Genomic DNA, 52,955 nt, shown 5'->3' on the forward strand with positions numbered 1-52,955 from the left:
TGGCGCGCCATGCGCCGCAAACGCCATGGCAGGGAACGGTGTTGGCGGCGCCGCCCGTCGTTTCTGTCGCTCCTGCCGATGCGCTGGCGGCTGGCCAGCAGGCGTTTGCCATAGCCTTGCTCGACACTGCGGCAACATTGCCATTGTTCGCGGGAGAAGCGGTGTCCCAGCGTTTCGCGCTGTACCGCGGCAACCTGAGCGCCACCTGGCGCCGTACCCTGGGCCACGCGTATCCCGTCGTGCTGGCGCTGGTGGGCGAGGATTTCTTTGGCGGCCTGGCGCGCGCGTATGGCCGGCAGATGCCAGCCGATAGCGCCGATTTGAACCAGTTTGGCGCCCGTTTCGCCGATTTTCTGGCTGCTTTCCCGCCCGTGGCCGAGTTGCCCTACCTGCCGGACATGGCGCGCCTGGAATGGGCCCTGCACCTGGCCCATTACGCGGCCGATGCGCAGGCACTGGCGCCCGAGGCGCTGGCCGCCTTGCATCCCGATCAGCTGGAAGCGCGGCGTTTTACCTTGCATCCCACTTGCGTTTTGCTGGCCTCCGACTGGCAAGTGGCGGCCCTGTGGCAAGCGCATCAGGATGATGATGGGGAGAGAAGGTTTCCGCAAGAGATGCAATCGGCCGGCTGGGCGCTGGTATGCAGGACGCGCTGGAAAGCGCAGTTGCTGGTACTGGATGTGGCCGCGCATGCAGCCTTGCTGGCCTTGCAGCAGGGGCAGACGTTTGGCGCCGCGCTCGATGCGGCGTTCGAGCTGGACCCGGCATTCGACCTGGCCGCGCACTTGCGCCAGTGGCTGGCGCATGCGGTATTGACGACCTGACGGTTTAGTACGCCTATCAAAACCTGCTACGCGTCGTAATTTGCGGTCTGCGATGCTCACTGTACCTTCGTACAGTTGCGCTTCTCAACCACCACTTCCGTCCGCTCGCTACGGTTTTGTTAGGCGTTGTTATTCGAAGGCCCGCAGCAGGCGCGCTTCGCCCGTCTGATCGCGGTACAGGGCATTCGCGGCCAGGGTGGCGTCCATCATGCGCGTCACTTGCTCTTCTTCAAAGCGGGCCAGTTCGGCCGTCGCCGCGACGAGGGCCAGTTCCAGCCTGGCGCGCGCGCTCTGGTACAGGCTGCTGGTATATTTGTCCGTGTTACGCAGCAATTCTTCCGCGTTTTCTATGACCTGGCGCAAGTCGCCGATCAGGCGTTCCTGGCTGCGCGTACCTTGTTCGGGATGGTCCATGGCGCTTCCCTTCCGCAATCGATATTTATCTGACAATAACGACATGTTTGCAGCTTGATGCAGGCAGCCGGCCGGCGGGGGGCTGGCTGTACGCATGGGGCCGCTTTTGCGCCCCATGCCGGCATCAAACGGGAGCGACGACCGTGATACGGATATCGCCCACGCTGACGACCTGGCCGGCGCGGATCTTGGCGGTCTTGCGCAATTCCTTCTTGCCATCGACCTTCACTACGCCGCTATCGACCATGACCTTGCCTGCGCCACCGCTGTCGCACAGGCCGACCAGCTTCAGCAGCTGGTTCAGCTCGACGAACTCGGATGTTAAATCAAAGCTTACTTTTTGCATTGTATCCCTTATTGCAATGATGTGTTTTCAACACTTGATGACGACCTCAACTAATCCATAGTTTACCTGAAGCCGCCAGCAATGCAGGGTGTAACTCAGCTTTTGTTGGGCCGCGTCATCTCCAGCGGCACGATCCATGCGCTGAATTGCTCTTCCGTCACAAAGCCCAGGGCCAGCGCCGCTTCCTTCAAGGTCGTGCCTTCGTGCTGGGCTTGCTTGGCGATTTGCGCCGCCTTGTCGTAGCCGATGTGCGGCGCCAGCGCCGTGACCAGCATCAGGGAGCGTTCCATCAGTTCGGCGATGCGGTCACGGTTCGGCGCGATGCCGTGTGCGCAATGCTCGTCGAAGCTGCGCATGCCGTCGCCGAGCAGGCGCGCGCTTTGCAGGAAGTTGTGCGCAATCAAGGGCTTGAAGACGTTCAGCTCGAAATTGCCCGAGGCGCCGCCCACCGTGATGGCCACGTCGTTGCCGAAGACCTGGCAGCACAGCATGGTCAGCGCTTCGCACTGGGTAGGGTTGACCTTGCCCGGCATGATGGAGCTGCCCGGCTCGTTTTCGGGGATGGTGATCTCACCGAGGCCGGAGCGGGGGCCGGACGCCATCCAGCGCACGTCGTTGGCGATTTTCATCAGGGCCGTGGCCAGGGTTTTGAGAGCGCCATGGGCGGCGACCAGCGCATCGTGGGCGGCCAGGGCGGCAAACTTGTTGCTGGCCGTCTCGAATGGCTGGCCCGTCAGGCGCGCCAGTTCGGCGGCGATGCGGCCGGCAAATTCCACGTGGGCATTCAATCCCGTGCCCACGGCCGTGCCGCCGGCGGCCAGCTGCAGCAGCGGCGGCAACGCTGCCGTGATGATGTGTTCGGCAAAGTCCAGTTGCGCCACGTAGCCGGAAAATTCCTGGCCCAGGGTCAGCGGCGTCGCGTCCTGCAAATGCGTGCGCCCGATCTTGACGATGTCGGCAAATTCGGTGGCTTTCGCGTCCAGGGTGGCGCGCAGCTGGCGCAGCGGCGGCAAGACCGTGTTGGCGACGGCCAGGGCGGCGGCCACATGGATGGCGGTGGGAAAGATGTCGTTCGAGGACTGGCCCAGGTTGACGTCGTCGTTCGGGTGCAGCAGGCGCTCGGCGCCGCGCAAGCCGCCGATCAGCTCGGAACCGCGGTTGGCCAGCACCTCGTTCATGTTCATATTGCTTTGCGTGCCAGAGCCCGTCTGCCAGACGGCCAGCGGGAATTCGATGTCGTGCTTGCCGGCCAGCACTTCATCGGCCGCCTGCGTGATGGCGATGGCTTTCTTGCCATCCAATAATCCCAGGTCCAGGTTGACGTGGGCGGCCGCGCGCTTGACGGTGGCCAGGGCGGCGATCAGTTCGGGCGGCATCTTTTCCGTGGAGATATGGAAATGCTCGAGCGAGCGCTGCGTTTGCGCTCCCCAAAGCCGGTCGGCAGGTACGTCGATCGGGCCGAAACTGTCGCGTTCGATTCTGCTACTCATGGCATCCCTTTCATCGATGGAGGTGGATCGAGTGTACTCCAGGCGTCAAAAAGGCACAGGATGATGCTGTATTGCATCATTTTTGCCGCAAGCCATCTATATTTTTGCGATTTCCTGCCGTTAAAGACAGGCGAGTTCCCCTTATTTATCCTGTTATCAAAGCGATCAGTCCATGCACAGCAGCATCCTTCCCCGTTGGTCTTTGATCGCGTGCGCCGCCGCCAGCCTGGGCTTGCCGCCCGTCATGGCGGCCGAGCTGGGCGAGATGGCGGTGCTCTCGCACGTGGGCCAGCCCTTGCTGGCCGAGCTCGAGCTGACGGCCCTGGCGCCAGATGAGGTCAATGGCGTGGCCGTGCGCCTGGCTTCGCCCGATGTGTACCGAGGTGGCGGCATCGGCATGGATCCTGCCTTGCAAACCTTGACGATCAGCCCGTTTGAGCGCGGTGGACGCCATTATGTGCGCGTGGCCACGCGGCAAGCGATCCAGGCGGGGCATGTGCACCTGTATTTATTGCTGGGCAATGGCAGTGGCGCCGTCGTGCGCCTGGGCACCTTGTGGTTGACGCCGCCGCCGCCCGCCGCCGCTCCCGTCAGTGCGCCGGCCCGGCCAGCTATTCCGGTGCCCGCGTCTGTCTCCACGCCGGTGCCGTCGCCACGCGCCGTACCCGTCGCGCCGTCGCCCGACGCCGCCGCGCTGGCGGCCCGCGCGCGGGCCGAGGGCCTCGTGCGTCCGGCGCGCGTGTTTGTGCCGCCGCCCGCCGCGCCCGCGCCGGCTGCCTCTGTTCTGCGTCCGCCGCCCGTGCGGCGCGCCACGGCGCCCGTGGCCGCTTGTGCGCCGCAGGCCAGCCTGGAGCAGGCACAAGCGTGCGAGGCGCTGGACGAGAAAAATACGGCCCTTAATGACAAGCTCGGTGAACTGGAAGGCAAGATCGGCGCCTTGCAACAGGCGCTGGCGCTGCCTGCCGCCGCCGCTGCCGTTGCGCCAGTTGCCGCGCCGGCCGAGGCGCAACCGCCCCATGCCAAGCCCAAGCCCCTGCATGCGGCGCCGGCGCCCGACAAGGACAAGAAGGCGGGCGGCAACGGGATGTTGTGGCTCGGTATCGGCACCCTGGTCTTCCTGCTGCTGACGGCGCTCATCGCGTACATCGTGCGCAAGCGCAGGCAAGCGGCGGGTCCGGGCGCGCCGTCGAAATACTGGGTGCTGCTGCGCAAGCCATTCGGCCGCAGGAAGAAGGATGTGCCCGTGCTGACGGAAGCGGTGGAAGAAGGGGCGGCGGCCGAGCCGGAAGCGGAGCCGTTCTCGCGCTAATGCTGCCGCAAGGCCGCACCACAATTTGATATAAAAAAAGATATTGAAAAAATACATGGAAACGCTTGCCAATCACGTTGCCTGATTCTTAAAGATGGTGATATGATTAATTCAGTGGACTTGCTCTACGACAAAACAGCCCCAGCCTGGCGCAGTCACCAACGATAGTGTGGCGCGGCAAACCAGGTGTAGCGTTGCATAAATGCCTGGGTCTGGAAGCGGTTCGCGATGCCGACGATGTGCTCGCGAACGCCGGATGCAACCGGCAGCGAGGCGACGCCAGGAGATACCTGGGGCTCGCCTTCCAAATTCCCCTCCTTGTTCTTGAGCGCCGCAGATGGCGCGCTCCCCGGCAAGGCGGCAGACGTAAAAAAAGCACCCTCGGGTGCTTTTGTCGTTTCTGGCTGGCGCTGCGATCTTACATGCGCGCGCGCGAACCCTGCATGGCGTTCGGCAGTTGCGTCATCCATGGTTCCGTGATGGTGCGGATTTCGCGGTCATTGGCCAGGATTTGCTTGAGCAAGTCGATCTTGCGCAGGCGCGAGGCGCCGGCCAGGGCAGGCACCTTGTCCGTCATGGTCGCGCTGGCGGCGCTGGCGCACTGGTTTTCCAGGGTATCCAAGCCATCCCAGTCGCTCGAACGTGCGGCCACGACCATTTTATTGGTCATTCCTGCAATATTTTCATACATCGAAAGAACGTCGTTGGAGGTCATGAGCACACCCGTAACTAGTGAATGGATTACCGCTTGTCTAGATTAACGGCAGCTCCAGGGGGAACTTGAGGGTGTTTTTGAAAAAAAAGTGAAAATAATTTGGCGTTTTTTTGGCGGGCAGGCGGCATCGCCCGCAAACCCGCATGCCTGCTCGGTTGGCGATGCGGGCAACGGCCAGCTTACTTGACGAGTTCTTCCAGGCCGGCGCTCAGTTCGGCAAGCGGCGGCATCCTGTCGACCAGCACGGAGGGCGGCAAACCAAGCGCTTCGGCCACCTCGCTGGGATAGCAGGCGATGATTTCTTCATTGCTCAGCTGGTTTTCATCGATGCGCGCGCGCCAGGCGGCCAGGTGGATGATGGCGGCCAGGCGGTTCAACGGTGGCTTGGCCAGCGGAGCGGGGAAGGCGGCGATGGCCTCGGCAAAGGCGGGCGGAAACTTCCAGCGGCGCGCCAGCTCGGCGCCCACCTGCGCATAATCGTAGCCCAGCGACACCCGTTCCGCATCGAGCCGGCGCGCGTCGAGCGGCGGGGCGATCTTGTCGAGCTGCATGGCTTGCTCGGGCATGGCGGCATGGATCACCAGTTGTCCGATCGCATGCATCATGCCGATGGTGAAAGCCAGGTCCTGGTTGTCGCCCGTCTGCCTGGCGATCCAGCGGGCAGATACGGCGCTGTGCAGGCTGTAGCGCCAGAACTGCGCCAAATTCAGGCCCGGCACGGCTTTGAAACCGCTGACGAGGCCGGAGCTGATGACGAGGGTGCGCACGGTAACAAAACCGAGCATCAGCACGGCGTCTTCCACCGTGCCGATGCTGCGCGAGACGTGGTAATAGGCCGAGTTGGCCAGCCGCAGCAGCTTGGCGCTCAAGGCCGGGTCCGCTCCCAGCTGGCGCGCGATGTCTTCGGTGGCGATGGCGGGGTTGTCGAAACTGCGCACCAATTCATCGACGATCTTCGGGGCGGCAGGCAGGGCGTGGGGATGCTGGAACAGCGCTTCCAGTTGCATGGCAATCTCCTTGGCGTTCGTGCGGTACGGCATGCGGTCGTGCCACTATATGCCGATTTTTTGTCCGCATGCAAAAAAGTTAGGGGACGGTTTTTCGCCCCAAAAAAGCAGGATTTTCAGGTTATGATTTTGGCTATTACATCGAAAGGATCGCCATGCACGGTTTGTATTTGTCCTGGTCCCGGACGCCAGTCCAGGCCGCCATCATCCTCGCCCTGGCCGGCGTCTCGCTGACCGGTTTGCCTGCCCGGGCGCATGGACAGCAAGGGGCCGTCAGCGCCGCCGCCCCCGTCCCCGCTGCCGCGAAGGCCTTGCCCGGTGACGATTTCTACGATTACGTGAATGGCGACTGGCTGCGCGCCACGGACATTCCCGCCGACCGCAGCAGCTGGGGCTCGTTCGCCATCCTCGCCAACGCCACCAACGAGCGCATCATCGCCCTCGTCGAAGGTCTGGCGGCGGCGCCGCAGGCGGATGCCTCCGCGCGCCAGGTCAGCGATTTTTACCGTTCCTGGATGGATGAAGCGGCTATCGAAGCGAAAGGCTGGGCGCCGATCAAGCCGCTGCTCAAGAAGATCGATGGCATACGCGACCAGGCGGGGCTGGCCCGCGCGCTGGGCGAGAGCCTGCGCGCCGATGTCGACCCGCTCAACGCCACCAATTTTTACACGGAAAACCTGTTCGGCCTGTGGGTCGCGCAAGACTTGAACGACACCACGCGCAATGTGGCCTACCTGCTGCAGGGCGGGCTGGGTTTGCCCGACCGCGCCTTTTACCAGAGCGACAGTGCCCGCATGCAGGGCTTGCGCGCCGGCTACCAGGCGCATATCGCCGCCATGCTCAAGCAGGCCGGCTACCGCGATGCGCCGGCCCGCGCCGCGCGCGTGTTTGCGCTCGAACAGCAAATTGCTGCAAGTCACGCCAGCCGCGAGGATTCGGCCGATGTCGCCAAGGGCAACAATGCATGGCGCGCCGCCGACTTCGCCAGCAAGGCGCCGGGCCTGGACTGGCAAGCCTTCTTCCAGGCGGCAGGCCTGGGCAAGCAGACGGATTTCATCGTCTGGCATCCGACGGCCATGACGGGCAGCGCCGCACTGGTGGCAAGCGTGCCGCTGGCCACGTGGAAAGATTTCCTGGCCTTCCACGCGATTAACCATTTCAGCACGATCTTGCCGAAGGCGGCCGCCGACCAGCGCTTCGCCTTCTATGGCAGCGCCCTGAGCGGCACGCCGCAGCAGTCGCTGCGCAGCAAGCGGGCGCTGGCCGCGACGAATGCGGCCCTCAGCGACGCCGTCGGCAAGCTGTACGTGGAACGCTATTTCCCGCCGGAATCGAAAGCCCGCGTGCAGGACATGGTGACGAATATCGTCGCCGCCTTCTCGCGCCGCATCGACAAGCTGGACTGGATGGCGCCGGCCACCAAGGCGCAGGCGCAGGAAAAACTCAAGACCCTGTACGTGGGCGTGGGCTACCCCGAACAGTGGGAAAGCTATGTGGGCTTGCGCGTGGTGCGCGGCGATGCGCTGGGCAATGTGCAGCGGGCGGAGCAGTTCCATTACCGGCAGGAACTGGCCAAGCTGGGCCAGTCTCCTGACCGCAAAGCCTGGGCCATGCCGGCGCAGCTGGTCAACGCCGTCAACCTGCCGCTGCAAAATGCATTGAATTTCCCAGCCGCCATTTTGCAGCCGCCCTTCTTCGACCCGCAGGCATCCGATGCGGCCAACTATGGCGGCATCGGCGCCACCATCGGCCACGAGATCAGCCACAGCTTCGACGACCAGGGCGCGCAGTTCGACGCCCAGGGCAAGCTGCGCGACTGGTGGACGCCGGCCGACCTGGCGCATTTCCAATCGGCATCCAAGCAATTGGTGGCGCAGTTCGCGGCTTATAAGCCGTTTCCCGACCTGGCCGTGAATGGCCAGCTGACCCTGAGCGAAAACCTGGCCGACCTGGCCGGCGTGGCAGCCGCCTATGACGCGTTCACCCTGTCGCAGCAGGGCAAGCCGGCGCAGCCCGCGGCGGACCGCGAGTTCTTCATCGGCTATGGCGTCAGCTGGCGCAGCAAGGCGCGCGAAGCGGCGGCGCGCCAGCAAATCCTCACGGATGGCCATGCGCCGGCGCAATACCGCGCCGCCACCGTGCGCAACCTCGACGCCTGGTATCCGGCCTTCGACGTCCAGCCGGGCCAGCAGCTGTACCTGGCGCCGGAACAGCGCGTGCGCGTCTGGTAGTCATAAGCGGTGCCGGACGCCCAGCGCGCCGGCACCGTAAAATGGCGTGATTACTGATTGGAGCGCCATGAAGCCAACCCCGCAAGATCCCATCCACGCCATCACGGGCCGCACCCTGGCCCATTACGACGCCAGCGCCGAGCAGTTTTTCGAAGGCACGCGCGATCACGACGTCAGCCAGAACATCGCCGCGCTGCTGAACGCCATCGGCAAGCCCGCGCCGCTGGCCATCCTCGACCTGGGCTGCGGCCCCGGCCGCGATCTGAAGGCGTTCACGGCCCTGGGCCACCACGCCACGGGCGTTGACGGCTGCCCCCGTTTCGTCGAGATGGCGCGCGCCTACAGCGGCTGCAGCGTATGGCAGCAGGATTTCGTCGACCTCGACTTGCCCGCCGCGCACTTCGACGGCGTGTTCGCCAATGCCGTGCTGTTCCACGTGCCCAGCGCCGCCTTGCCCGGCGTGCTGCGCGCTTTGTACGCGTGCCTGAAACCGGGCGGTATGCTGTTCAGCTCGAATCCGCGCGGGCAAAACCAGGAAGGCTGGAACGGCGCGCGCTACGGCAGTTACCACGACGAAGCGACATGGGCCGGCTACATGCAGGCGGCCGGTTTTACCCTGGTCGAGCAATACTATCGGCCGCCCGGCTTGCCGCGCGAGCAGCAGCCGTGGCTCGCTACCGTATGGCGGAAACAAGCCTGATCGGCGCACTTTGCATGAATTTTGACATGTGTTAGGAACCGTACATAGTTTTTGCGGCCTCGGGCGTACTATGGATACATCGACACGCAGCAAGCAGTTTGCAACGGCGTGTGAGCCGCAGTACCGGCCTTTTTGGCTGGACAACAGATGTACCAACTACAGTGAGGATTTATCATGAACAAAGATCAAGTCGAAGGTAAACTGAAGGAAGTCGGCGGTAAAATCCAGGAAGCCGCTGGCAAAGTCGTCGGCAGCGAAGAACAGCAAGCCAAGGGCCTGGCAAACCAGGTCGAAGGCAAAGTGCAGAAGAAGGTCGGCGACGTCAAGGATGCGGTCGAGACCGTTACGCGCAAACCTTAAGCTGACGTACGCTCAATAAAAAAACCGCCGCCTGTCGCGAGACAGGCGGCGGTTTTTATTTGTGGGCGCGCTTTACTTCGCTACGCCCAGGTTTTGCTTGAAGAACATTTCAATTTTCTTGTACACGTGGCGCTGGCCCGCGCGCGACGAGATGCCGTGCTTGGCGCCCGGGTAGGTCATCAGGTCGAACTGCACGCCGCGGTTCACCAGCGCGTCGATCAGGCGCGTGCTGTTGCTGAACAGGACGTTGTCGTCGGCCATGCCATGCACCAGCAGCAGCGGCGACTTCAGGCCGTCGAGGTGGGCGAATACGGTGCTGGCCTTGTAGCCGTCCACGTTTTCCTTCGGCATGCCGAGGAATTGCTCCGTGTAATGGGTGTCGTACAACGACCAGTCGGTCACGGGCGCCACCGACACGCCCATGGCGATCTTGTCGGATGCTGCCGACAGCAAACGCAGGGTCATGAAACCGCCGTAGCTCCAGCCGAACACGCCGATGCGTTTAGGATCGACGAAGCTTTGCTTGCCCAGCCAGTCGATGCCGACCAGCTGGTCGGCCACTTCGGCCGCGCCCAGGTTGTGATAGATGGCGTCCGTGAAGGCGCGCTCGCGGCGCGACGAGCCCCGGTTGTCGAGGCGGAAGACGACAAAGCCCTGCTGCGCCATGTACTGGTCGAAGTTGTTGCCCCAGCGGCGAGCCACATGCTGCGAGTGCGGGCCGCCGTACGTCGACAGGTAGACGGGATAGCGTTTGCCCGCATCGAAGTTCGACGGCTTGACGATCGAATAGTGCAGGGTCTGGCCATCGTTGGCCTTCAGGGTGCCGTACTCCGTCGGCAGGTGGTCGGCCTTGTACTTGAAATACGGATGGCTGGCGTTGAGCGCATTTTCTTCCAGCCAGCCCACCATGGCGCCGTCCGGGCGGCGGATGCTCACTTGCGGCGGCGTGGCCGGGTCGGAATACGTGTCGACGAAGACTTCGCCATTGCGCGAGAACGTCGTGTCGTGCCAGCCGTCGGCTTTCGTCACGCGCTGCGGCTTGTCGGCCGTGCTGCCGTCGAGGGCCAGGGCGTAGGTCTGCTTGTCGATCACGGCGTCGCGGTTCGACGACACGAACACTTTACCGGTTTTCTGGTTCACGGCCAGCACGCTGTCGATGCCCCACTCGCCGGAGGTGACGGGGTGCAGCAGCTTGCCGCTCATGTCGTACAGGTACAGATGGTTGCGGCCCGTGCGCTCGGACGACCAGAGGAAGGTGCCGTTCGACAGGAAGCGCAGGTCGTCATGGATGCTGACCCAGGTCTTGGACGTTTCCGTCAGCAAGGTGCGCTGCGCCAGGGTGGCCGCGTCGACGGCGACCAGGTCGAGCGTCTTCTGGTCGCGCGACTGGCGCTGGTAGACCAGCGACTTGCTGTCCGCGCTCCAGTCGGCGCGCACCAGGTAGATGTCCGGGTTCGTGCCCAGGTCCACTTGGCGCTGCGCGCCCGTTTCCGGCGAGACGATCAGCAGCTGCACCAGCACGTTCGGGTCGCCCGCGGCCGGGTAGCGCTGTTCCACGACATCCGTGCGGTCGGCAAAGATTTCAAAGCGGCGCACGACGGGCACGGGAGCCTCGTCATAGCGTTTATAGGCGATGGCGGAATCGTCGGGCGCCCAGTAGTAGCCGGTGCGCTGGCCCATTTCTTCCTGCGCCACGAATTCGGCTTCGCCGTTGCGGATGGTGCCCTTGCCGTCGGTGGTCAGCTGGCGTTCCTGGCCCGATTTCAGGTCGATCACGTAGATGTTCTGGTCGCGCACGAACGACACGTAGCGGCCTTTCGGCGAGATTTTCGGATCGAGCACATTGCCCTTGGCGACCAGGCGTGCCTTGTCCGGGTGGGCTGCATCGACCAGGTACAGATTGCCGGCCAGCGGCACCAGCAGCTGCTTGCCGTCCGGCGACCAGCTGTAGCTGAGAATGCCGTTCAGGCTGGCCGTGCGCTCGCGTTCGCGGCGCGCCTGCTCTTCGGGCGAAATCGTTTCATTCGGCACCAGCGCCTTCGAGTCGACCAGGCGGTGCGTGCTCTTGTCCTTCAGCTTGAATTCCCACAGGTCGAGCTGGAACTGGTTGTCGGCGCGGCCGCGCAGGAACGTGACGCGCTCGCCGTCGGGCGAGACCTTCAGGTTGCGCACGCCGGGGCCGGCCAGCGCCGGATCGGCGTGGATGCGTTCCAGGGTCAGCTTTTCAGCCGATGCGGGAACGCTGGCCATCGCGGCCAGAAAACAAAGAATAAAACGCATGGATGTCTCGGTAGTTGGAAGAAGAAGGGTACTGCATGTCAAGGCGAGCTTGGCGTTGCCTAAGCGTAAGACGATACCAGAGCATGCCTGTTTATGCGATAGCTCCAGCCACGGAATAAACCGTTTCTGGCCGTATTTCCTTCGTCAAAAATATCCGACAACCGCCCATTCCATGGCGCTTTGCCCAGTTCAGGCCAATATCGTGCCTTCGATCACGGTCAGGCATGCGCCGCCTATCCAGGCATGGCCATCGCGGAAGCGGACGGACACGCGGCCGTCGCGCTGCAAACAGGTGCCCTGGCGAACCGTGTAGTCGCCGCCCGCCAGCAGGTGCGCAATGCAGGCGTTGGCGCTGCCCGTGACGGGGTCTTCCACCAGCGCGCCATGCTCGCTGAGCAGCGCGCGCACTTCGTAATCGGCCGGTCCGCCTGCGGGGTGCGGGCCGTACAGCGCCAGGCCATCGGCGCCGACGGCGGCCAGCAATGGCGTCAGCGCGGCGATGTCGGCGCGCACGGCCAGGCAGGCGGTGGCGCTGGCCAGCGGCACGCACAGCCAGCGGATGCCCATGTCGACGACGGTGGCGCCAACGGCGGCCGCTCCGCCCAGCGCCGTCTGCAGCAGCGGCAGCAGCGTGGGGGCGAGCGCGCGCGTGCTGCAGGGCGGCGCCTGGAATGCCAGCACGCCACCGGCGCCGCGTTCTATCGGTACCAGGCCGACGCCGCATTCCTGCACGATGCGCGCGCCCTTGGGCTGCATGCCAGAATCGAGCAGGGCGTGCGCCGTGCCCAGAGTCGGGTGGCCGGCGAACGGGAATTCCGCGTCGGGCGAAAAAATCCGCACGCGGTAATCGGCCGCCGGGTCGCGCGGCGCCAGCACGAACGTGGTTTCCGACAGGCCCGTCCAGCGCGCGATCGCCTGCATCTGCGCCGCATCGAGGCCATCTGCGCCCAGCACCACGGCCAGCGGATTGCCGAGGAACGGCACGCTGCTGAAGACATCGACTTGCTTGAAGGGGCGTGGTTGCGGCATGCGCGGTTCCTCGTCGGCTTAGTGAGTTAAGTAGGCAGCGCGCAGGCGCTGCAGCGACAGGCGGTTCAGATACCAGGTCAGCAGCACGGCGGCCACCGTCAAGCCCGTGACGAGGCCGATCCAGAAACCGGCGGCGGCCATCGGCTCGGCCGGCGACCAGATGAAGCCTTGCGGCGCCAGGCCCAGCACATAGCCGATCGGCAGCGAGAAGCCCCAGAAGGCCAGCAGCTGGATCAGCATCGGCTGGCGCGTCACCTTGTAGCCGCGGATGGCGCAGGACGTCGCCACTTGCGTCGCGTCGGACAGCTGGAACAGGGCGGCGAACAGCAGCAGCTGCGCGCACAGGGCCTGCACCTGCGGGTCGGACGTATAGGCTTGCGCGATCTGGTGGCGGAAGACGGTGATCAGGGTGGCCGAAACGATGGCCGCCGTCAGCGACATGGCCACGCCCACCCACGAGATGAAGCGCGCGCGGCGCAGATTGGCCTCGCCCACGGCGTGGCCCACGCGCGTGACCAGCGCGATGCCGAAGGTGAGCGGCACCATGAAGACGACGGACGAGAAGTTGAGGGCGATCTGGTGCGCCGACACCTGGATCACGCCGAAGCGCGCCACCAGCAGGCTGATGACGCCAAACGCGCTCACCTCGGCGAAGTAGGTCACGCCGATGGGCAGGCCCAGGCGCAGCATGGGACCGATGGACGACAGCTGCGGCCATTCCCAGTGCGTGAACGGATACGTGGCATGGTAGGCGGGCGCGATCTTGATCCAGGCCAGCATGGCCAGCAGCATCATCCACACGCAGCAGGTGGTGGCCACGGCGCAGCCCACGCCGCCCAGTTTCGGCATGCCCCAGTGGCCGTAGATCAGCAGGTAGTTGACGAAAATGTTCAGCGCCAGCGCGGCCAGCGCGATCACCATCACGGGCTTGGTCTGGTTGATGCTGGTGCTGTAGCCGTACAGCGCGCGGTAGGCGGCGAACGGCGGCAGCGCGCAGCTGATGATGTGGACGAACAGCTTGGCCTTGGCCGCCACGGCGGGTTCGAGCATCAGGTGATCGAACACCAGTGCCGCCATGTTCGTCAGCAGGCAAGCGACCAGGCCGACCAGCAGCGCCTTCCACAGCGACTGGCGCACGATGTGCGGCACCTTGTCGTGGCGCGCGGCGCCGATTTCATGCGCCACCAGGGTATTGATGGCCATCATGATGCCGCTCACGGTGACGAGCACGATGGACCAGATGGCCGCGCCCAGCGACACGGCCGCCAGCTCTTCGGGATTCGTATGCCCCGTCATCGCCACGTCGGCCGCGCCCATGCCGACGGTGGCCAGCTGGCCGATCAGGATGGGCCAGGCCAGCTTCCATAGCGAAGCGACTTCATTGCGGACGGCGGGCAGGGTGAACGAGGTAGTGTGTGGCATGGGCGGCAAGCTTGACTAAACACAAGATTCTACCGGCATTCGCCGTGCTTGTCCGCCGCCGCGCCCCGGCGGGCCGGGCGCGGTAATCATTTGTTACAGCTAAGTGGGCCAGTCGCGGATAGACTGCGCGCTCTATTTGGCAAAATGACCAAATAGTCAACCGCAGTACCCTGACTATGGAGAAAGACCATGCTGAAACACACCCTGAACTGCGCCCTGTTGCTGGGCGCCGCCATGACGGCCGAACTGGCCGGCGCCGGCGAACTGACCCTGTATTCGCGCGACGATTATCACGGCCGCTCGCAGACCGTGCGCGACGCCGTCGCCGACCTGGACGATGTCCGTTTCAACGACACGACGCAAAGCATCCGCGTGCGCTCGGGCCGCTGGGAAGCCTGCGAGGATGCCGATTTCCGCGGCGCCTGCTTCCTGCTCGAACCGGGCGAGTACCCGTCGCTCGATGGCCGCGCCAACAAGATCACGTCGCTGCGCGAAGTGCGCGGCGGCTGGGATGGTCATCCGGGCCGCGACCGTGACCGTGACCGTGGGCGCGACTGGGACGGCCGCCGCGACCGCGACCGGGAACGCGGCCATTTGCCAGGGCGCTCGCTGGGCGGTGAGCTGACCTTCTATACGCGCGACGATTTCGCCGGCCGCAGCTTGAGCGTGCGCAACGCTTCGGCCGATCTGCGCGAGCGCGACTTCAACGACACGGTGCAAAGCGTGCGCGTGCGCTCCGGCTATTGGGAAGTGTGCGAGGACGTGGATTTCCGTGGCCGCTGCCGCATGCTCGAACCGGGCGAGTACGCGAGCCTGGAGCGCATGAGCAACCGCATCTCGTCGGTGCGCGAAGTGCGCTGACGCGGGGCCGGCAAGAGTGGCCGGTCCCAGCCGGGGCCGGCTATTGCTTTTGGTAACAATTTATTGTGCTTTTCCCATACTTTGTTACACCGTTTTCCCCCGGGATGGCTACACTGACATCAGTTGTCATGTCGATCACTTGCCTTTGCCTCGACATAGCTTGGATAGCGGGGGCGGGCACTTGTTACAATGGCATCTTGGCGTTTTGGCCAGGCAAATCATCACCAAAGAATGAAGAATGGAGTTAATCATGACGGGCCCTTTCAAACACGCGCTGGCATGCGCGGCGACCTTGCTGCTTTCGCTGGGGGCCCATGCGGCCGCCCACGCGGGCGATATCACCTTGTTCGAAGACGTTGATCTGCGCGGCCGCGCGGTGAACCTGCGCGAGACGACGGACGATCTGTCGCGCTTTGGATTCAACGACAAGGTGTCGAGCATCCTGGTGCGTTCGGGCACCTGGGATGTGTGTACCGATGCCGGTTTTCGCGGCAATTGCCGCACCCTGGGGCCGGGCGAATACCGCTCGATGCCGGGCATGAACGACGCCATCAGTTCGGTGCGCGAGTCGGGGCGCGGCGATGGCTACAATCCGGGACGCCCGGGACGCGATCCCGACCGCGGCCATGGCGGCTATGGCCGTGGCGGCGCGCTGGAAGTGTATTCGGGCGCCGGCCAGAATGGCGGCTCGGCGCGCCTGAACCGCGACACGGACGATTTCGTCAGTATCGGTTTCAATGACCGCACCACCAGCATCGTCGTCTATAACGGCTATTGGCAGCTGTGCAGCGATTCGAACTACAACGGCGTATGCCGCATCTTCGGCCCCGGCCGCCACGACGACCTGGGACGCGGCCTCGACGGGCGCGTCTCGTCGGCGCGCATGGTCGACGAGCGCGAGGCGCGCCGCCAGCAGCAGTACGATAATCAGTACCAGCGGCCGCAGTACGACCAGCCGCAGTATCCGCAATACCAGCAGCCGCAGTACCCGCAGCGCGGCGCCGTCCTGCTGTTCCCCGAAGCGGGCATGCGCGGCGAGCCGCTGGCGCTGGACCGCAATGCGGAAGACCTGGTGCGCTACAACTTCAACGACCGCGCCTCGTCCATCGTCGTCAACGAGGGCCAGTGGGAAGTGTGCAGCGATTCGAACTTCCGTGGTCGCTGCGAAGTGATCGGGCCGGGCGAATATGGCCGCCTGAACAGCATGGAAAACCAGATTTCCTCGCTGCGCCGCGTGCGCTGATCCTGTCCTGACGTCGTGCTGACAGACCGCCTGCCGGGTTGATCCCGCCAGGCGGTTTTTACATTCGCTGCCGTGCGCTGACATTTGCTTGCCCTTTGTTACACTCGCCGCCTGCCGCCTAGACTACACTGGCGAAAATGTCATCAGTATTGGAGTTGTCATGGTTCGATCTTTCCGGCCCGCGCTGTTGTGCGCCGCCACCTTCCTCGCCCCCCTTGCCGCCTCCGCGGGCGAAATCACCCTGTTCGAAGACGCCGGCTTCCGTGGCCGCCCCGTGACCCTGCGTTCCGACACGGGCGACCTGTCGCGCATGGGCTTTAACGACAAGACCTCGAGCATCATCGTGCGCTCGGGTACCTGGGAAGTGTGCAAGGACGCCAATTACCGTGGCAACTGCCGTACCTTCGGCCCTGGCCGCTACGACAGCATGCCGGGCATGAACGACGCCGTTTCCTCCGTGCGCGAAGTGGGCCGTCCAGGCCATGGCGGGGGCGATCATCGTCCCTATCCGCCACGCCCGCCGCGTCCGGAGCCGGAGCGTCCTTATCCCGGCTATCCCGGCCACGGCGGCGGACACCGTCCCGACATGCATGGCGCCGTGCTGCTGTTCCCCGATGCCGGCATGCGTGGGCGGCCCGTGCGCCTGGACCGCGAAGCGCGCGACTTGAGCCGCTATGGTTTCAATGACCGCGCCGAATCGATCGTCGTCAACTACGGCCGCTGGGAATTCTGCGTCGACGCCAACTTCCGCGGCCGCTGCGTGGTGATGGGGCCAGGCAGCTACGGCCGCCTGCACGGTGGCCTCGACCGCCGCATTTCCTCGGTGCGCCGCGTGCGCTGATGCGCCGCCGGGCAGCGTTGTATCGTGCAGACGCTGTCCAGCGCCCAATTCGTGTACTCTTCCCATAGGCAGTTCAACCATGGGGAGCCAGCACGGTGGAATACAAGGATTATTACAAGGAGCTTGGCGTCGACAAGACGGCGTCCGAGGCCGAGATCAAGAAAGCGTACCGCAAGCTGGTGCGCAAATACCATCCCGACGTAAGCAAGGAGCCGGACGCCGACAAGCGCACCAAGGCCCTCAACGAGGCCTACGGTGTGCTGGGCGACGCGGAAAAGCGCGCCGCCTACGATGAACTGGGCCGTAACCAGGGCGCGCAGGGCCAGCCGTTCCGGCCGCCGCCGGACTGGGGTTCGGGCTACGAATCGTCGGGCGCCGACGACAGCGACTTCTTTGCCGACCTGTTCGCCCACGTGGGCGGGCGCCGCCGCGCCGGCGGCAGTTTCCAGATGCAGGGCGAGGACAGCCACGCCGCCATCACCATCGATTTGCAGGACAGCTACCAGGGCGCCAAGCGCCACATCGTCATGCGCGTGCCCGAAGCAGATGCGCAGGGTCACGTCGTCACTCGCGAGCGCACGCTGGAAGTGACGATACCGAAAGGCGTCACGGAAGGACAGCAGCTGCGCATGAAGGGGCAGGGCAGTCCCGGCAGCGGCGGCGCGCCCGCCGGCGATTTGTACCTGGAAATCCGCTTCCGGCCCGATGCGCGCTACAAGGTGGAAGGGCGCGACGTGTTCGAGACGGTGCCCGTCACGCCGTGGGAGGCGGCGCTGGGCGGCGAGATCGACGTGCCCACGCCATCGGGCACCGTGACCGTCACCGTGCCGCCCAATTCGCAGACGGGGCGCAAGCTGCGCCTGAAGGGGCGCGGCATCCCCGCCGCCCAGCCGGGCGACCTGTATCTGCTGCTGGAAGTGGTGCTGCCGCCGGCGAACGACGACAAGGCGCGCGAACTGTATGCAACCATGGCGCGCGAGATGGCTTTCAATCCGCGCCAGAAGCTGGGAGGGTAAATCATGACAAACAAGGTAATTGGCGAATTGCTCGAAGATCGTGCTCTGAGCCTGGAAGAACTGGCGCGCGCCTGCGCGGTGGAGCCGGAGTGGGTGGTGCAGCATGTGCAGACGGGCGTGCTGCTGCAGGACGGCCCGCCGCCGGGCCAGCTGACGGCCTGGCGCTTCACCAGCCTGGACCTGGTGCGCGCGCGCCGCCTGCACGAAATCGAATCCGTGTTCGACGCGAACGCGGACCTGGCCGCGCTGGTGGTCGATTTATCGGAAGAAGTGGCGCGCCTGCGCCGCCGCCTGCACGTACTGGGCGTCGAGTAGCTTTTACTCAGGATCGCCGTGCCGCTGCACGGTGATCCTGCCGATATAAAACTGCCCATCGACGACGACCCGGTGCGGGATGCCGGCCACGTCGAAGCCGGGGCCGCCGTCTTCCATCCATTCCTGCGCCAGCGAGTCGAACTGCTGCGGCGTCATGCGCAGCATCTGCGCCGTGATGACGAAGCGCGCGCCTGGTTTTTGCTTGTTGACGAAGTCGTCGATGCCGGCCATGGTGTTTCCTTTTGATACTGATCAATGTATGCGCGCATGATACCCGTCCGCGCGCGCATCTAGAAGACTTGTTCCAGCAGCGGCAGCTGCTCCGCAAAGCGCTCCGTCAGCCACTTGCCCGCCTGCCCGGGCGGCGTGTCGGCGCGCTGGATCAGGTAAATCGGGTAATTCTCGCCGTTGTCGACGGCCAGCGGCAGATGCACCAGCCGTCCCTCCGTCAAATCCTCGCGCACCATCGCCTCGGGCATGTTGCCCCAGCCCAGGCCCGCGCGCAGCAGCGCGTGCTTGGAGCCGAGGTCGCCCAGGCGCCAGTTGCGCAATCCCAGCACGCCGAAATCCTGGCCTTCCGTCAGCACGCTGCGGTCGCTGAGCACCAGTTGCACGTGTTCGCGCGCCACGCCGGCCGCAATCGGCCCGGCCAGCTGCGCCAGCGCGTGGCTGGGCGCGGCCACGGGAATCAGGCGCACGTGGCCGACGGCCAGGCGCTCGAAGACGCTGGCCGTGGCCGTCATCCAGCCACCGAGGCCGATATGGCAGCTGCCATCCATCACCAGCTGCGCCACGGCGCCCATGGCTTCGATGCGCAGGCGCAGGGCGACAGTGGGGAACTGCGCCTGGAACGCCTCGAGCACGCGCACCAGCACGCAAGTGGGGAACATCACGTCGACCACCACCGACACTTCCGCCTCCAGCCCGCCTGCCAGCGCCTTGGCGCGCGCACGCATGCCGTCGACCTTCAGGGCCACGGCGCGCGCGTCGGCCAGCAGGGCCTTGCCCGCGTCCGTCAGAGTGGGCTTGCGTTTGCCCCGATCGAGCAGCACCACATTCAGTTGTTCTTCCAGGTTGGCGATGGTGTAGCTGATCACCGACTGCGTGCGGTGCAGCTGGCGCGCCGCGTGGGCGAAGCCGCCCGCGTCGATGACGGCGACGAACACGCGCAATTGGTCGAGCGAAGGCTGGCCCGGCTCTCTCATGGGAACTCCTTATCTAAAAATTCGATGCTAATCATTTATATTTATATGGTTTTCTCGATGGTAGACCTGAACTATGCTGTGTGCAAGGGCTGCGATGCGGCCATTCCCGTCACCCGTTTTCTCAGGAGCACTTCATGAGCAAGGTTTTATACATCAATAGCAGCGTGCGCAACAGCGGTTCCCTGTCGCGTCAATTGTCGGGCGAATTCGTCGCGAAACTGGCCGCGCAAGGCGCCAGCGTGGTCGAGCGCGACCTGGCGGCGCAGCCCGTGCCGCACCTGACGGAGGAAGTGATGGGCGCCTTCTTCACACCGGCCGAGCAGCGCAGCGCTCAGGCGGCCGCGGCCGTGCAGTTGTCCGATACCCTGGTCGATGAATTGCTGGCCGCCGACGTGCTGGTGCTGGCCGCGCCCATGTACAATTTTTCCGTGCCATCGACCCTGAAGGCGTGGATCGACCACGTGGCGCGCGCGGGCCGCACCTTCCAGTACACGGCAACGGGTCCCGTCGGCCTGGCCACGGGCAAGAAAGCGGTGATTTTCACGGCCAGCGGCGGCGTCTACAGCGAAGGCCCGGGCGCCGCGTATGATTACCTGAGCACCTATCTGCGCACGGCGCTGGGCTTCATCGGCATTACCGACATCGAGTTCGTGCAAGCCGAAGGCGTAGCCATGGGCGAGGATGCCGTCGCCAGCGCGATCGCCAAGGGCCGCGCGTCGATCGAGGCCCTGGCTGCCTGAGTCTGACCCCTGCTCTAGTTCCAAAGAGGGATTGCCAATCTGCCATGGTTGACATAAGCTTGCCGGCGGCACGCCCCGTGCCAGGCCGGCGAGCCGTTCGCCATGAAAGTCCCTCATGCACAAGTTGGCAAGCGTAGTATGGTTCGGCTGTTCCCTGTTTTCAGCAGGCATGGCGCTGGCGCAGACTGCGCCCGCTGTACCGCCTGCGCCGCCCCACGTGGGCCGCCACGCCGCCACTCCCGAAGATCTCCGCGCCATCGAGCAAGTCATCGCCGACTTCCAGGCGGCGCTGATCGCCAAGGATGTCAAGCTGCTGTCGTCGCTGCTGCTGCACACCAACATCCTGTTCGCCGCGCCGGCCGACGACGCTTTCATCAAGACAATGCGCGACACGACGGACGTCCACTTCGATGGCGTCGGGGCGGCCGGCTATGTCGGTTTCGCCAACTTCATCAAGCGCGAACCGCAGCGCACGGAAGAAAAATTCTACAACGTCAAGATCACCCAGGACCGCCATGTGGCGTGGGTCAACTTCGACTACGAATTCCTCGTCGGCGGCAAATTGTCGAACTATGGCGTGGAAGCGTGGCAGATGGTCAAGCGCGACGGCGAATGGAAGATCCTCAGCGTCGTCTGGTCCATGCATCCCGCCGCCGAGGCAGGAAAATAGCCGCCAGCCATGCCGCGTCAGCCGAGCGGCAGCGCGCGGATTTCCACCGTGCCCCCTGCGTTCAGTACGGGGTTTCCGATCAACAATTTTTTTGCATCGTCTATACTTTCAATGGACGTGCCGCCATGCCTGGCGATCAGGCAGGCGTTCAAGTTTTTCCCTGTGCCGCGTAATAAAAAGCAGATAAGTAAGTGAGTATCCCGAGCAATCGCGAGCGCATGGTTTTCCCCCTTTTACCGCGTCAGTCCGTAGAGACAAGCTGTCCGGCCATGTTTGGAGCGCACATCGTGCCGATAAAGTATGTTGATTTTTATGAGGTGAATTACACGGCAGAGCGCTTGCGGGGCTGCAAGCTATGGGGCGCGTACGTCGCCATCTATGCCCCTTCGCCCAACCCCATGCACCGGGTGAACCTGGTGAAAAAGCGCCGGGTGTCGGCCGACCACCAGTTTACGACGGAAGCCGATGCCATGGCGGAAGCGGGCGAGGCGGCCGTCAAGCTGGTCGAGCGGCGCCAGCGCCGTTATGTCTTCCACCCCTGATGCCACTGCGCCACATCCTGCAGCGTGCGCCAGGGCAGGATGTGCACGCGGCGCGAATGCACGGCTTCCAGTTCCACGTGCGTGGCCGGCTCATCCGGCGTGGCTGCGGCGCACAGCTTAATGACGAGAAAATGTTTTTCCTTGTTGACGGGCGTGACGGCTGTCCATTTGCTGTTGAGTAACTTGTTCGGGCGCAAGTTATTGCGCTTGGCATGGTGCATGGCGGGCTCCGGATTGGCGTGATGACGATGTTGCCATTATCATGCAACTTCCTGCCACGCACGAGGACCGCCATGAAACGCCAGCTGCACCTGCTCGTCATCGACCCGCAAAACGATTTTTGCGACTTGCCTGCCACCTGGCTGCCGCCCGATGCGGCGCCGGCCTTGGCCGTGCCCGGCGCCCACGCCGATATGCTGCGCGTGGCGCAGCTGATCCGAGAAGGGGGCGGCGGCTTGACGCAGATCAGCGTGACGCTCGACGCCCACCACCGCTACGACATCGCCCACCCCGCTTTCTGGCGCACGGGCGAGGGCGGCGCCGTGCCGCCGTTTACGCAGATCAGCGCGCAGCAGGTGCGCGACCGCCTGTTCCTGCCCGCCGCCAGCGGCGCCTTGCCGCGCGCGCTCGCCTACCTCGACGCCTTGCAGCAGGCGGGACGCTACCAGCTGATGGTGTGGCCCGTGCACTGCGAGATCGGCAGCTGGGGCCAGAATATCCACGCTGCCGTGCGCGCCGCCTACAACGCCTGGGAAGTGGCCAACTTGCAAGTGGTGGCCAAGCTGAGCAAGGGTTCCAATCCGTGGACCGAGCATTACTCTGCCGTCAAGGCGGAAGTGCCCGATGCGCAGGATGCGGCCACCCAGCTCAACCGCGCCTTCCTCGACACCCTGCTGCCGGCGCAGCAACTCTACCTCTGCGGCGAAGCGGGCAGCCATTGCGTCAAAGCCAGCACCGAGCACATCGCCGATTACCTGGAAGCGCAGCAAGGCAAGGCGGCCCTGTCGCGCCTGGTCTTGCTGACGGACTGCATGAGCCCCGTCACGGGCTTTGCGGCGCAGCAGCGCGACTTCCTTGCCGCCATGCATGAGCGCGGCGCGCGGCTGGCCACGTCCGCCGAGGTCTTGCCGGAATTGCTGGCCAACGCGACTGCCTGAGCCATTTGTCCATCGCGCCCTGCTGAAATGCCTGCGGTGGCGTACTATTCTGGCTTCAGGAAGTTGGAGAAAACACACATGACCCCGATAGTGCGCAGTTTGCTGGAAACCGATCTGTATAAATTTACAATGTGGCAAGCCTTGCTGCACGGTCATCCGAATACCCATACCGAATACGAATTTGTCTGCCGTAACGCCACCGCCTTTCCGCTGGCCGAACTGAAGGGCGAGCTGGAAGAACAGCTCGACCACCTGTGCTCGATGTCGTTTGCCGACGACGAGCTCGCCTATTTGCGCACGCTGCGCTTCATGAAGAGCGATTTCGTCGACTTTTTGACGGTGTTCCGCTTCCAGCGCAAGTTCATCGACGTCAGCACCGATGGCGACACCCTGATCGTGCATGCGGCCGGGCCGCAGGTGCACGTGATGGGTTTCGAGATTTTCGTGCTGTATATCATCAACGAACTGTATTTCCGCCGTTTCGACCTCGATGCGGCCATGCGCGAAGGGCGCCACCGCCTGGGCTTGAAAGTGGCGGCCGTCAAGGAATTCGGCAAGCTGCCGAGGCGCAAGCATCCGTTTGAATTTTCCGATTTCGGCGTGCGCCGGCGTTTTTCCGGCGCCTGGCATGACGAGGTGGTGCAACGGCTGGCGCGCGAAGTGCCCGAATACTTCAAGGGCACGTCGAATGTGTATCTGGCGAAAAAGCTGGGCATCGTGCCGATCGGCACCATGGCGCATGAATACATGCAGTCGTTCCAGTCGTTCGGCGTGCGCCTGCGCGACTTTCAAAAGGCGGCCCTGGAAGACTGGGTGCAGGAATACCGGGGCGACCTGGGCATCGCCCTGACGGACGTGGTCGGCATGGATGCCTTTTTGGCCGACTTCGACCTGTATTTTGCCAAGCTGTTCGATGGCTTGCGCCACGATTCGGGCGACCCCGTCGAGTGGGGCGAGAAGGCGCTGGCCCATTATGCGGCCCTGCGCATCGACGCCAACACCAAGCGCCTCGTGTTTTCCGACGGCCTGGACCTGGACAAGGCGTTTGCCTTGTACCAGCACTTCGCCGACCGCATCATGACGGGCTTCGGCATCGGCACCAATCTCACCAACGACGTCGGTTTGACGCCGCTCAACATCGTCATGAAACTGGTGCGCTGCAATGGCCAGTCCGTGGCGAAATTGTCGGATTCACCGGGCAAGACCCTGTGCAAGGATGAAACCTTCCTCGCGTATCTGCGGCAGGTCTTCCATCATCCTGCCGTCTAAGCCGCGCCCAGGCGCCTATTCGTGGCGTAGGTCTGATTCGCGCGGCAAGGCCGCGCGTAATCGGCCAAGTTCGCGGCCAAGTTCGCCGACAAGCTCGGGGGCAGACGGTGTGCTGTGTGAAACCCCGGCTTAAAACCCCGTCACCACCGTGTTCATGTGCTCGACCTGGGGTGGGGCGGCAAAGAATTCGCCCACCAGGCCGCGCCATGCCTGGAAGTCGTCGCTGCCGCGGAAATGCACGGTGTGGTCTTCCAGGGTCGTCCAGCCCACCACCAGGCGGTAGGCGTCGCCGTTTTCGATCGAGCGCTCCAGGCGCATCGATTCGCAGCCGCGCGCGCGCTGGAACAGGGGGACGGCTTTCGCGACAGCCGCTTCGAAGGCTTCATGCGTGGCCGATTTGATCTGGATGTGGGCAATTTCAAAAATCATGGCAAGTTCCGGTTTTGAAAGAAAGAACGTAGATCTTGCCACAGATTGTGCCCGCTTGCGGACGGCGCTGGGCCACTTGCCGGTCAGCCGGCGCCGCCGCTCCTGTCCAGCGCTTGCTGCAGGCAGGCTTCCAGCTGCGGTACGGTCATGCTGGCGACCTCCCTGGCCAGGGCATGGCTGAGCCGCCTTTCCACCTGGGCGTCCAGGCTTTGCGCAACCGCCCCAGGAACTTGGGCGCGGCTACCAGGCACAGCTTGTTGTAGCGCCGTTGTTGCAGACCCTGCTGCAGCAATTGCGCGATATGCCGGGCACGCCGGCTAGCGCGACAGGGCTGGCACGCCGCCGTGTCTGTCTTGGCCGCAGCGGGCCGTGCGCTGTTCGATATCGCTGCCGCCGCACGCTTGCAGGATGGCGTGCGCGCGTTCCTGCTCGTCGGCGTGGCGCGTGGCCACCACCAGGCGCACCATGCCGCGAAACGCCGTCTTGCCGTAGTTACGCCGGTACATATGGTTGTCGCCGCCGAACAGGGCGTTGATCGCGCGCTCCAGCCGGCTGGTCATGGTGTCGCGGTTGCCGACCGTAAAATTGCCCTGCACGGGGCCGGCCTCGTCGTCGCCCGCGTCCAGTTGCACGGCGTGAGGAGGAAAACCTTCGGCCAGCAAGCGCATGCGGGCGCGCTCCGCATCGGGGAAATGGTCGAAGATACGTATCAGCGTGTTGCCGCCGCTGTTTGTGCTGCTGTCCATGGCCCGGCCTTTCAAGGAGGTGTACCTGATTTGACCAGGGAGCCTGTAAAAAATTCTGCCTCAGCCTGTAAAATCCTCGATCAAGGCGCAAAAGTTTGATAAATATCTAGTATGGCTGCCAAGTCGCGCTAAGATACGTCTTGCGGAATCAATCTTTCATAGGAGAACTAAATGGCAGCGAAGAAAATTCTGTTTTTGACCGGCGATTTTGCAGAAGATTATGAAACGATGGTGCCGTTCCAGGCTCTGCTGATGCTCGGTCATGCCGTGCATGCCGTCTGCCCCGGCAAGAAAAGCGGCGAGACGATCAAGACGGCCATCCACGATTTCGAGGGCGACCAGACCTACACGGAAAAGCCGGGCCACCTGTTCACCTTGAACGCCAGCTTCGACGAGATCGACCCGGCCGACTATGACGCCGTGATGATCGCCGGCGGCCGCGCGCCCGAATACCTGCGCCTGAACGACAAGGTCATCGCCGCCGTGCGCCATTTCGCCGAGGCGGGCAAGCCCGTCGCGGCCGTCTGCCACGGCGCGCAATTGCTGGCCGCCGCCGACGTCATCCGCGGCAAGCGCATTTCCGCCTATCCCGCCTGCGCGCCGGAAGTGACACTGGCGGGCGGCACGTATGCCGACATCGCCGTCACGGACGCCGTCACGGATGGTCAGTTCGTCACGGCCCCGGCCTGGCCCGCGCATCCGGCCTGGCTGGCGCAGTTCGTCAAGCTGCTCGGTACCGAGATCCGTTTGTAACCTTTACCAGCCCGGCAGGCCGCAGCGCTTGCCGGGCGCACCTCTTTTCAGATTCGAGTTCTTCATGCATGCGCCGCGCAGTCAACCTTCCCGCAAACAACTTCCAGCGTCGCGCTGGCGTCAGCGCCGCCTGGCGCAGGCCGCATCGGGCCTGAGCGCCGCGCAGGAGCGCCAGCTGGCCACCCTGCATGACATTTCCACCTTGCTGGCGGGACAGCACGCCATCGATGCCCTGTGCCGCGGCTTCCTGCGCCATGTGATGCAGTTCGCGCAAGCCGAAGGCGGCACCGTGCGCATTCTCGATCCGCAGCACGATACCGTGCACATCATCGTGCACGAAGGCATTTCGGACGCCATGGTGGAAGAGGAACACTGCATCCGCAACAACGATTGCCTGTGCGGCGCGGCCGTGGCGCAGGGCGTGATCCAGATCCGCGATTTCCGCCAGGTCGAAGCGCTGCAGCGCTACCGTTGCCAGGACGAGGGCTTTATCGCCATCGCCGTCTTTCCCATCCTGGCGCGCGACCAGGTGGTGGGCAGCTTTTCGCTGCACTTTGCGCAGCCGCAAGCCGTGCAGGCGCAGCAGCAGGGCTGGCTGGAGACGCTGGGCCAGAGCCTGGGCATCGCCATCGAAAACCAGCGCCTGATCGCGCGCGAGAAGGAATTTGCCGTGGCGCGCGAACGCAGCCTGCTGGCCGAAGGCTTGCACGACAGTATCGCGCAAAGCCTGAACTTTATCAGCCTGCAAGTGCAGATGCTCGACGATTCCGTGCGCCGGGGCCAGCTCGACGAAGCGGCCGAAGTGTTGCCGCTGATGCGCATGGGCGTCGAACAAAGCTACCAGGACGTGCGCGAATTGCTCGTCAATTTCCGCACGCGCTGGCATGGCAGCGACCTGGAAAGCAAGCTGTCGGAAGTGCTGGCCAAGTTCGAGCTGCAGACGGGTGTCGCCGGCACGCTGGAGATGAGCGGCAATGGCGCGCCGCTGGCGCCCGAGCAGCAGTTGCAGATCCTGTTCATCGTGCAGGAAGCGCTGTCGAATATCCGCAAGCACGCGCAGGCGAGCAACGTGGCGCTGCGCGTGGTCAACGGGCGCGATTTCGCGCTGCAGGTGCGCGACGATGGCGAAGGCTTCGCCGCCAACCTGCGCGACAAGAAAACGGAATTGCAGATCGGCTTGCGTATCATGCAGGAAAGAGCCGAGCGGCTCGGTGCGCAATTTGCCATCGACAGCACGCCCGGCGGCGGCACGACGATCTCGCTGGCCTTGCCGGCAGCCCGGCGCCAGGCCGCGTAACAGATGAATCATCCTTATCAGGCAACAAACATAGTGAACGCACCAATCAAAATCCTGCTGGTCGACGACCACACCTTGCTGCGCAGCGGCGTCAAGCTGCTGCTACAGCGCAATCCTCAATTCCAGGTGGTGGGCGAGGCATCGAACGGGCTCGACGGCGTGCGCCTGACGGCCGAACTGCAGCCCGACGTGGTGCTGATGGACTTGAACATGCCCGGCGTGACGGGTGTCGAGGCGCTGCAGCTGATTCTGCAGGACATGCCGCAGATGGTCGTGCTGATGCTGACCGTGTCGGAAAACGCGGCCGACCTGGGCGCTGCGCTGCGCGCGGGCGCGCGCGGCTATTTGCTGAAAAATATCGAGGCAGAGCAGCTGGGGCAGGCCATTTGCCGCGCCGCCGCCGGCGAATCCGTGATTGCCGACGCCATGACGGCCAAGCTCGTGTCGCAGTTCCGCGCGGGGCAGAATGCGCCCCAGGCCGACTATGACAAACTGACGCCGCGCGAACGCGAAGCCATGGCTTGCCTGGCGCAAGGACTGAGCAACAAGGAGATCGCGCGCCAGCTGGACGTGGCCGAAAGCACGGTGAAAATCCACGTGCAAAACATCCTGAAAAAGCTTAAGCTCAGCAGCCGCGTGCAGATCGCCGTCTACGCGGTCGAGCGCGAACTGGGCAAATAGAAATCAAGCAAAGCGCAAATAGGCCGCAAGGAATGCGCGATTGTTTGATCTGCATGGCGTTCCGGCCTAGACAACCCTAGTTCCTTTGACGTATGGCCTTGACCGTGCCTGCGCATTACACTCTTAGTCATTCGCTAATCTAATAAGAGAGTGTCATGCATAAGGTCAACGTCGATGGCTTGCTATCGAGCCAGGCTCTGTTCCGCCATATTTCCCCTTCGCAATTAGAGCAATTGCGCCAGGATGTCGTGCGCGTCGAAGTGGAAAAAGGCAAAGTGCTGTTCCGCAAGGGTGAAGTGGCGGAAGGCGCCTACGTGGTGGTCTTCGGCCTCGTCAAGCTCAGCGTGTTTTCCATGGAAGGGACCGACAAGGTCCTGGAACTGATCCGTCCGGGCCAGAGCTTCGGCGAAGCCATGATTTTCCTCGATGAACCGTACCCGTTCTGCGCCGAAGCGCTCGAGCACTGCCTGCTGCTGCGCATCCCGCCGCACGCGCTGCTGCGCCTGCTGGACCAGTCACCGCGCATCGCACGCCAGATGATGAACAGCCTGTCGCACCACCTGATGGGTTTCATCCGCAACGTGGAGCGCTGCTCCGTGCAGAACGCCACCCAGCGCGTGGTCGAGTATTTGCTGCAGGCATCGGACCAGCAGCGCTCGAACGAAGTCAAGCTGGACCTGAAGAAAAGTCTGCTGGCATCGTTCCTGAACCTGGCGCCCGCCACCCTGTCGCGCGTGCTGCATCAGCTGACGGATTTGCACCTGATTAAAGTCAGCGGTTCGCTGATCCAGATCCAGCCCGATGCCTTGAAAACCTACCGCCATGGTTCCGCCACGGCCATGCTGAATTAAGCATCTAAGCGTTTTCAGCAGGCAAGGTCAATCGCCAGAACAGCAAGGCGAGCAAGCTGACCGCCGCGCCCAGCGCGCATACCCCATGCCAGCCCGCCAGCGCATACACGCTGGTGGCGGCAATCGCACCGAGTCCGCTTCCCACCGCATAAAACAGCATGTAGCACGCCACCAGGCGGCTGTGCGCATCGCTGTCCTGTTTGAAAATCAGGCTCTGGTTCGTCACGTGGATGGCCTGGCCCGCCAGGTCCAGTGCGATGATGCCGATGACCAGGGGCCACAGGGCCGTGCCCGCAAAGCCGAGCGGCAGCCACGCGGCCAGCAGCAGCAACAGGGCCGCGCCCGTCGTCCACTGCGCGCGGCCCTTGTCCGCCATGTCGCCCGCACGCGCCGCGCCCAGCGCGCCGATCACGCCCACTAACCCGAACGCGCCGATGGCCGCATGGCCATAGCCTTGCACCGTCAAGGGCAGCACCAGGGCGCTCCAGAAAATATTGAAGACAGCAAACATCAGCAGCGCCAGCATGCCGCGCACGCGCAGCACCTTGTTATGCAGCAGCATATCCAGCATGGAGGCGAGCAGGGCGCCGTAAGCCGGCTTCTGATGCGATGGTTGCGCCGGCGGCAGCTTGCGCCACAGCAGCAACAGCAGGGCGCAGGCGATGGCCGCCGAAACAAAGTACACGGCGCGCCAGTCGGCCACATCGGCCACCACGCCGGACAGGGTGCGCGCCAGCAGCAGGCCGATCACCACGCCGCCCTGCGCCATGCCGACGACCCTGCCCCGCTCGTGGCTGGCCGCCGCGCTGGCCGCATAGGCGATCAAGCCCTGCGTCATGGCCGTGCCCAGCAAGCCCACCAGCAGCATGCCGCCCAGCAAGGCGGCCGTGGAACGGGCGCAGCCCAGCGCCGCCAGGGAAATGGCCAGCAAGCCCAGCTGGAACAGGGTCAACCGGCGCCGGTTCAGCATGTCGCCCAGGGGCACCAGCAGCAGCAGGGCCAGCGCGCAGCCGAGCTGCGTGGCCGTGATGACCATGCCGCTGGCCGCCTCCGTCATGCCGAATTCCTGCGCCAGGGTCGCGAGCAAGGGCTGGGCGTAATACACATTGGCCACGCTGAGGCCGGCGGCGGTGGCAAACAGCCAGACGAGGGAAGGGGCCAGCGTTGCCATGGGAAGGGGGGAGGTTGTATCGCGCATGAATGCCTATGTGGTTTCAAATTAAAACCAGTTGGAGTCTACGCCGAGAAGTTTTAAAATGCAACCACTCAATCAAGGAGAAACCCGTGGCCAAGCGCAAGAGCCTGAAAACCGACCCCTGTCCCGTGGCGCGCGCGCTTGACGCGATCGGCGAGCGCTGGTCGCTGCTGATCGTGCGCGACGCCTTCGACGGCATGCGCCGGTTCGGGGAATTCCAGAAGAGCCTGGGCGTGGCGAAGAACATCCTGGCCGACCGCCTGCACACCCTGGTGGAAGAGGGCATCTTTACGATTGCGCCCGCCTCGGACGGTACGGCCTACCAGGAATATGTGCTCACGCCCAAGGGGCTGGCGCTGTTTCCCGTCATCGTCGGCCTGCGCCAGTGGAGCGAGGCGCAATTGTTCGAAGCGGGCGAGGCGCATTCGACCCTGCTGCAGCGCGCCTCAAGCTTGCCCGTGCGCCGCATGGACGTGCTGGCCGAAGACGGCCGCGTCTTGCAGGCGGGCGATACCGTCGTGCGCAAGGTGGGGCAGAAAATGGAGCCTGAGGCATGAAGCGCGTGGCCGTCATCGGCGGGGGGATCACCGGCGTCACCACGGCGTATGCGCTGGCGAAACGGGGCGTGGACGTGACCCTGATCGAGCGCCACCGCTATCCCGCCATGGAAACGTCGTATGCGAATGGCGGGCAATTGTCGGCCTCGCACGCGGAAGTGTGGAACCACAAGGCGACGATATGGAACGCGCTGAAATGGATGACGCGGCGCGATGCGCCGCTGCTGCTCAATCCGACTCCCGGCTGGCACAAGCTGAGCTGGTTTGCGCAATTCCTTGCCGCCATGCCTGACTATGAGCGCAACACCATCGCCACGGCGCGCATGGCGATCGCCGCGCGCGCACACCTGTTCGCGTGGGCGCAAGAAGAGAATATCGCTTTCGATCACCGCCGCGCCGGCATCCTGCACGTGTACCGCGACCGGCGCGGCTTCGAGCGGGCGGCCGGCGTGTCGCGCCTGCTGGCGCAGGGCGGCTTGCAGCGGCGCGCCGTTACGCCGCAGGAAATGCGCGCCATCGAACCAACCTTGCATGGCGACTTTTACGGCGGCTACTACACGGACAGCGATTCCACGGGCGACATCCACAAATTCACCAGCGGCCTGGCCGACGCCTGTGTCCGCCTGGGCGTGGCCTGCCGCTATGGCACGCAGGTGACGGCGCTGGCGCGCAAGCACGGCAAGGTGCGCGTCAGCATGGACGAGGACAGTACGCTGTTCGACGCCGTCGTCGTGTGCGCGGGCACGGCCAGCCGCGCCATGGCGGCAATGCTGGGCGACCATGTCAACGTGTATCCGGTGAAAGGCTATTCGATCACCGTGCAGCTCGACGACGCGGCTAGCCGTATGGCCGCGCCCACGGTCAGCCTGCTCGACGATGCGACCAAGCTGGTCTGCAGTCGCCTGGGCGAGGACCGGCTCAGAGTGGCGGGCACGGCGGAATTCAATGGATACAATGACGACATCCGCGCCGACCGCATCCGACCGCTGCTGCGCTGGGTGGAGCAGTGTTTTCCCGGCGTTAATACGCGCAAGGTGATCCCGTGGGCGGGCTTGCGCCCCATGCTGCCGGCCATGCTGCCGAAAGTGGGGCCGGGCAAGGCGCCGGGCGTGTATTACAACACGGGCCACGGCCACCTGGGCTGGACCCTGGCGGCGGCCACGGCGGAGATGGTGGCCACGATGGTGGACAAGGCGGTGGACAAGGCGGGTGGCTAGTTCTTCGGCAACAGGTCGCTGAGCGCGGCGCGGCCCTTGACGGTGAGGAAGGGGCCGACCTTGCTGTAGGGCAGCAGAAAATCGTTTTCGCAGCCGCTGCCGTTGGCGTCTTCCCAGAACGACACGCCTTCGGCTTTCAATGACAGGTGGAAGCGGCCGCGGCCGTCGTAATCCGTGCCCTTGCATTCGGCGTCGATTTTCACGTTCTTGAACAGGGCCTGGCGCAGGCGGTCCGGCAGCTCGGCCTTGTCGTCGCCATCGCTGGCGCTGGCGCCAAACCAGTTCCACACATCCGTTTCCTGGCCCGTCTTCACGTCCCAGGTGCGGAACCGGATGGAAATGCCGCTGGCGCCATAGCCGGCCGGCCAGCGGTAGAACTTGATTGTCACCCAGCGCGGCGACCAGTAGGTCGGCTCCGCATACACTTCGTCTTCCGTCGTGAAACCGTTGCGGCCCAGGTATTCGCGCCGCGTGGCATAGAAGTCGGCCAGGTCTTTTTTATTTTTTGCCAGCACGGCGCGCAGCTGCGCGTTGATTTTCGCGATGCCGTCGCCGGGCGCGATCAATTCCACGGTGATGGTGTCGCCGATTTGCAGGTTGCGGTATTGCTTGCCTTCGAAGGCGATCGGCTTGCTCGTTTTGGTATTGGGAAAATCTTCCAGCGCCAGATTGTAGGCATCGCTGGCACACGATGGGTGCTCGCGGTCGCCCGCCGCTGCCAGCAGGGTCAAGGCCAGGGGCAGGGACTTGCCGTTTTTCGGGTCCGTCCAGGTGCCGGTGAGCTTGCCGCCCTGCGGCGCACCCAGGCGCCACGTGCCCGTCGTGTCGCCCTTGGCGTCGGACTCGCTCCAGTCGCTCTTGCCGTTCGGCATGGCCAGCATGATCGGTGTCTTGTAGCGCGTGTAGTAATAGTTGCCGCTGCGGTCCGCGCCTTGCGTGGGGCTGGGCTGGTTGAAGCAGGCAACGATATTGGCCTTGCCCAGAGTGCCCTGCCACACCCCTTGCACGGGCGGCTCGGCCGCCACGGCGATATTGAAGGCGGGCAGGGTCAGGCAGGCAAACAGAAAGCGGCGCATCGGTTGTTCCTCTCGTGGGCGAAGGCCGATTCTACATGGCCCCGCCCACGAGATGCCACACGTCAACTTATTTGCCCGGACGCTCCTGCGCCACCACGGCCATCGCCGCGCCCAGGTAGTGCAGCATGGCCCCGTCGACGAAGCTGCCTTCCATCAGCCGAGGTTCCTGCTGGTGCGCCTGGCGGAATTTCAGCTGCGTGGCTGGGTTCGTGCCCGCGTACGAGCGGAACAGTTCCAGCCACTGCCGCGCCAGTTGCAGCACGGCCGGGTCGGTGGGCGGCGTGCGCGCATCCATGGCGGCCCGCACGGCGGCGATCAGGGCCGGCCACTCGCCCGAGCGCCTGCCGTAGTTGGCGAGTAAATACGCGTATTCCTGCTCATCGAGGAAAGGCTGGTACAGCGCCATGCGCGAGGCATTGAAGGCGGCGATGATGAATTGCATGACGTCCGCATCGACGCTGGTCGTCGCTTGCATCGATGGTTCCTGTTCGTGCATGCTGTTCAGGCGCGCGAACAGGCCCGGGTGGGCGCCCGTGTCGCGCACCAGCTTGACCATCCATTCCGTGGCCAGCGCCTGCGCCCGGACATCGCCGGGGCCGGCGCCCGCGTCTTTCGCGGCGCGCACGCGCGCCACCAGTTCCTTCCATTCCTGTTCCACGGCGCTATCTGTCAGCAGCGGCATTTGTTGCAGTTCTTCGCGACTAAAGTATTTGTCGTACATGGTCATCAACTCCATAGTGGTAAGCCACTCGGCCAGTTCCGGCGCCTGCCCCTGCGCCAGTTGCGCCTGCAAGGTGCGCAGGCGTTCGCGCAGGGTGGAAGCCTGCGCGATCTGGTGTTCCAGCATGGCGATTTGCTGCGCCACGATGGAATGCAAGGGCAGATCCGGCCCGGCGAGGGCGTTGGCGATATCGGCCAGCGACAGCCCGAACTTGCGCAGCGCCATGATCCGGTGCAGCCGGTCCATGTCGCCGTGCTGGTACAGGCGGTAGCCAGCTTGCGTGCGCGCCGAAGGCGAGAGCAGGCCGATGCTGTCGTAGTGGTGCAGGGTGCGCACGCTCAGGCCCGTGAGCCTGGCCAGTTCACCGATTTTCAACAGCATCGTCTTCTCCTTGTCTTCAGTGCGTGCAACCACGATGGCGCCTGACGTTGCGTCAGGGTCAAGCAGAAATGTAGCAGAGACCCGAAAAAACCGGAAAAAGAATCCGTTGACCTTCATTTTTTTGTACGGTATATTTATAAAACCGAACGACGACTTCAGCAAAACAACGAGGTTCGGGTCAGGCGGCATGATGGAGTAATCGTTGTGCGGCGCAGCAAGATGCGCGCTTGGCAGGGCTGGAAAGACAATCCGCGCAGACGGATTTTTTTCGCAGTTGGTTTGTATGTTAAATATAATATGCCGACGGCAAGATCCGGACGGCGAGAGGGACGACCATGATGAAAAGTATCGTTTGCGATACGCCCGGCAGTTTGCGCATGGAGCGGCACCCCATGCCCGTGCCCGGCGAGGGCGAAGTGCTGCTGCGCATACGCCGCGTCGGCATCTGCGGCACCGACATGCATATCTTCCGCGGCACCCAGCCTTTCCTCAGCTATCCGCGCGTGATGGGCCATGAATTGTCAGGCCATATCGACAGCGCGCCAGCCGGCTCGCGCCTGGCCGTGGGCGACCAGGTCTACGTGATGCCCTACCTGTCCTGCGGCAGCTGCGTGGCCTGCCGCCAGGGCAAGACCAACTGCTGCACCCGCATCGAAGTGCTGGGCGTGCACCGCGACGGCGGCATGACCGAATACCTGGCGCTGCCCGAGCGCTTCGTCTTCAAGACGGAAGGCATCTCGCTCGACGACGCGGCCATGATCGAATTTCTCGCCATCGGCGCGCATGCCGTCAAGCGCGGCGCGGTCGATGCGGCCAAGCGCGTGCTGGTGGTGGGCGCCGGCCCAATCGGCATGGCCGTGATGCTGTTCGCATCCCTGAAAGGCGCCGACGTGACGGTGCTCGACGGCCGCGCCGACCGCCTGCAGTTCTGCCGCGACGCGCTGGGCATCGCCCGCACGGTGGCGGTGGGCGAGGGCGACAAGGAGCAACTGGCGCAGGCCACCGGCGGCGAATTCTTCGACGTGGTGTTTGACGCCACCGGCAATATCGCGGCCATGGAGCGGGGCCTGGATTTCGTCGCCCACGGCGGGTCCTATGTGCTGGTGTCCATCGTGCGCGACCGCCTGTCCTTTTCCGACCCGGAATTCCACAAGCGCGAAACGACCTTGCTGGGCAGCCGCAACGCCACCGTCGACGATTTTGAGGAAGTGGTGGCGGCCATGAAGGCGGGGAAAGTGCCCACCGCGCTGCTCAATACGCACCGCACCACGCTCGACGAATTTACCGGCGTGCTCGATCGCTGGATGCAGCCCGAGGCGGGCGTCATCAAGGCCATCGTCGAGGTCTGAGATGAGCGGCCTCAATCCCATCCTTCAATTCGGCACCAGCCGCTTCCTGCAGGCGCACGCCGACCTGTTCGTCAGCGAAGCGGCCAGGTCTGGCGAGGCGCTGGGCCATATCACCATCGTGCAAACGACCGGCAGCGCGCAGGGCGCGGCGAGGGTGGCGGCGTTTCGCGAGGCCGGCGGCTACCCCGTGCGCATCCGCGGCTGGCAGGACGGCGCGCAAGTCGACGAAGGGCGCCGGGCCCACGCCGTCACGCAAGCGTGGCAAGCCGGCAGCGACTGGCGCCAGGTGCGCGCTGCGGCCGTGGCCGCGCGCGTGATCGTCTCGAATACGGGCGACACGGGCTACCGGCTCGATGACGCCGACCACGCCGGCATGCTGGGTGGCGATACCGTTCCCGCCAGCTTTCCCGCCAAGCTGCTGGTGCTGCTGCACGGCCGCTTCCTGGACGGCGCCGCGCCCATCTCTATTTTTCCGTGCGAACTGGTGGCCGGCAACGGTCATGTACTGCGCCAGGTGATCGTGACACTGGCGCGGCAATGGCGCTGCGATGCCGCGTTCATCGGCTACCTGGAAACGGGCTGCCTGTGGATCAATTCCCTCGTCGACCGCATCGTGTCCGAACCGATCGAACCGATAGGCGCGGTGGCCGAACCCTATGCGCTGTGGGCCATCGAGGCGCAGGAAGGCATGCTGCTGCCGTGCCGCCACCCGCAGGTGGTGGTGACGAACAGCCTGCGCGAGTATGAGCAGCGCAAGCTGTTCCTGCTCAACCTGGGCCACACCTATCTGGCGCAGCTGTGGATGGAACGGGGCAGCCCGGCCGGCATGACGGTGCGCGAAGCGATGGACGACGACGCCATGCGCGCCGCGCTGGAAGCGGTGTGGCAGGAGGAAGTGCTGCCCGTGTTTGCCGCCATGGGAGAGCAGCACGGCGACGCCGCGCTGGCCTATGTGGCGCAGGTCAGGGAACGCTTCGCCAATCCCTTCCTCGCGCACCGGCTGGCCGACATCGCCCAGCACCACGCCGGCAAGATCGAGCGCCGCATGGCGCCCGTGGCGGCGCTGGCGCGGCAGCTTTGTCCCGCCCTGGCGCAGCCGCGCCTGCGCGCCATGCTGGCACCGGGAGCGCTGCCATGAACGCCCCGGTCAACGCAGTTGTTTCTTTTTCGGCATGCCGATCCAATCCGATATCGACTAAAATGGCCCACTCATCCACTTTCCCTTTCGCTGGCATAGCGCGTTCATTCATCCATGTCCAAACCCGCCACCGTCTTCAAGCGCAGTACCAATCTGCTGTTGCAATTTCTCGCCGAGAATGTCGCAGTGGGCGAGATGCTGCCGACGGAGCAGTTCCTGACCACCATCTGCCAGGGCAGCCGCACGGCGATCCGCAGCGCGATCGCCTACCTGTCGACGCGGCGGCTGATCGCCAGCCCGGCGGACCGGCGCCTGCTGCGCAAACCCATACCGGGCGACTACTTCGATATCTCCGAATTGCAGTCGGGTGCCGAGCGCATCCAGCAAGTGCTGATGGAGCGCGTCTACCAGCGCGACATGCCGCCCGGCGCGGAATTTTCGGAAGCGGAGCTGGCGCGCGAGGCGGGCGCCAGTACCGTCAGCGTGCGCGAATTTCTGATCGGCTTTTCGCGCTTCGGCCTGATCGAAAAGAAGCCGCGCGGCGGCTGGCGCCTGTGCGCGTTCGACCGCTCGTTTGCCACCGAGCTGGCGGACATGCGGCGCATGTTCGAGATGGCGGCCGTGGAGCAGTTTGCGCACCTGCCGCATGGCGATCCCGCGTATGCGGAACTGGCGCGGCTGATCCGGCAGCACGAGAAGCTGGCGGCCAGGATAGACACGCGCCACAATGCCTTTCCGGCGCTGGACCGCGAGTTCCACACCTTTTTGATTGGCCTGCTGAACAACCGCTTCGCGCAGGGCTTCTACGATATCGTCTCGTTTGTCTTCCACTATCACTACCAGTGGGACAAGGGCGAGGAAAAGGGCCGCAACCAGTACGCGGTGCAGGAGCACCTGGCGATCCTGCGCGCGCTGGCCGAGCACGACATACCGAAGGCGCTCGAGGCCATGCGCTCGCACCTCGATTCCTCGCGCCGCACCATGCTGTCCTCGATCGGCACGCGCGAAAAACCGAGCCAGCCGGGCGCCTAGCCGTTCTGGCCGGGGAGGGTGCGCCATGAGCCTCGCTTCCCGGCCTGCCAGCCTGCTCCTGATGTCGCCCGAGGATAACTGCCTGATCGCCAGGATGGCCCTGGCCAGCGGCGACGTCGTCGTCATCGATGGACTGCCCGTCACCCTGGCGCAAGACATCCACATCGGCCACAAGGTGGCGCGCCGCGCGCTGGCCGTGGGCGACAAGGTGCTGCGCTACGGCGCCCTGATCGGCAGCATCACGGCCCCCGTCGCCATCGGTGAGCACATCCACACGCACAACCTGGCAAGCGATTACATCCCCACGTTTACCCTGGGCCAGGACGGCCGCCATTTCCTGGACAAGGACGATCAAGCATGAACGCTCCCGTAACGACACCCGCCCTGTCGGGCTACCTGCGCGCCGATGGCCGCAAGGGCATCCGCAATATCGTGGTGGTGGCCTATATGGTCGAATGCGCGCACCACGTGGCGCGCCTGATGGTCAACGCCTTTCCCGGCCAGCCCGTGCACCTGATCGGCTTTACGGGCTGCTTCCCGAACGAGTACGCGGACCAGGTGATGCGCCGCCTGCTGACGCATCCGAACGTGGGCGCTGTGCTGCTGGTGTCGCTGGGCTGCGAAGGATTCAACAAGTATGGCCTTTCCAGCGCGGTGGCCGACAGCGACCGCCCCGTGCACACGATCACCATCCAGGAAAACAGCGGCACGCGCCCCAGCGTGAGCAGCGGCGTCGAATGGATAGGCTGGGCGCTCGAGCACCTGGCGCGGCAGGAGCGCGTGCCGATGGGGATAGCTGAACTGGTCGTCGCCACCATCTGCGGCGGGTCCGACAGCACCAGCGGCATCAGCGCCAATCCGGCCGTCGGCGTGGCGTTCGACACGCTGATCGCGGCCGGCAGCCCCTGCATTTTTGAAGAGACGGGCGAACTGGTGGGTTGCGAATACCACATGCAGCGGCGCGCCGTCAGCCCGGAGCTGGGCAACGCCATCGTCGACACCGTGGCCAAGGCCGCGCGCTACTACACCATCATGGGTCATGGCAGCTTCTCGCCGGGCAACGCCGATGGCGGCCTCACCACGCAGGAAGAAAAGTCGCTGGGCGCCTACGCCAAGAGCGGTTCCTCGCCCATCGTCGGCATTCTGAAACCAGGCGACCAGCCGGCCGGCGGCGGCCTGTACCTGCTCGACGTGGTGCCGGACGGCGAGCCGCGCTTCGGTTTCCCGAACGTGTCGGACAACGCGGAAATCGTTGAGCTCATTTCCTGCGGCGCCCACATCACCCTGTTCACGACGGGCCGCGGCTCCGTGGTGGGCTCGGCGATTTCGCCCGTCATCAAGGTGTGCGCCAATCCGCAAACCTTCGAGCGCCTGGCCGACGACATGGATATCAACGCCGGCAAGATCCTTACGGGCGAAGCCACGCTGGAAGAGGTGGGCGCCGAGATCGTCGCCGCCGTGCTGAACGTGGCCAATGGAGAACCGAGCCGCTCGGAAGACCTGGGCCACCAGGAATTCGTGCTGACCTACAAACAATTCGACGCGGTGGGGCCAGGCTGCTTCCCGCTGCGCGCAGCGTGAGGACTGAGTTCATGGACGTCACACAATTGCGTACCTTGCCGCGCGGCGGCCTGTCGCTGCCCTGCATCGGCATGGGCTGCGCGTCGCTGGGCGGCCTGTACCAGCCGGTCAGCGAGGCGCAGGCGCGCGCCACTTTGGACGGCGCGTGGGACGCCGGCGTGCGCTACTTCGACACGGCGCCGTTCTACGGCTATACCCAGTCCGAACACCGGCTGGGCGCGGCGTTGCGCGAGCGGCCCCGCAATGAGTTCGTGATCAGTACCAAGGTGGGGAGGCTGATGCGGCCCGACGCTTGCGTGCGCCCGGGCGACGACGGCTTTGCAGCACCGCTGCCGTTCCGCCCGCATTACGATTACACGTATGACGGCGTGCTGCGTTCGCACGACGACAGCCTGCAGCGACTGGGGCTCGAGCGCATCGACATGGTGTTCGTGCACGATATCGGCAAGGTCACGCATGGCGAACGCGATCAGCACTACTGGCGCCAGCTGACGGCCGGCGGCGGCTTTCGCGCGCTCGACCAGCTGCGCACCGGCGGCCAGGTGAAAGCCGTGGGCCTCGGCGTCAACGAATGCGAGATCGTGCTGCGCGCCATGGCGGAATTCGACCTCGATTGCACCCTGCTGGCCGGCCGCTACACCTTGCTGGAACAGGCTTCGCTGTCGCCGCTGCTGGACCTGTGCGTGGAACGCGGCAACGCCATCGTGGTGGGCGGCCCGTTCAACTCGGGCGTGCTGGCCGGGAACGGCAAATTCAATTACGCCGATGCGCCGGCCGCGATACTCAAGCGCGTGGCGCGCCTGGACGCCGTCTGCCGCGACTTTGGCGTGCCCTTGCAGGCTGCCGCCCTGCAGTTTCCGCTCGCCCATCCGGCCGTCGTTTCCTGCATCCCGGGCGGCCCGGACCTGGCGCAGCTGCGGCAAAACCTGGACTGGTTCGCCACGCCTTTGCCGGACGCCTTGTGGACAGCCTTGCAGGAAGCTGGCCTGATCGACGCGCGCGCACCATTGCCCCAGGGAGCCGCATGATGCGCATCGACGCCCACCAGCATTTCTGGCAGCTGGCCGCGCGCGCCGGCAGCTGGCCGCCGCCATCCCTGGCCGTCATCCACCGCGATTTCGCGCCTGCCGACCTGGCGCCCCTGCTGGCCGCGCACGGCATCGTGGGCACGGTGCTGGTGCAGTCGCTGCCGTCGGCTGCCGATACCGATTACCTGCTGGCGCTGGCGGAAAAACACAGCTTCATTCGCGCCGTCGTGGGCTGGACGGAGCTGCTGGCGCCTGGCGCGCCGGCCAACATCGCCCGCCTGGCGTCGCAAGCGAAGCTCAAAGGCTTGCGGCCCATGCTGCAGGATATTGAAGACGATGCATGGATCGCCGACCCCGCGCTGGCGCCGGCGTTGAACGCCATGGCGGAACACGGCTTGCGGCTGGACGCGCTGGTGCTGCCGCGCCACCTGCCCGCGCTGCTGCAATGCGCCCGAGATTATCCAGCGCTTCCCATCGTGATCGACCATGCGGCCAAGCCGCCGATAGCCGATGCCGCCTTCGGCGCCTGGCGCGAAGACATGGCGCAGCTGGCCGCGCTGCCGAACGTGCACTGCAAGCTGTCCGGGCTGGTGACGGAAGCGCGGCCCGGCTGGAACGTGGACGATTTGCAGCCGTATGTGCGCCATGTGCTGGACGTGTTCGGCCCCCGGCGCGTGATATGGGGCAGCGACTGGCCGGTAGTCGACCTGGCAGGCGGTTATGCGGCCTGGCTGGCCGCCAGCGAGGCGCTGCTGGCGCATCTCGATCAGCAGGACAGGGACGCTATCTTCGGCCTCAATGCACTGCGCTTTTACGACATCGACGAGGAAACGCCATGAAAAGAATGGGCATGGTCATCGGCATCGCGCCGGAGCGCATCGCCGAATACAAAACCCTGCACGCCGCCGTCTGGCCGCAGGTGCTGGCCACGCTGGCGGCGGCGCATGTCAGCAATTATTCGATCTTTTTGCGCGAACCGGAAAACCTGCTGTTCGGCTATTGGGAATACCACGGCGACGATTTTGACGCCGACATGGCGGCCATCGCCGCCGACCCGGAAACGCAGCGCTGGTGGACCTTCTGCGCTCCATGCCAGCTACCGCTGGCCTCGCGCGCCGAGGGCGAGCACTGGGCGATGATGGAGCAGGTTTTCTACCTCGCTTAGCAAGAATCCGGGGGCAGACCCGCCGGGTCTGACCCCAGCAGTTAAAGGTGTTGGGTTAAAAATAAAAGGAGACAACATGAACGCCAGACTACAAGGAAAAATCGCCCTGCTCACCGCCGCCGGCCAGGGCATCGGCCGGGCCACGGCCGAAGCGTTCGTGCGCGAAGGCGCGACCGTGATCGCCACCGATATCAACCAGGCGCAGCTCGACGCGCTGAAGGAAGCGACGGGCTGCGCCATCCGCCGGCTCGACGTCACCGATGGCGCGGCGATCACCGCGCTGGCCGACGAGATCGGTCCCGTCGATATCCTGTTCAACTGCGCCGGCTTCGTCGACGGCGGCACCATCCTCGAGTGCGACGACGCCGCCTGGGACCGATCCTTCGACATCAACGCGCGCTCCATGTACCGGCTGATGCGCGCCGTGTTGCCCGGCATGCTGGCCAGGGGCGCCGGCTCCATCGTCAATATGTCGTCCGTGGCGTCGAGCGTGAAGGGCGCGCCGAACCGCTTTATCTACGGCACCTCGAAGGCGGCCGTGGTGGGCATGACCAAGTCGGTGGCGGCGGACTTCGTCACGCGCGGCATCCGCTGCAATGCGATCTGCCCGGGCACCATCGAGTCGCCGTCGCTGCAGGAACGCATTGCCGCGCAAGCCGAAGCCACTGGCGTCAGCGTGGAAACCGTGCAAGCCGCTTTCGTGGCCCGTCAGCCGATGGGCAGAGTCGGCAGGGCCGAGGAAATCGCCGCCCTGGCCGTGTATCTGGCTTCCGACGAATCCGCTTTCACCACCGGCATGGTCCATGTGATCGACGGTGGTTGGTCAAATTAATCACTACAACGAGAGACACACATGAAACTGATGCGTTATGGCCCCAAGGGCGCTGAAAAACCTGGCTTGATCGATGCTGACGGCGCCGTGCGCGACCTGTCCGGCGTGCTGCCGGATATCACGGGCGCGACCCTGGGCAAGGATGGCCTGGCGACTCTGGCCGCCCTCGATATCGCCAGCCTGCCGGTGGTGGCCAACCCTGGCCGCATCGCGCCGCCGTGGAAGGGCGTGGGCAAGTTCCTGTGCGTGGGCTTGAACTATGCCGACCATGCGGCCGAATCGGGCATGGCCGTGCCGCCGGAGCCGGTGCTGTTCATGAAGGCCACCAGCGCCATCATCGGCGCCAACGACGCCGTGGTGATGCCGCGGGACTCGCGGAAAAGCGACTGGGAAGTGGAACTGGGCGTGGTGATCGGCACCACCGCGCGCTATGTCTCGGAGGCGGAGGCGCTGTCGCACGTGGCCGGCTACTGCGTGGTGAACGATTTGTCCGAACGCGAATATCAATTGGAGCGGGGCGGCCAGTGGGACAAGGGCAAGGGCTGCGACACCTTCGGCCCCATCGGCCCCTGGCTGGTCACAAGCGACGAAGTGGCGGACCCGCAAAACCTGGGCCTGTGGCTGGAAGTGAACGGCAAGCGCGTCCAGGACGGCAATACCCGGACCATGGTCTTCGGCGTGGCCAATCTGGTCAGCTACATCAGCCGCTTCATGACCCTGTACCCGGGCGACATCATCAGCACCGGCACGCCACCTGGCGTGGGCATGGGGCAGAAACCGTCGGCCGTGTATCTGCAACCGGGCGACACCATGCGCCTGGGGATCGACGGCCTCGGCGAACAGCGGCAGACCGTGCATGCGTGGAATCCGCAGCTGATCGACAGTTAATACGGCAGCAGACCGGCGTGCCGCCAAGATGCTCAGACATCGGCGCGCCGGCCTATGGCAGTGGAGTGGAGGAGACACACCATGAATCAATCCGAAGAGATACTGGCCTTGAACAAGGTCAGCAAGCGCTTTCCCGGCGTGCTGGCCCTGGACAACGTCAGTTTCAGCCTGCGCAAGGGCGAGGCCCATGCGCTGTGCGGCGAAAACGGCGCCGGCAAGTCCACCCTGATGAAGGTGATGAGCGGCGTGTACCAGGCCGACGAGGGGGAACTGGTCTACAAGGGCAAGGTGTGCAGCTTTGCCAGCAGCGTGGATGCGGAGGCGGCCGGCATCGCCATCATCCACCAGGAACTGAACCTGATCCCGCACCTGAGCGTGGCGGAGAATATCTTCCTCGCGCGCGAACCGGTGCGCGGCATTTTCATCGACCGCAAGAAAATGCGGTTTGACGCGCAAGCGCTGCTGGACCGTTTAAAACTGCGCATCGACCCGCGCCAGCTGGTGAAAAACCTGTCCTGTGCCCAGCAGCAGATGGTGGAGATCGCCAAGGCGCTGTCGCTCAATACGGAAGTGCTGATCATGGACGAGCCCACGTCCTCGCTGACGGAAAGCGAGACGGGCCAGCTGTTCGACATCATCAATGAACTCAAGCGCAACGGCGTGAGCGTCGTGTACATCTCGCACCGCCTGGAAGAAATGCAGCACATCATCGACAGGGTGACGGTGCTGCGCGACGGGAAATTCGTCTGCACCGATGATTTTGCCAGCACCACCCTGGACGCCATCGTGGCCAAGATGGTGGGCCGCACCCTCGATGAAAAGTTTCCGGAGCGCGTCTCGACGCCGACGGCTGAAGTGCTGCTGCGCGTGACGGATCTGCACCGCAAGGATGTCTTCGGCCCGCTCAGCTTTGACTTGCGGCGCGGCGAGATCCTCGGCTTTTCCGGCCTGATGGGCGCGGGCCGCACGGAAGTGGCGCGCGCCATCTTCGGCGCCGATCCGCTCACCGGCGGCGCGATCCACCTGGGCGACACGCAAGTATCGATCGCCAGCCCCATCGACGCCATCGGACACGGCATCGCTTACCTGTCGGAAGACCGCAAGAGCCACGGCCTGGCAATCCGCATGTCGGTGGCGGCCAACCTGACGCTGACGAATGTCTCGGCGCTGGCCAACCGTTTCGGCTTCATCGATTTCGCCCGGGAAGAGGCGGTGGCGCAGCAGTACATCGCGGCGCTGGGCATCAAGACGCCGACCTCGAAACAGATCGCGCGCAACCTCTCGGGCGGCAACCAGCAAAAGATCGTCATCAGCAAATGGCTGTACCGCGAATCGAAAATCATCTTCTTCGACGAACCGACGCGCGGCATCGACGTGGGGGCCAAGTTTGCCATCTACCAACTGCTCGACAAGCTCGCGTCGGAAGGCATCGGCGTGGTGCTGATCACGTCCGAGCTGCCCGAGATCATGGGCATGACGGACAGGGTGGCCGTGTTCCATGAAGGGCGCATCAGCGGCATCGTCAATACGCGCGAGTCGTCGCAGGAAGAGATCATGCAGCTGGCGTCGGGGCGCGTGCTCAGTCCCGCTCCTGGCCAGGCGGCAGTCCATTAAAAACAGAAAGCTTAAAAAAATGAATAAAGAACTGATCCAAAAATTCGCCGCGCTGGGCAGCCTGTCCTTGCTGCTGCTGGTGTTTTCCCTGACCAGCAACGCCTTTTTCTCCGTCAGCAACGGCATGAGCGTGGCCTTGCAAGTGACGTCGATCGCCTACTTGGGCATCGCCGCCACCTGCGTCATCATCACGGGCGGCATCGACTTGAGTTCCGGCTCCGTGCTGGCGCTGGCCGGCGTGGCCGCCGCGCTGCTGGTGAAAAGCGGCGTGCCCGTGCCGCTCGCCATGCTGGGCGGCGTGGTGGTGGGCGCCATGTGCGGCGCCGTCAACGGCTTTTGTATCACGCAATTGAAACTGCCGCCCTTCATCGCCACCCTGGGCATGATGCTGATCGCGCGCGGCCTGGCGCTGCAGGTGACGGGCGCGCGCGCCATTTCCGGCCTGGGCGAATCGTTCGGCGAACTGGGTAACGGCGTGCTGTGGCGCATCGAGCGCGACACGGGCGGCACCTTTCCCGAAGTCGTCTTCCCCGGTATTCCATATCCGGTGGTGCTGATGGTGGTGATCGCCGTGGCCGTCTCCATCATGCTCAGCCGCACCACCTTTGGCCGGCATATCTATGCCGTCGGCTCGAATGCGGAAGCGGCGCGCCTGTCGGGTGTGAAGGTGGGCCGCGTGACCCTGCTGGTGTACACCCTGTCCGGCGCCCTGTCGGGCCTGACGGGCTGCGTGCTGATGTCGCGCCTGGTGACGGCGCAGCCGAACGAGGGTGTGATGTACGAACTCGATGCGATCGCCAGCGCCGTGATCGGCGGCGCCTCGCTGATCGGCGGCATCGGCACGATTTCCGGCACCGTCATCGGTTCCTTCGTCATCGGCATCCTGCGCAACGGCTTGAACATGAACGGGGTATCGAGCTTTATCCAGCAAATCATTATCGGACTGGTCATCCTGCTGACCGTCTGGATCGATCAGAAGCGCAACCGCGCCTGAAGCAGCAAGCAGTACGCCATGAAGTCAATCCACCAAATCTATAATTAAATGAGGACGACAATGAACACCATCAAAGCTTTCAACACCGTCTTGCTCGGTCTGTTGACCGCAGCTTTCGCCCTGAGTTCCAGCGCCGCCTTCGCCGCCCCGGGCGAGATCGCCGTGATCGTCAAGACGACCAATTCCAACTACTGGCAGAACGTCAAAAAGGGCGCCACGGCCAGCGCCGCCGACGCCAAGGGCTACAGCCTGACCTTCCAGGGACCGGCCTCGGAATCGGCCATCGCCGACCAGGTCAGCATGGTGGAAAACGCCGTCACGCGCAAGGTGGCCGGCATCGTGCTGGCCGCGTCGGACCCGGACGCGCTGGTGCCGGCCCTGAAGAAGGCGTGGGAAGCGAAGATTCCCGTGGTGCTGATCGATTCGCTGGTGGCCGACAGCGGCAAGCGCTATTACCAGTCCTTCCTGTCGACCGACAATGAAGCGGCCGGCGAGCAAAGCGCCAAGGCCCTCATTTCGCAGGTCGGCAAGACGGGCAAGATCGCCGTGATGTCGTACGTGGCGGGCGCCGGCTCCGAGACGGGCCGGGTGGGGGGCTTCAAGCGCTATATCGAAAAGAACTCGCAGCTGCAGATCGTCGGCACGTATTACTCGCAGTCGCAGATGGCCACGGCGCTGAACCAGACGACCGACGTGCTGGCCTCGAACCCGGACTTGAAGGGCATCTTCGGCGCGAACGAGCCGACGGCCGTGGGCATGGGCCGCGCCATCGCGCAGGCGGGCAAGGCCGGCAAGGTGATCGCCGTGGGCTTCGACGGCAATGAAGACCTGAAAAACTTCGTCAAGGACGGCACCCTGTATGCGACCGCCGTACAGGGTTCCTACTCGATGGGCGCGCTGGGCGTGAAAACCCTCGTCAGCCTGATCGAGGGCAAGAAGGTCGCGCCTTTCGTCAACACGGGCGTGGTGATCGTCACCAAGGCCAATGTCGATCTTCCGGAAGCGAAGAACGTTTTATATTAATCCTTAGCTGATCGTCAGGCGCTGCTTCAATTCCTTGAGCAGCGTGCCGGTCTTTGCGGTGAGCTGGCGCGCCAGCGGCCACGCCAGGGAGAGCGGCAAGCCTGGTGTGGCGCAAGCCGGCAATACTTCGACGATGGCGCCGCTGGACAGGTGCTCCTGCACCAGCCAGGTCGCCTGCTGCGCGATGCCCAGGCCGGCCAGCACGGCGGCCGTCTGCGCCTCGGCATCTCCCACCGTCAGGCGCGGACGGAGCGCGCGTCGCTCCACGCCATCCTCGCCGGCAAACAGCCATGGCGCCGGCGTGCCGTCGCCGCGGCCGTAGGCGATGCAGTCGTGGCCATCGAGGTCCATGATGGCGGCGGGCGTGCCGCGCCGCGCCAGGTAGGCGGGCGCCGCGCAAAAGATCAGGCGCTCCTCGCCCAAGGCCATCTGCCCCAGCGTTGGCGGCCAATTGCCCGGCGCGCCGATGCGCACGGCGATATCGATGCGCTCTTCGAACAGGTCGGCAAAGCGGTCGCTGAAGGCGATCGACGGCTGCAGCTGCGGATATTTTTCGCACAGCTCGATCAGCGCCGGCATCACGCGCATGCGGCCATACGAAGCGGGCACGCCGATGCGCACCTTGCCAGCCAGTTCGCCTTCCTGCTCGGCCAGCACGTTTTCCGCATCGACCAGTTCCTGCAGCACGCGCTTGCAGGTGGCGTAATAGGCATGCCCGGCGCTGCTCAACTGCAAGCGCCGCGTGCTGCGCTCGAACAGGATCACGCCCAGGCGGGCTTCCAGGCGCGCCACGCTCTTGCTCACGGCCGAGCTGCTCAGGTGTAGACGCTCGGCCGCCTTGGTAAAACTGCCCGCGTCGGCCGTGGCGAGAAATGGTGTGAGGCCCTTTAGATGTTCCGATGAAAACATGATTCGCGAATTTTGTTCATGAATAGGGGGAAATAGTATCGCGGATAAGAATTTGCGTCGCGGATATGATGTTTTTTTCTTTCGGAGGCTTTCTCTCATGCAAAAACACGCTCTCATCATCGGCGCCAGCGGCGTCATCGGCAGCAGCCTGGCCACGCATTTGCTGGCGCAAGGCTGGCGGGTGACGGGCGTCTCGCGCGGCCGCACGCCGGTGCCTGCCGGCTGCGCAGCGCTGCCGCTCGATGCCACGGATGGCGTCGCCGTGGCCGCCGCCCTGGCGGATCTGGACGCCAGCCACGTCTTTTTCACGGCCTGGGCGCGCCAGGCGAACGAACAGGAAAACATCCGCGTCAATGGCGCCATGGTTGCCAATGTGCTGGCCGCGCTGGGGCCGAACGGCCACTTGCGCCATGCGGCGCTGGTGACGGGCCTCAAGCATTATCTGGGACCGTTCGACGCCTACGGCAAGGGCAGCGTGCCCGTCACGCCGTTCCGCGAAGAGCAGGGCCGCCAGCCCGTGGAGAATTTTTATTACGAACAGGAAGACCGCCTGTTTGAAGCGGCCGCGCAGTACGGCTTCACATGGAGCGTGCACCGCCCGCACACCATCATCGGCTATGCGCTGGGCAATGCCATGAACATGGGATTAACTTTGGCCGTGTATGCCAGCCTGTGCAAGGCCAGCGGCCAGCCCTTCGTCTTTCCGGGTTCAAGCGCGCAATGGCATGGCCTGTCCGACATGACGGACGCGGGCCAGATCGCGCGCCACCTGGCGTGGGCGGCAGACAGCCCGGCCGCGCGCAACGAGGATTTTAATATCGTCAATGGCGACGTGTTCCGCTGGAAGTGGCTGTGGCCGCGCCTGGCCGCCTACTTCGGCGTCGAGGCGGCCGACTTGCCGCAGACGATGACGCCGCTGGCCGGTCGCATGCATGACGCGCCCGCCCAGTGGCGCGCCCTCGCGCAGCAGCATGGCCTGGTGGAGGCTGACATCGGCCGCCTCGCCTCCTGGTGGCATACGGATGCCGACCTGGGGCGGCCGATGGAAGTGATGACGGACATGGGCAAGAGCCGCAAGGCGGGCTTTCTCGATTACCAGGATACGCAGGACGCCTTCTTCACGCTGTTCGAAAAGTTGAAGGCGGAGCGCGTCATTCCGCGCTGACGTTGTCGGTCGCGGCAGGCGGCGCTGCCGCCGTTGCCGCCGCATTGCTCTTGTGCTGCTGCGCCCGCTGCCACTCGAGGCCCGGGCGGTCGACGCGAAATTGCAACAAGCGTCCCTGCACTACTTCCGTCACGTAGGCCGTGCGGCCATCGGGCCCGCCGAAGGTGATGTTGCTGGGCTTGGCGCCGGGCACGCTGATCTCGCGCAGGATGCGTCCCTGCGGCGACAGTTTCACCACCGTGCCCTTGCCGTAGCGCGTCACGTACAGGTTGCCGTCGATATCCACGCGCATGCCGTCCATGCCGAAATCGTCGAACTTGATCAGCAATCGCTTGCCGCTCAGGCTGCCGTCCGCCGCGATGTCGTACATCCAGATATTGCGCTGCACGCTTTCATTCACATACAAGATCTTGCCGTCGGGACTGACCTCGATGCCGTTGGCCGTGCCCATGGTGTCGAGCGCCAGGGTCACCGTGCCGTCTTGCGCGATGCGCCACACGCGGCCCGTGTTTTCCTTCCAGTTCGGGTCGCTCGCATACAGCACGTCATCGGCCGTGATGGCGATGTCGTTCGGCTGCGTCATGCGCGGTTCGCGCGCGTGGATGGTGAGCGCGCGCGTGGCCGGGTCGACCAGGTAGATCGTGTGTTCCATGTAGTCGGCCAAATACATCTGCCCGCGGCTGCCGAAGCGGATGCCGTTGGCGATGCTGGTGCCGGGCAGGGTCAGGTACACCTCGCCACTGCCGGCGGGGCTGACCTTGCCGATGGTTTGCTGGCGCGCAAAGTTGACGGCATAGATATTGCCATCCGCATCCACGGCCGGGCCTTCGACGCCCTTGGTGAACGAGTGCGCGGGCGTCAGGGTGGTGGCGAGGAACAGCGTCTCGTGCGCGGGCGGGCTGGCGCAGGCGGACAGGTTGGCCAGCGCGGCGGCCAGCACGGCGGCGCGCAGCGCCGGCAGGGCGGTTCGGAAATCGGGCATCGGGTGTTCTCTGTGTGGCAAAGGTGGCGTATGTTACCCGACGCGCGCGGACGCAGGCGCCAGGCTAGGCCGCCACCACGACCAGGTCGGGGAAGTCGTCCTGCCAGCCGTCCCACTCGTCTTGCAGGTGGGCGTGCATGCCGGCCCGGTCTTGCACCTGCTCAAAGGTGTCGGCGCTGGCCAGCAGAAAATGGGCGATGGCGCGCAAGGTGGCCGGGTCGGCCTGGATGGTCACGTCGGAGCAGGGCAGGGGCCGCTCGGCGGCGGCGTCCTGCAGATAGCAGTGCAGCGATAAATGTGTGGTCATGGGTGTCGGTGGTTGATATAGGCGCCCAGCATGGCGTGTGCGTTCAGTGCGGCGCGGGCCGCTTCCAGTTCCCCGGGCGGCAGGTACCAGAAGGTGTGGCCGGCATGCTCTTCGCAGCGGCCATACGCCTGCATCGCGTCGCGCAGCGCTTGCCAGCGCTCGGGCGGCAGCGCATCGAGTCTGGCTTGCGTGAAACCATTGATGGGATAGACATCGCGCAGGTGCGAATCTAGCAGCCCGCGCCGCTTGATGGCGGACCAGTTGTTTGCGGGGCAAGGCGTGCCAAAGGTCATCGGATGGGCCTCATCGATCTGCCGGAAGCCGAGTGCGTAGCCGGTGCCATAGCCCTGCGTTTCAGCGTAGCAGTACACATATTCGCAATGCTCAAACAGGCCGGGTATGGCCCGCGCGGTGTCGAACAACGGCAGCAGCGCAAGCTTGCTGGCGCGGATGGACAGAACCAGCTCCGAGCCCGATAAATACATGGCCTGCGCGTCGCAGTTGACGGCCTCGTCAGCTTCATCGGGCGGCACGATACGCGGCGAAAGCAGTCCGATGCCGTCGGTCTCTGGCGCGAACAGCATCTTCTCGTAATTTCTCTGTGAAAACTTGACGATCTTGCCGCGCTTGTTGCCATAGCGCTCGACGGGTTCGCCGATCTGCGCGAACCAGGCGAACAGCTGGGCGCTGGCCGTGGCGGCAATGAAGGGGGTATTTTTCTTGAATTCGCCAACGAGGAAATGGTATTGATCCATATGGCAATGCGGGGAGGGTATCGAGGGGCATATTTTTGCACAGGATGCCAAACGCTGCCAATGTGTGCGTGCGGGCCATATCAAGCGGACTGATGCGTATGTGCTTGATTTCAATACGATTTAAATACGATTGTGGCCGCATTGCGGTTACACTAAGTCTGGCTATACTGCAATGACAGCCGTGGTTCTGGTGCACGGCGGCGCTGGCAATCCCACGGAGGTCTCATGTCTTATGCGAATCCCACCACCCATAACGGCTTTCTGATCACGGCCTACGCCTGCGAACTGCCCGAGGGATGCTGGCAGGGACAGTTGGTTCTGAGCAAGTGCGGCTTTGAAGATGTCCGCCAAGCCAATCTGGAAAATCGCAGCACGCAGCACGAGGCGGAACAATCGGCCCTGGCCATGGGCTGGCAGCTGGCCAACTACGTGCTACCCCTGCGCACTGTTGACGATAAGTAATCTAATGCTTTCATTTGGTAAGGGAAATAGGGTATCGTGTTCGGATAGAAAGCAATACACCGTATGCAGCAATAGAGCTGGCGTGCGCGGCGAGGTCTGAGTGAACGCCGCGGAACGAAGAGTTGTCCTTGAGGCCGGCCCCCACAGGCCGTACACCGTCACCATGCACCACACAGCACTCTCGCCGGATCCTGAGGATGCGCCCGCCCAGCAGTTGCCCTCCGAGCACAATCTGCATGCCTTGCATGGCCGTGAAGTCAAGCTGCTGCGCGAGACGATCAATCAATTGTTGATCATGGCCAAGATGCAGGTGGAGGAAAAGGATAAATCTGACGCCTTCGGCCTGTTGATCATGCAGTTGCGCGAAGCCAATCAAAATCTCGTGCTGGCAACGTTTGGCGCACAGGATATGCAGGCGTCCGCCGAAGCGACGACCTTGCGCCAGACGGAATTCCTGGCCATGCTCGCGCATGAGTTGCGCAATCCCTTGCAGCCGCTGGCGATGGCCAATGACTTGCTGGCCAAGAAGGTCGACCTCGATCCCCAGCTGGCCCACGTGCATGGCGTGATCGGCCGTCAGGTGGCGCACATGGCGCGCCTGATCGACGACTTGCTCGACGCTTCGCGCGGCAGCAGCGGAAAGATCACCTTGCAGCTGGCACCCATTCTGCTGAGCGACATCCTTGCCGGCGCCATGGAAGTGGGCCAGACCAGCATCAGCCAGCGCCAGCAAGTGCTGAGCGTGAGCCTGCCGAGCGAACCGCTGGTGATCGAAGGGGACCTGGTGCGCCTGACGCAAGTGTTTGCCAACCTGCTCATCAATGCCAGCAAATTCACGCACGAGTTTGGCCATATCGATATCGTCGTCCGGCGTCACGATAATCTGGTGGAAATTGCCGTCAACGACGATGGCGCCGGTATCGCGCTCGATATCCAGCCCTTCATCTTCGACCTGTTTACCCAGGGCTTTCGTTCGCTGGAACGGGCGCAGGGTGGTCTGGGCATCGGCTTGTCGCTGGTGCGCATCATTACCCAGCTGCATGGCGGGACCGTGGATGTGTTCAGCGCCGGGGTCGGCTTCGGCAGCCAGTTTGTCTTGCAGCTGCCCTTGTCGTCGCTGGCGCCGCCATCGCCGGACTTGCATGTGGAACATGCGGCGCATGCCGCGCCGCGCCGCATATTGCTGATCGAGGATAATGCCGATGCGGCGGAAATGCTGGCGCTGCTGTTGACGCAGGACGGCCACCATGTCGACGTGCGCAATGACGGCCCCAGCGGCCTGCGCGCCGCGCTCGATGCGCCCTACGATGTGATCGTATGCGATATCGGCTTGCCGGGCATGGATGGCTTTCAGGTCATCAGTTCGGCGCGCGCGGCCCTGGCGGCGCCGCTGCCATGCTTTGTCGCCGCGTCCGGATACAGCCAGCTTGGGGAGTTCGACCGCGCCGGGCAGGCTGGGTTTGACCATTACCTGGTAAAACCCATCAATATCGACGCTTTGTCGAAAATAATCACGGCAAAGGCTCCCCGCTGACAGGCGAGGGAGTCCTGAGGCTTTTTTTAACATGGTCCATGCACCGAAACCGCAGAGAAAAGATCCGATTATGGCCACAGTCCATGAACAGCGGCAGCGCAGGATAGAACACGCGCTGTTACGCGACCCAGGTGCGGTGGTAGACGTCAGTATTCGCCTTTGGGAGCGGCTGGCCACTGAATTGAACCAGATCATTGGTGAGCGGGGGGTGGAGTCGATGTATGCCCGCAGCCTGCACCAGAGTCAGAAACAGTTCAGCTGGCTGACGCCCCATCCGCCGCAAGCGCTGGAAGCTGCCATGACCGCC

The 52,955-nt window shown here is 64.3% G+C and carries 61 protein-coding genes (2 of these 61 cut by a window edge); 38 read left to right on the plus strand and 23 right to left on the minus strand.

The window, feature by feature from the left end:
* Positions 1-824: the 3' portion of an MNIO family bufferin maturase gene (bufB, locus tag ACQ4W4_RS14460; RefSeq protein WP_436542587.1), read on the plus strand. Its footprint begins 805 nt before the window's first position; the window shows 824 of its 1,629 coding nt (coding positions 806-1,629); its start codon lies beyond the left edge, outside the window; the stop codon is at positions 822-824.
* Positions 825-953: 129 nt separating this feature from the next.
* Here the strand turns inward: bufB and ACQ4W4_RS14465 are convergent, their stop codons facing one another.
* The 3 genes from ACQ4W4_RS14465 to fumC all read right to left on the minus strand — a co-directional run bounded on the left by ACQ4W4_RS14465 (position 954) and on the right by fumC (position 3,074).
* Positions 954-1,238 (minus strand): hypothetical protein, encoded by a 285-nt coding sequence (locus ACQ4W4_RS14465; protein WP_034759786.1) that lies wholly within the window; start codon positions 1,236-1,238, stop codon positions 954-956.
* A 124-nt stretch (positions 1,239-1,362) separates the two neighbouring features.
* The gene (locus ACQ4W4_RS14470; protein WP_035825476.1) at positions 1,363-1,584 is read right to left on the minus strand and encodes an RNA-binding S4 domain-containing protein; all 222 of its coding nucleotides are present in this window, start codon (positions 1,582-1,584) and stop codon (positions 1,363-1,365) included.
* A 95-nt stretch (positions 1,585-1,679) separates the two neighbouring features.
* Positions 1,680-3,074, minus strand: coding sequence for a class II fumarate hydratase (gene fumC / locus ACQ4W4_RS14475; RefSeq protein ID WP_436542588.1), 1,395 nt, complete (start codon positions 3,072-3,074; stop codon positions 1,680-1,682).
* Between the two features lie 172 nt (positions 3,075-3,246).
* Here fumC and ACQ4W4_RS14480 point away from each other — a divergent pair, with 172 nt between their 5' ends.
* Positions 3,247-4,383, plus strand: a complete 1,137-nt coding sequence (locus ACQ4W4_RS14480; RefSeq protein WP_436542589.1) for a type IV pilus assembly protein FimV — start codon at positions 3,247-3,249, stop codon at positions 4,381-4,383.
* 155 nt (positions 4,384-4,538) lie between these two features.
* Here ACQ4W4_RS14480 and ACQ4W4_RS14485 read toward each other — a convergent pair whose 3' ends face one another.
* The 3 genes from ACQ4W4_RS14485 to ACQ4W4_RS14495 all read right to left on the minus strand — a co-directional run bounded on the left by ACQ4W4_RS14485 (position 4,539) and on the right by ACQ4W4_RS14495 (position 6,105).
* Entirely contained in the window at positions 4,539-4,853 is a 315-nt protein-coding gene (locus ACQ4W4_RS14485; RefSeq protein ID WP_436542590.1) for a hypothetical protein, read from the minus strand.
* Entirely contained in the window at positions 4,802-5,053 is a 252-nt protein-coding gene (locus tag ACQ4W4_RS14490) for a flagellar protein FliT (RefSeq protein WP_436542591.1), read from the minus strand. The genes ACQ4W4_RS14485 and ACQ4W4_RS14490 overlap by 52 nt, the downstream gene beginning before the upstream one ends.
* 224 nt (positions 5,054-5,277) lie before the next feature.
* Positions 5,278-6,105 carry an HDOD domain-containing protein gene (locus ACQ4W4_RS14495; RefSeq protein ID WP_436542693.1) on the minus strand — a complete coding sequence of 276 codons (828 nt, stop codon included), beginning with the start codon at positions 6,103-6,105 and terminating at the stop codon, positions 5,278-5,280.
* Between the two features lie 155 nt (positions 6,106-6,260).
* Here ACQ4W4_RS14495 and ACQ4W4_RS14500 point away from each other — a divergent pair, with 155 nt between their 5' ends.
* The 3 genes from ACQ4W4_RS14500 (at position 6,261) to ACQ4W4_RS14510 (ending at position 9,396) form a co-directional block, all read left to right on the plus strand.
* Positions 6,261-8,336, plus strand: coding sequence for a M13 family metallopeptidase (locus ACQ4W4_RS14500; RefSeq protein WP_436542592.1), 2,076 nt, complete (start codon positions 6,261-6,263; stop codon positions 8,334-8,336).
* A gap of 67 nt (positions 8,337-8,403) precedes the next feature.
* The gene (locus tag ACQ4W4_RS14505) at positions 8,404-9,036 is read left to right on the plus strand and encodes a class I SAM-dependent methyltransferase (protein WP_436542593.1); all 633 of its coding nucleotides are present in this window, start codon (positions 8,404-8,406) and stop codon (positions 9,034-9,036) included.
* Positions 9,037-9,210: 174 nt separating this feature from the next.
* Complete coding sequence (locus tag ACQ4W4_RS14510; protein WP_034759763.1) at positions 9,211-9,396, plus strand: CsbD family protein; 186 nt, start codon at positions 9,211-9,213, stop codon at positions 9,394-9,396.
* A 72-nt stretch (positions 9,397-9,468) separates the two neighbouring features.
* On the opposite strand, the gene ACQ4W4_RS14515 is transcribed toward ACQ4W4_RS14510, so the two are convergent.
* From ACQ4W4_RS14515 to ACQ4W4_RS14525, 3 genes are all read right to left on the minus strand, one after another.
* Complete coding sequence (locus ACQ4W4_RS14515) at positions 9,469-11,676, minus strand: S9 family peptidase (protein WP_436542594.1); 2,208 nt, start codon at positions 11,674-11,676, stop codon at positions 9,469-9,471.
* 189 nt (positions 11,677-11,865) lie between these two features.
* A complete protein-coding gene (locus tag ACQ4W4_RS14520) occupies positions 11,866-12,705 on the minus strand; it encodes a PhzF family phenazine biosynthesis protein (protein WP_436542595.1) in 840 nt (279 codons plus the stop codon).
* Between the two features lie 18 nt (positions 12,706-12,723).
* Positions 12,724-14,127, minus strand: a complete 1,404-nt coding sequence (locus ACQ4W4_RS14525) for an MATE family efflux transporter (RefSeq protein ID WP_436542596.1) — start codon at positions 14,125-14,127, stop codon at positions 12,724-12,726.
* Between the two features lie 189 nt (positions 14,128-14,316).
* Here ACQ4W4_RS14525 and ACQ4W4_RS14530 point away from each other — a divergent pair, with 189 nt between their 5' ends.
* From ACQ4W4_RS14530 to ACQ4W4_RS14550, 5 genes are all read left to right on the plus strand, one after another.
* Entirely contained in the window at positions 14,317-14,988 is a 672-nt protein-coding gene (locus tag ACQ4W4_RS14530) for a beta/gamma-crystallin (protein WP_436542597.1), read from the plus strand.
* Positions 14,989-15,238: 250 nt separating this feature from the next.
* The gene (locus ACQ4W4_RS14535; protein ID WP_436542598.1) at positions 15,239-16,231 is read left to right on the plus strand and encodes a beta/gamma crystallin-related protein; all 993 of its coding nucleotides are present in this window, start codon (positions 15,239-15,241) and stop codon (positions 16,229-16,231) included.
* A gap of 160 nt (positions 16,232-16,391) precedes the next feature.
* Entirely contained in the window at positions 16,392-17,072 is a 681-nt protein-coding gene (locus ACQ4W4_RS14540) for a beta/gamma crystallin family protein (RefSeq protein ID WP_436542599.1), read from the plus strand.
* A 95-nt stretch (positions 17,073-17,167) separates the two neighbouring features.
* Positions 17,168-18,088, plus strand: coding sequence for a DnaJ C-terminal domain-containing protein (locus tag ACQ4W4_RS14545; protein WP_436542600.1), 921 nt, complete (start codon positions 17,168-17,170; stop codon positions 18,086-18,088).
* A gap of 3 nt (positions 18,089-18,091) precedes the next feature.
* Positions 18,092-18,403: a chaperone modulator CbpM gene (locus tag ACQ4W4_RS14550; protein ID WP_436542601.1), complete on the plus strand. Its 312-nt coding sequence runs from the start codon at positions 18,092-18,094 to the stop codon at positions 18,401-18,403.
* Positions 18,404-18,406: 3 nt separating this feature from the next.
* On the opposite strand, the gene ACQ4W4_RS14555 is transcribed toward ACQ4W4_RS14550, so the two are convergent.
* A complete protein-coding gene (locus ACQ4W4_RS14555; RefSeq protein WP_436542602.1) occupies positions 18,407-18,634 on the minus strand; it encodes a hypothetical protein in 228 nt (75 codons plus the stop codon).
* Between the two features lie 59 nt (positions 18,635-18,693).
* A complete protein-coding gene (locus ACQ4W4_RS14560) occupies positions 18,694-19,608 on the minus strand; it encodes a LysR family transcriptional regulator (protein WP_436542603.1) in 915 nt (304 codons plus the stop codon).
* 134 nt (positions 19,609-19,742) lie between these two features.
* On the opposite strand from ACQ4W4_RS14560, the gene ACQ4W4_RS14565 reads away from it, so the two are divergent.
* Both ACQ4W4_RS14565 and ACQ4W4_RS14570 read left to right on the plus strand, forming a co-directional pair.
* Positions 19,743-20,348: an FMN-dependent NADH-azoreductase gene (locus ACQ4W4_RS14565; RefSeq protein WP_436542604.1), complete on the plus strand. Its 606-nt coding sequence runs from the start codon at positions 19,743-19,745 to the stop codon at positions 20,346-20,348.
* A gap of 115 nt (positions 20,349-20,463) precedes the next feature.
* Positions 20,464-21,018: a nuclear transport factor 2 family protein gene (locus ACQ4W4_RS14570; RefSeq protein WP_436542605.1), complete on the plus strand. Its 555-nt coding sequence runs from the start codon at positions 20,464-20,466 to the stop codon at positions 21,016-21,018.
* A 17-nt stretch (positions 21,019-21,035) separates the two neighbouring features.
* Here ACQ4W4_RS14570 and ACQ4W4_RS14575 read toward each other — a convergent pair whose 3' ends face one another.
* Entirely contained in the window at positions 21,036-21,170 is a 135-nt protein-coding gene (locus ACQ4W4_RS14575; protein ID WP_436542606.1) for a hypothetical protein, read from the minus strand.
* 165 nt (positions 21,171-21,335) lie between these two features.
* On the opposite strand from ACQ4W4_RS14575, the gene ACQ4W4_RS14580 reads away from it, so the two are divergent.
* Positions 21,336-21,560: a hypothetical protein gene (locus ACQ4W4_RS14580; RefSeq protein WP_257218104.1), complete on the plus strand. Its 225-nt coding sequence runs from the start codon at positions 21,336-21,338 to the stop codon at positions 21,558-21,560.
* On the opposite strand, the gene ACQ4W4_RS14585 is transcribed toward ACQ4W4_RS14580, so the two are convergent.
* Positions 21,542-21,781: a TIGR02450 family Trp-rich protein gene (locus tag ACQ4W4_RS14585; protein ID WP_436542607.1), complete on the minus strand. Its 240-nt coding sequence runs from the start codon at positions 21,779-21,781 to the stop codon at positions 21,542-21,544. The genes ACQ4W4_RS14580 and ACQ4W4_RS14585 overlap by 19 nt on opposite strands.
* Positions 21,782-21,853: 72 nt before the next feature.
* Here ACQ4W4_RS14585 and ACQ4W4_RS14590 point away from each other — a divergent pair, with 72 nt between their 5' ends.
* Positions 21,854-22,717 (plus strand): cysteine hydrolase family protein, encoded by an 864-nt coding sequence (locus ACQ4W4_RS14590; protein WP_436542608.1) that lies wholly within the window; start codon positions 21,854-21,856, stop codon positions 22,715-22,717.
* Positions 22,718-22,795: 78 nt separating this feature from the next.
* On the plus strand, positions 22,796-23,986 hold the full coding sequence (gene pncB / locus ACQ4W4_RS14595; RefSeq protein WP_070221805.1) for a nicotinate phosphoribosyltransferase: 1,191 nt from the start codon (positions 22,796-22,798) through the stop codon (positions 23,984-23,986).
* A gap of 129 nt (positions 23,987-24,115) precedes the next feature.
* Here pncB and ACQ4W4_RS14600 read toward each other — a convergent pair whose 3' ends face one another.
* From ACQ4W4_RS14600 to ACQ4W4_RS14610, 3 genes are all read right to left on the minus strand, one after another.
* Complete coding sequence (locus ACQ4W4_RS14600) at positions 24,116-24,415, minus strand: antibiotic biosynthesis monooxygenase family protein (RefSeq protein ID WP_070221804.1); 300 nt, start codon at positions 24,413-24,415, stop codon at positions 24,116-24,118.
* Between the two features lie 145 nt (positions 24,416-24,560).
* Complete coding sequence (locus ACQ4W4_RS14605) at positions 24,561-24,800, minus strand: host attachment protein (RefSeq protein ID WP_436542694.1); 240 nt, start codon at positions 24,798-24,800, stop codon at positions 24,561-24,563.
* Positions 24,733-25,161 carry a hypothetical protein gene (locus ACQ4W4_RS14610; protein ID WP_436542609.1) on the minus strand — a complete coding sequence of 143 codons (429 nt, stop codon included), beginning with the start codon at positions 25,159-25,161 and terminating at the stop codon, positions 24,733-24,735. Before ACQ4W4_RS14610 ends, ACQ4W4_RS14605 begins: the two co-directional genes overlap by 68 nt.
* 171 nt (positions 25,162-25,332) lie before the next feature.
* Here ACQ4W4_RS14610 and ACQ4W4_RS14615 point away from each other — a divergent pair, with 171 nt between their 5' ends.
* From ACQ4W4_RS14615 to ACQ4W4_RS14630, 4 genes are all read left to right on the plus strand, one after another.
* On the plus strand, positions 25,333-25,914 hold the full coding sequence (locus ACQ4W4_RS14615; RefSeq protein WP_070292103.1) for a DJ-1/PfpI family protein: 582 nt from the start codon (positions 25,333-25,335) through the stop codon (positions 25,912-25,914).
* A 64-nt stretch (positions 25,915-25,978) separates the two neighbouring features.
* Positions 25,979-27,211 (plus strand): GAF domain-containing sensor histidine kinase, encoded by a 1,233-nt coding sequence (locus ACQ4W4_RS14620; RefSeq protein WP_436542610.1) that lies wholly within the window; start codon positions 25,979-25,981, stop codon positions 27,209-27,211.
* A 3-nt stretch (positions 27,212-27,214) separates the two neighbouring features.
* Positions 27,215-27,892 (plus strand): response regulator, encoded by a 678-nt coding sequence (locus tag ACQ4W4_RS14625; RefSeq protein WP_436542611.1) that lies wholly within the window; start codon positions 27,215-27,217, stop codon positions 27,890-27,892.
* A gap of 155 nt (positions 27,893-28,047) precedes the next feature.
* Positions 28,048-28,743, plus strand: a complete 696-nt coding sequence (locus tag ACQ4W4_RS14630; RefSeq protein ID WP_034759676.1) for a Crp/Fnr family transcriptional regulator — start codon at positions 28,048-28,050, stop codon at positions 28,741-28,743.
* A gap of 4 nt (positions 28,744-28,747) precedes the next feature.
* Here ACQ4W4_RS14630 and ACQ4W4_RS14635 read toward each other — a convergent pair whose 3' ends face one another.
* Positions 28,748-29,941, minus strand: a complete 1,194-nt coding sequence (locus ACQ4W4_RS14635) for an MFS transporter (RefSeq protein WP_436542612.1) — start codon at positions 29,939-29,941, stop codon at positions 28,748-28,750.
* Positions 29,942-30,027: 86 nt separating this feature from the next.
* Between ACQ4W4_RS14635 and ACQ4W4_RS14640 the strand changes: the two genes are divergently transcribed.
* Both ACQ4W4_RS14640 and ACQ4W4_RS14645 read left to right on the plus strand, forming a co-directional pair.
* Positions 30,028-30,495: a winged helix-turn-helix transcriptional regulator gene (locus tag ACQ4W4_RS14640; protein ID WP_436542613.1), complete on the plus strand. Its 468-nt coding sequence runs from the start codon at positions 30,028-30,030 to the stop codon at positions 30,493-30,495.
* A complete protein-coding gene (locus ACQ4W4_RS14645) occupies positions 30,492-31,712 on the plus strand; it encodes a D-amino acid dehydrogenase (RefSeq protein WP_436542614.1) in 1,221 nt (406 codons plus the stop codon). The genes ACQ4W4_RS14640 and ACQ4W4_RS14645 overlap by 4 nt, the downstream gene beginning before the upstream one ends.
* On the opposite strand, the gene ACQ4W4_RS14650 is transcribed toward ACQ4W4_RS14645, so the two are convergent.
* Both ACQ4W4_RS14650 and ACQ4W4_RS14655 read right to left on the minus strand, forming a co-directional pair.
* A complete protein-coding gene (locus ACQ4W4_RS14650) occupies positions 31,709-32,788 on the minus strand; it encodes a hypothetical protein (protein WP_436542615.1) in 1,080 nt (359 codons plus the stop codon). The genes ACQ4W4_RS14645 and ACQ4W4_RS14650 overlap by 4 nt on opposite strands.
* Before the next feature lie 67 nt (positions 32,789-32,855).
* Complete coding sequence (locus ACQ4W4_RS14655) at positions 32,856-33,890, minus strand: MerR family transcriptional regulator (RefSeq protein ID WP_436542616.1); 1,035 nt, start codon at positions 33,888-33,890, stop codon at positions 32,856-32,858.
* 338 nt (positions 33,891-34,228) lie between these two features.
* On the opposite strand from ACQ4W4_RS14655, the gene ACQ4W4_RS14660 reads away from it, so the two are divergent.
* The 13 genes from ACQ4W4_RS14660 to ACQ4W4_RS14720 all read left to right on the plus strand — a co-directional run bounded on the left by ACQ4W4_RS14660 (position 34,229) and on the right by ACQ4W4_RS14720 (position 46,534).
* Positions 34,229-35,239, plus strand: a complete 1,011-nt coding sequence (locus ACQ4W4_RS14660; protein ID WP_436542695.1) for a zinc-binding alcohol dehydrogenase family protein — start codon at positions 34,229-34,231, stop codon at positions 35,237-35,239.
* Position 35,240: 1 nt separating this feature from the next.
* The gene (locus tag ACQ4W4_RS14665) at positions 35,241-36,377 is read left to right on the plus strand and encodes a mannitol dehydrogenase family protein (RefSeq protein ID WP_436542617.1); all 1,137 of its coding nucleotides are present in this window, start codon (positions 35,241-35,243) and stop codon (positions 36,375-36,377) included.
* 114 nt (positions 36,378-36,491) lie between these two features.
* Complete coding sequence (locus tag ACQ4W4_RS14670) at positions 36,492-37,409, plus strand: GntR family transcriptional regulator (RefSeq protein WP_436542618.1); 918 nt, start codon at positions 36,492-36,494, stop codon at positions 37,407-37,409.
* A 25-nt stretch (positions 37,410-37,434) separates the two neighbouring features.
* Positions 37,435-37,770 carry a UxaA family hydrolase gene (locus ACQ4W4_RS14675; RefSeq protein WP_436542619.1) on the plus strand — a complete coding sequence of 112 codons (336 nt, stop codon included), beginning with the start codon at positions 37,435-37,437 and terminating at the stop codon, positions 37,768-37,770.
* Complete coding sequence (locus ACQ4W4_RS14680; RefSeq protein WP_436542620.1) at positions 37,767-38,990, plus strand: UxaA family hydrolase; 1,224 nt, start codon at positions 37,767-37,769, stop codon at positions 38,988-38,990. Before ACQ4W4_RS14675 ends, ACQ4W4_RS14680 begins: the two co-directional genes overlap by 4 nt.
* An 11-nt stretch (positions 38,991-39,001) precedes the next feature.
* On the plus strand, positions 39,002-40,018 hold the full coding sequence (locus tag ACQ4W4_RS14685) for an aldo/keto reductase (protein WP_436542621.1): 1,017 nt from the start codon (positions 39,002-39,004) through the stop codon (positions 40,016-40,018).
* Positions 40,015-40,857 carry an amidohydrolase family protein gene (locus ACQ4W4_RS14690; protein WP_436542622.1) on the plus strand — a complete coding sequence of 281 codons (843 nt, stop codon included), beginning with the start codon at positions 40,015-40,017 and terminating at the stop codon, positions 40,855-40,857. Before ACQ4W4_RS14685 ends, ACQ4W4_RS14690 begins: the two co-directional genes overlap by 4 nt.
* Positions 40,854-41,183, plus strand: a complete 330-nt coding sequence (locus ACQ4W4_RS14695; protein WP_436542623.1) for an L-rhamnose mutarotase — start codon at positions 40,854-40,856, stop codon at positions 41,181-41,183. The genes ACQ4W4_RS14690 and ACQ4W4_RS14695 overlap by 4 nt, the downstream gene beginning before the upstream one ends.
* Before the next feature lie 76 nt (positions 41,184-41,259).
* A complete protein-coding gene (locus tag ACQ4W4_RS14700; protein WP_436542624.1) occupies positions 41,260-42,015 on the plus strand; it encodes an SDR family oxidoreductase in 756 nt (251 codons plus the stop codon).
* A 21-nt stretch (positions 42,016-42,036) separates the two neighbouring features.
* Entirely contained in the window at positions 42,037-42,903 is an 867-nt protein-coding gene (locus ACQ4W4_RS14705; protein ID WP_436542625.1) for a fumarylacetoacetate hydrolase family protein, read from the plus strand.
* An 81-nt stretch (positions 42,904-42,984) separates the two neighbouring features.
* Positions 42,985-44,517 carry a sugar ABC transporter ATP-binding protein gene (locus tag ACQ4W4_RS14710; protein ID WP_436542626.1) on the plus strand — a complete coding sequence of 511 codons (1,533 nt, stop codon included), beginning with the start codon at positions 42,985-42,987 and terminating at the stop codon, positions 44,515-44,517.
* Between the two features lie 19 nt (positions 44,518-44,536).
* Positions 44,537-45,511 (plus strand): ABC transporter permease, encoded by a 975-nt coding sequence (locus ACQ4W4_RS14715; protein WP_436542627.1) that lies wholly within the window; start codon positions 44,537-44,539, stop codon positions 45,509-45,511.
* Positions 45,512-45,571: 60 nt separating this feature from the next.
* Positions 45,572-46,534, plus strand: a complete 963-nt coding sequence (locus ACQ4W4_RS14720) for an ABC transporter substrate-binding protein (protein ID WP_436498891.1) — start codon at positions 45,572-45,574, stop codon at positions 46,532-46,534.
* Positions 46,535-46,537: 3 nt separating this feature from the next.
* Here ACQ4W4_RS14720 and ACQ4W4_RS14725 read toward each other — a convergent pair whose 3' ends face one another.
* On the minus strand, positions 46,538-47,443 hold the full coding sequence (locus ACQ4W4_RS14725) for a LysR family transcriptional regulator (protein WP_436542628.1): 906 nt from the start codon (positions 47,441-47,443) through the stop codon (positions 46,538-46,540).
* A gap of 97 nt (positions 47,444-47,540) precedes the next feature.
* Between ACQ4W4_RS14725 and ACQ4W4_RS14730 the strand changes: the two genes are divergently transcribed.
* Positions 47,541-48,608 (plus strand): SDR family oxidoreductase, encoded by a 1,068-nt coding sequence (locus tag ACQ4W4_RS14730; protein WP_436542629.1) that lies wholly within the window; start codon positions 47,541-47,543, stop codon positions 48,606-48,608.
* Here ACQ4W4_RS14730 and ACQ4W4_RS14735 read toward each other — a convergent pair.
* The 3 genes from ACQ4W4_RS14735 to ACQ4W4_RS14745 all read right to left on the minus strand — a co-directional run bounded on the left by ACQ4W4_RS14735 (position 48,595) and on the right by ACQ4W4_RS14745 (position 50,703).
* Entirely contained in the window at positions 48,595-49,590 is a 996-nt protein-coding gene (locus tag ACQ4W4_RS14735; protein WP_436542630.1) for an SMP-30/gluconolactonase/LRE family protein, read from the minus strand. The genes ACQ4W4_RS14730 and ACQ4W4_RS14735 overlap by 14 nt on opposite strands.
* A 64-nt stretch (positions 49,591-49,654) precedes the next feature.
* Positions 49,655-49,897 (minus strand): Imm32 family immunity protein, encoded by a 243-nt coding sequence (locus tag ACQ4W4_RS14740; protein ID WP_436542631.1) that lies wholly within the window; start codon positions 49,895-49,897, stop codon positions 49,655-49,657.
* On the minus strand, positions 49,894-50,703 hold the full coding sequence (locus tag ACQ4W4_RS14745) for a hypothetical protein (protein WP_436542632.1): 810 nt from the start codon (positions 50,701-50,703) through the stop codon (positions 49,894-49,896). The genes ACQ4W4_RS14740 and ACQ4W4_RS14745 overlap by 4 nt, the downstream gene beginning before the upstream one ends.
* Before the next feature lie 174 nt (positions 50,704-50,877).
* On the opposite strand from ACQ4W4_RS14745, the gene ACQ4W4_RS14750 reads away from it, so the two are divergent.
* The 3 genes from ACQ4W4_RS14750 to ACQ4W4_RS14760 all read left to right on the plus strand — a co-directional run.
* Positions 50,878-51,114, plus strand: a complete 237-nt coding sequence (locus tag ACQ4W4_RS14750; protein ID WP_152251848.1) for a hypothetical protein — start codon at positions 50,878-50,880, stop codon at positions 51,112-51,114.
* A 163-nt stretch (positions 51,115-51,277) separates the two neighbouring features.
* Positions 51,278-52,648 (plus strand): hybrid sensor histidine kinase/response regulator, encoded by a 1,371-nt coding sequence (locus ACQ4W4_RS14755; protein ID WP_436542633.1) that lies wholly within the window; start codon positions 51,278-51,280, stop codon positions 52,646-52,648.
* 70 nt (positions 52,649-52,718) lie between these two features.
* A protein-coding gene (locus ACQ4W4_RS14760; RefSeq protein ID WP_436542634.1) for a hypothetical protein crosses the window boundary here: on the plus strand, positions 52,719-52,955 show its 5' portion. 180 nt of this gene lie beyond the right edge of the window; 237 of the gene's 417 nt are visible here — the first part of the coding sequence; it begins with the start codon at positions 52,719-52,721; its stop codon lies off the right edge, out of view.

The organism is Janthinobacterium glycogeni (assembly GCF_051380725.1).
GTDB lineage: Bacteria > Pseudomonadota > Gammaproteobacteria > Burkholderiales > Burkholderiaceae_D > Janthinobacterium.

Bases quoted from the DNA above. Each gene is read 5' to 3' on its own strand.
- ACQ4W4_RS14465 (WP_034759786.1), bottom strand. From the start codon at position 1,238: ATGGACCATCCCGAACAAGGTACGCGCAGCCAGGAACGCCTGATCGGC.
- ACQ4W4_RS14470 (WP_035825476.1), bottom strand. From the start codon at position 1,584: ATGCAAAAAGTAAGCTTTGATTTAACATCCGAGTTCGTCGAGCTGAAC.
- fumC (WP_436542588.1), bottom strand. From the start codon at position 3,074: ATGAGTAGCAGAATCGAACGCGACAGTTTCGGCCCGATCGACGTACCT.
- ACQ4W4_RS14480 (WP_436542589.1), top strand. From the start codon at position 3,247: ATGCACAGCAGCATCCTTCCCCGTTGGTCTTTGATCGCGTGCGCCGCC.
- ACQ4W4_RS14485 (WP_436542590.1), bottom strand. From the start codon at position 4,853: ATGGATGACGCAACTGCCGAACGCCATGCAGGGTTCGCGCGCGCGCAT.
- ACQ4W4_RS14490 (WP_436542591.1), bottom strand. From the start codon at position 5,053: ATGACCAATAAAATGGTCGTGGCCGCACGTTCGAGCGACTGGGATGGC.
- ACQ4W4_RS14495 (WP_436542693.1), bottom strand. From the start codon at position 6,105: ATGCAACTGGAAGCGCTGTTCCAGCATCCCCACGCCCTGCCTGCCGCC.
- ACQ4W4_RS14500 (WP_436542592.1), top strand. From the start codon at position 6,261: ATGCACGGTTTGTATTTGTCCTGGTCCCGGACGCCAGTCCAGGCCGCC.
- ACQ4W4_RS14505 (WP_436542593.1), top strand. From the start codon at position 8,404: ATGAAGCCAACCCCGCAAGATCCCATCCACGCCATCACGGGCCGCACC.
- ACQ4W4_RS14510 (WP_034759763.1), top strand. From the start codon at position 9,211: ATGAACAAAGATCAAGTCGAAGGTAAACTGAAGGAAGTCGGCGGTAAA.
- ACQ4W4_RS14515 (WP_436542594.1), bottom strand. From the start codon at position 11,676: ATGCGTTTTATTCTTTGTTTTCTGGCCGCGATGGCCAGCGTTCCCGCA.
- ACQ4W4_RS14520 (WP_436542595.1), bottom strand. From the start codon at position 12,705: ATGCCGCAACCACGCCCCTTCAAGCAAGTCGATGTCTTCAGCAGCGTG.
- ACQ4W4_RS14525 (WP_436542596.1), bottom strand. From the start codon at position 14,127: ATGCCACACACTACCTCGTTCACCCTGCCCGCCGTCCGCAATGAAGTC.
- ACQ4W4_RS14530 (WP_436542597.1), top strand. From the start codon at position 14,317: ATGCTGAAACACACCCTGAACTGCGCCCTGTTGCTGGGCGCCGCCATG.
- ACQ4W4_RS14535 (WP_436542598.1), top strand. From the start codon at position 15,239: ATGACGGGCCCTTTCAAACACGCGCTGGCATGCGCGGCGACCTTGCTG.
- ACQ4W4_RS14540 (WP_436542599.1), top strand. From the start codon at position 16,392: ATGGTTCGATCTTTCCGGCCCGCGCTGTTGTGCGCCGCCACCTTCCTC.
- ACQ4W4_RS14550 (WP_436542601.1), top strand. From the start codon at position 18,092: ATGACAAACAAGGTAATTGGCGAATTGCTCGAAGATCGTGCTCTGAGC.
- ACQ4W4_RS14555 (WP_436542602.1), bottom strand. From the start codon at position 18,634: ATGGCCGGCATCGACGACTTCGTCAACAAGCAAAAACCAGGCGCGCGC.
- ACQ4W4_RS14560 (WP_436542603.1), bottom strand. From the start codon at position 19,608: ATGAGAGAGCCGGGCCAGCCTTCGCTCGACCAATTGCGCGTGTTCGTC.
- ACQ4W4_RS14565 (WP_436542604.1), top strand. From the start codon at position 19,743: ATGAGCAAGGTTTTATACATCAATAGCAGCGTGCGCAACAGCGGTTCC.
- ACQ4W4_RS14570 (WP_436542605.1), top strand. From the start codon at position 20,464: ATGCACAAGTTGGCAAGCGTAGTATGGTTCGGCTGTTCCCTGTTTTCA.
- ACQ4W4_RS14585 (WP_436542607.1), bottom strand. From the start codon at position 21,781: ATGCACCATGCCAAGCGCAATAACTTGCGCCCGAACAAGTTACTCAAC.
- ACQ4W4_RS14590 (WP_436542608.1), top strand. From the start codon at position 21,854: ATGAAACGCCAGCTGCACCTGCTCGTCATCGACCCGCAAAACGATTTT.
- pncB (WP_070221805.1), top strand. From the start codon at position 22,796: ATGACCCCGATAGTGCGCAGTTTGCTGGAAACCGATCTGTATAAATTT.
- ACQ4W4_RS14600 (WP_070221804.1), bottom strand. From the start codon at position 24,415: ATGATTTTTGAAATTGCCCACATCCAGATCAAATCGGCCACGCATGAA.
- ACQ4W4_RS14610 (WP_436542609.1), bottom strand. From the start codon at position 25,161: ATGGACAGCAGCACAAACAGCGGCGGCAACACGCTGATACGTATCTTC.
- ACQ4W4_RS14615 (WP_070292103.1), top strand. From the start codon at position 25,333: ATGGCAGCGAAGAAAATTCTGTTTTTGACCGGCGATTTTGCAGAAGAT.
- ACQ4W4_RS14620 (WP_436542610.1), top strand. From the start codon at position 25,979: ATGCATGCGCCGCGCAGTCAACCTTCCCGCAAACAACTTCCAGCGTCG.
- ACQ4W4_RS14625 (WP_436542611.1), top strand. From the start codon at position 27,215: ATGAATCATCCTTATCAGGCAACAAACATAGTGAACGCACCAATCAAA.
- ACQ4W4_RS14630 (WP_034759676.1), top strand. From the start codon at position 28,048: ATGCATAAGGTCAACGTCGATGGCTTGCTATCGAGCCAGGCTCTGTTC.
- ACQ4W4_RS14635 (WP_436542612.1), bottom strand. From the start codon at position 29,941: ATGCGCGATACAACCTCCCCCCTTCCCATGGCAACGCTGGCCCCTTCC.
- ACQ4W4_RS14645 (WP_436542614.1), top strand. From the start codon at position 30,492: ATGAAGCGCGTGGCCGTCATCGGCGGGGGGATCACCGGCGTCACCACG.
- ACQ4W4_RS14650 (WP_436542615.1), bottom strand. From the start codon at position 32,788: ATGCGCCGCTTTCTGTTTGCCTGCCTGACCCTGCCCGCCTTCAATATC.
- ACQ4W4_RS14655 (WP_436542616.1), bottom strand. From the start codon at position 33,890: ATGCTGTTGAAAATCGGTGAACTGGCCAGGCTCACGGGCCTGAGCGTG.
- ACQ4W4_RS14660 (WP_436542695.1), top strand. From the start codon at position 34,229: ATGAAAAGTATCGTTTGCGATACGCCCGGCAGTTTGCGCATGGAGCGG.
- ACQ4W4_RS14665 (WP_436542617.1), top strand. From the start codon at position 35,241: ATGAGCGGCCTCAATCCCATCCTTCAATTCGGCACCAGCCGCTTCCTG.
- ACQ4W4_RS14670 (WP_436542618.1), top strand. From the start codon at position 36,492: ATGTCCAAACCCGCCACCGTCTTCAAGCGCAGTACCAATCTGCTGTTG.
- ACQ4W4_RS14675 (WP_436542619.1), top strand. From the start codon at position 37,435: ATGAGCCTCGCTTCCCGGCCTGCCAGCCTGCTCCTGATGTCGCCCGAG.
- ACQ4W4_RS14680 (WP_436542620.1), top strand. From the start codon at position 37,767: ATGAACGCTCCCGTAACGACACCCGCCCTGTCGGGCTACCTGCGCGCC.
- ACQ4W4_RS14685 (WP_436542621.1), top strand. From the start codon at position 39,002: ATGGACGTCACACAATTGCGTACCTTGCCGCGCGGCGGCCTGTCGCTG.
- ACQ4W4_RS14690 (WP_436542622.1), top strand. From the start codon at position 40,015: ATGATGCGCATCGACGCCCACCAGCATTTCTGGCAGCTGGCCGCGCGC.
- ACQ4W4_RS14695 (WP_436542623.1), top strand. From the start codon at position 40,854: ATGAAAAGAATGGGCATGGTCATCGGCATCGCGCCGGAGCGCATCGCC.
- ACQ4W4_RS14700 (WP_436542624.1), top strand. From the start codon at position 41,260: ATGAACGCCAGACTACAAGGAAAAATCGCCCTGCTCACCGCCGCCGGC.
- ACQ4W4_RS14705 (WP_436542625.1), top strand. From the start codon at position 42,037: ATGAAACTGATGCGTTATGGCCCCAAGGGCGCTGAAAAACCTGGCTTG.
- ACQ4W4_RS14710 (WP_436542626.1), top strand. From the start codon at position 42,985: ATGAATCAATCCGAAGAGATACTGGCCTTGAACAAGGTCAGCAAGCGC.
- ACQ4W4_RS14715 (WP_436542627.1), top strand. From the start codon at position 44,537: ATGAATAAAGAACTGATCCAAAAATTCGCCGCGCTGGGCAGCCTGTCC.
- ACQ4W4_RS14720 (WP_436498891.1), top strand. From the start codon at position 45,572: ATGAACACCATCAAAGCTTTCAACACCGTCTTGCTCGGTCTGTTGACC.
- ACQ4W4_RS14725 (WP_436542628.1), bottom strand. From the start codon at position 47,443: ATGTTTTCATCGGAACATCTAAAGGGCCTCACACCATTTCTCGCCACG.
- ACQ4W4_RS14730 (WP_436542629.1), top strand. From the start codon at position 47,541: ATGCAAAAACACGCTCTCATCATCGGCGCCAGCGGCGTCATCGGCAGC.
- ACQ4W4_RS14735 (WP_436542630.1), bottom strand. From the start codon at position 49,590: ATGCCCGATTTCCGAACCGCCCTGCCGGCGCTGCGCGCCGCCGTGCTG.
- ACQ4W4_RS14740 (WP_436542631.1), bottom strand. From the start codon at position 49,897: ATGACCACACATTTATCGCTGCACTGCTATCTGCAGGACGCCGCCGCC.
- ACQ4W4_RS14750 (WP_152251848.1), top strand. From the start codon at position 50,878: ATGTCTTATGCGAATCCCACCACCCATAACGGCTTTCTGATCACGGCC.
- ACQ4W4_RS14755 (WP_436542633.1), top strand. From the start codon at position 51,278: ATGCACCACACAGCACTCTCGCCGGATCCTGAGGATGCGCCCGCCCAG.